The organism is Trinickia dinghuensis (genome assembly GCF_003367175.1).
Classification (GTDB): domain Bacteria; phylum Pseudomonadota; class Gammaproteobacteria; order Burkholderiales; family Burkholderiaceae; genus Trinickia; species Trinickia dinghuensis.
In genome coordinates this window covers 1-57,671 of sequence record NZ_QRGA01000001.1, presented here as the reverse complement: position 1 = coordinate 57,671, position 57,671 = coordinate 1, and the positions used below count along the sequence as shown (strand labels likewise).

Below are 57,671 nucleotides of genomic sequence, written 5' to 3'. Positions count from 1 at the left end.
GAAATCTCGCCGGCCCGGCTGGCGTGGGTTTCGTTGCCAACAAGGTGGGACTGCCGGGTGCGTTCTGGGTGTTGGCCGCGCTGCTCTTTCTCGTTCCGTGCTGCGCTCGGCTGGTTACTGCGAAGCGGCCCTAAGCACTGCGAAACACGCCTAGGCGAACCTTCATGATTCAATCGGTTCGATCGGATCGCAATTGGAAATGGCCGGTCTTTGCGCGAGGCATGGACCGGCCATTGAGCAGTAAGCTCCGAACGATTGCGCCCCCGGTTGTCATCCCGCGGGCGCATCGCCAAGCGTCGAACCGCGCGGCTTAAACTCCGTTCGCCTTCAGGCGTGCGTCATACCAGCGGGCGAACTGCTCGAGCGCGCCTTCGGTGTATTTCGAATACGGGCCGGGAACGTAGCCCGGATCCTGCGTCCCGTTGTGCGTGTTACCGACGAGATCCGCGTCCTGCGTCGTCGTGGCGACCCACACTTCGGTCAGCTTCGTCAGGTCGTAGTCAACCCCTTCCACCGCATCTTCATTCACGAGCCACACCGTACGCACGCGCGTCTTGTCCGGAGCAAGCGGGATCGCATAGGCGATCACGGCATGGTCGCTCATGACGTGCGTCCACGAGTGATGCCCCCACATATGCACGTCGCCGAGATCGCGGCGTTGCAAGTTGCCCAGCAGCTTCGTGCTCGCGACCTTGGTGTCCATCGTTTGCGATTCGCCGGCATTGGCAATCACGAGCCGCTGCGAACGGAAATTCGTTTCGACGCTTTCGTCGAGCGATTCGAACAATTCGCAAACATAGCCGTCCTTCTCCCATTCGTCCTTGCGAGCGGCGTTGTGCGCGAGATACTGCTCGTAGTCGGCCAGCGATTCTTCGCTTTGGCCATCGGGGCAGTAGCCGAAATCGTGCGCGAGAAACGACTGAGTCAGTTCCGGATGCGTACCGCCGCAGTGGTAGCACTCGCGGTTGTTCTCCATGACGAGCTTCCAGTTCCCGTTCTCGACGATGTCCATTTCGTACGCGATCTTCGTGTGCTGCATGTCGTACGGCGCGAAGCGCGGTGTCATGACCGTCTCGAGCTTCGCAATGTCTTCCGGCGCTTCATCGGCCAGGCAAACGAAGACGTGCGCGCCGACAACCTTGATATGCACCGGAATCAGGCTCTTGCAATCCTTGTCGAATTCCTTGCCCATGTGCGTCGCGTGACGCAGGCTGCCGTCGAGGTCGTACGTCCACTGGTGATACGGGCAAACGAGCATGCCGACGGTGACCTTCCCGGCGTTCTTGACGAGCCGCGAGCCGCGATGCCGGCAGATGTTCCGGAAGGCGCGGATGTTTTCGTCGTCGTCGCGCACGATCAGGACCGACGCCTTGCCGATATCGACTGCAAAGACGTCGCCCGGCTCGGGAACGTCGGCGGTCACGGCCACGAGAATCCACCGCTTCTGAAAGAAGACGTTCACGTCGGTTTCGAACACGTCCTGCCGTCCAAAAAGCTCGCCTGACATCCCGCATCCGGGCTCCCGGCTGTCGAGCAGTTCACGGTGGGTCTTGATGGGAATGACGGTCATGGGGGGCCTCCGATAGGTAGATTTTTTCCCAATGCATTGAATCGGGCTATGCGCGGAGTATTGGATCGGCGATGGATAGCGTCAACGCGCTTTATTTTTCCCATCGCATTACTTTATGTTATGCAGCGCCGGAGGGATTTTCGGTAGCCTTCGATGTGCCTCGCGGAAGAACGGCAGCCCCCTGGCGTTTGGGACGCGATGCTGCCGCGTCTTGACTGAAGCGCCTTTTGAACTGACGATTTGCGGCTCCGGAGCCATGAGACAAACAGCGGGTCGAAATGACAAAAGCAACTAAGGGATACCGGCGAATCGTGCCGTCCTTGACCGCACTGGTCGAGTTCGAGGCGGTGGCCCGCCTGGGCAGTTTTACCCGGGCAGCAACCGAATTGGGTGTGACTCAGGCCGCCGTCAGCCGGCAGGTGCGGTTTCTGGAGGAGGCACTGGGCGTGCGCCTGTTCCACCGTCTGCATCGTTCGATTGCGCTGACCAGCGAGGGCGAGGCGCTCTATGTGGTCGTGGCCGAATCGATGCAGAAGATCGCCGGTGTTTTCGATCGTCTGTCGATCGGTGCGGAGCAGCAAGAACTGGTGCTCGCATCCACGGCGCCGTTCGCGCAACTGCGATTGCTGCCGAGGCTGCCGAACCTCAAGCACCTCGACCCGCCCTTGCAGTTGCGCTTGACCACGCAGATGTTCACGGCGGACCTTCGGCATGTCGAGGTCGATGTTGCGGTGCGTTATGGCGACGGCAACTGGGGCGACGGTACGTCCACGCTGCTGTTCGATGAAGAGGTATTCCCGGTGTGCTCCCCGCGTTTTCTCGAAGAGAACGAAGCATCGGACTCGCTCGAGACGCTTGCTGCCTTGCCGCTCATCGAATCGGATTCGACCTACGAGGGATGGATGGGCTGGGAAGCGTGGTTTCGGTCAGCCGGCCACCGCCCGGGAAAATTGAACTACGTGCTTCGCAGCAGCTTGTATACGGATGCGGTCCAGGCAGCGAGGTACGGCCAAGGCGTTGCGCTCGGCTGGAGCCGCCTAGTACACGACCTGCTGGCGAAAGGCGAACTCGTGCGTCTGACGAGCGCATCGTGCAGGCCGCCCGAGGCCTATTACGTCATCGTCCCTCATGGCCGAACGATTAGCCCTGCAGTCACGCGATTGATCGAGTGGCTGCGCGAAGAATCCCCTATCAGTTAAAGCTAAGTTTCAAGGATAGTGATGCGACTCGAAACGCAAGAAGCTCTTTCAATCGCCCGGCAGGCGATACTCGCCACCGGCGCCAACGACGCCATCGCCAGTTCGCTGGCCACCGCTACCGTTTCCGCCGAATGGGCCGGTAGCCGGGCAGTCGGCTTTGCCCATCTTCCGGACTATTTGGATGGATTCGTCCAAGGCCGAATCTCGAAGTCGGCTGAACCGACCATCACCTCTCCGGCGCCGGCCTTGACGCAAGTCGACGCGCACGGCGGTGTCGCCCAGCTCGGCTTCGATCGTGCGTTCGATCAGATCGTCGAGCGCGCGAACGCCTTCGGCGTGACCGTCTTTGCACAGGTCAACAACTATACGGTCGGCGAACTCGGCTACTACCCGCGGCGTCTTGCCGAGAAGGGTCTGGTCGCCCTTGCCGTCACGAACGCGACGGCTCAGATGACGACGCTCGATAGCCGTAAGCCGCTGTACGGGACGAACCCGATGGCATTCGCGGCCCCGCGTGGCGGCAGCAAGCCGTTCGTGATCGATCAGGCGACCAGCGCGACCGCCTTCGTCAACGTTCGGAAGGCAGCCGAAAGCGGTGAAGCGATTCCTGAAGGCTGGGCGGTCGATGCGCACGGCGAGCCGACGACCGATTCGCGCAAAGCCGTCGAAGGGCTCTTGTTGGCGTTTGGCGGCGCGCGCGGCGCCAACCTCGCGCTCATGATCGAGATCATGGCGGCCGGCATGACGGGCGGGAATTGGTCGATGGATGCGCCGTCGTTCGCTTCCGGAAGCGAGTGTCCGGCGGTCGGCTTGTTCGTCGTTGCGATCAAGCCGGATTTGCTCGTGCCGAACTTCGTCGAAAGGCTGGCGGCGCAAATCGACCGGCTTGCGGGGCAGGGCGTAAGAATCCCCGGCAGCCATTTGAATATCACCGAGCTCGATATTCCCGACGAAGTGCTCGCTAGGGTCCGCGAATTCAAGCCGCTTGCGTGATGGACCGAGCGCCCGGCCTCTGGAACCAAGCCGGGCGCTCGGAGTTGCTTCGGATCCGCATCGGATTCAAAGCGGATCATGCCCACCCATTGCCGCATTGCCGACAGTGACGCTGATCTGGCCGGCCCGGCGTTCACTGCCGAGGCCGGCCAAACTGCGTTGCCGCTTAAGCGGCTGCTTTCAGGCTGCCGTGCGGGTCGATCACGAATTTCTTCGGCACGCCCGAATCGAATTCGGCATAGCCGCTCGGCGCATGGTCGAGTTCGATGACGGACACGTTCACGACCTCGGCAATATTCAGCCGATCGAACAGGATGGCCTGCATCAGATTCCGGTTGTACTTCATGACCGGCGTCTGGCCCGTGAAGAACGAGTGCGACTTGGCCCAGCCGAGGCCCAAGCGTACCGAAAGGCTGCCATGCTTCGCCGCGGAATCGACCGCGCCTGGATCGTCCGTCACATACAAGCCGGGGATGCCGATCTTGCCGGCGGCTCGCGTGACTTCCATCAGCGAATTGAGGACGGTGGCGGGCGCCTCGTGTTGCGAACCCGCGTGGCCATGGCCACGGGCTTCGAAGCCGACGCAGTCGACCGCGCAGTCCACTTCCGGTTCGCCGAGCAGCGCGGCGATCTGATCGGCGAGCGAGGCATCCTGAGAAAGGTCGACGGTTTCGAAGCCGACGCTGCGGGCGTGTTCGAGGCGCTTCGGATTGACGTCGCCGATGATCGTCACGGCGGCGCCGAGCAATCGAGCCGATGCGGCCGCTGCCAGGCCGACGGGGCCGGCGCCGGCGATATAGACCGTCGAGCCGGGGCCGACGCCCGCGGTCACCGCACCGTGATAGCCGGTGGGCAGAATGTCCGACAAGCACGTCAGGTCGCGAATTTTGGCCATGGCGCGGTCGCGGTCCGGGAACTTGAGCAGGTTGAAATCCGCGTACGGAATCATGACGTATTCGGCTTGGCCGCCGATCCAGCCGCCCATGTCGACATAGCCGTAGGCGCCGCCCGCCCGCGCGGGATTCACGGTGAGACAGACGCCCGTGTTTTGCCCCTTGCACATCGGGCAGCGGCCGCAAGCGACGTTGAACGGAACGGACACCAAGTCGCCTTTCTTCAGCGTGACGACATCCGAACCCACTTCGATGACTTCGCCGGTGATCTCATGACCGAGAACGAGGCCGGCCGGCGCCGTCGTACGACCGCGCACCATGTGTTGATCGGAGCCGCAAATGTTCGTGGCGACCACGCGGAGGATGACGCCGTGATTGGCCTTGCGGCCGGCAGGATCGACGAGTTCGGGGAAGGCGATGCTACGGACTTCGACTTTCCCGGGCCCAACGTACACGACTCCACGATTACCTGACATGAATGTCTCCCAGTGTTATGCAAGCGTTATGCAAGATTGAAAAGCGAGCCTTTGCGGCAACGCTCATAGCCAGTCGGTCTCGAAGCTGCAATCGGTAAGCGAGACGCAACCGTGCTCGGTGAGGACGACCTGCTGTTCGAGCTTGACGCCCTGCGTGCCGCCGTCCGCGCCGATATAGCTTTCGACGCACACCGTCATGCCGACTTCGAACCGGCCGTCGTAGCCCGCGCTTTCCCAATCGACTTGGTGTGCGATCGAGGGATACTCGTCGACCATCCCGATACCGTGTGCCAGGCAGCAGTACCGGTTTTTCACGTATTGATCGGGGATCTTCCAGGCCTTTTCCGAGAACTCGCGGAACGTCATGCCCGGTTGCAGCAGGTCCATGTTGCAATGGACCTGCGAGTAGGCGAGGTCGTACAGCTTGCGCTGTTCGTCCGACGGCTTCCCGTCGCCCACGAGCCAAGTGCGCGAAATATCCGAGCAGTAGCCGTTCGGCCCGACCATGTCCGTGTCGAAGGCCAGCAGGTCGCCCTTCTGCAGGACACGCGATGAGCACTCGTGCATCCACGGGTTGGTTCGATCGCCGGAAGCGAGCAGTCGCGTTTCGATCCACTCCCCGCCGTGCCGGATGTTTTCGTAATGGAGGTTCGCCCAGAGGTCGTTCTCGGTGATGCCGGGCCGCAGCTCGCGCCGCATGCGCTCGATGCCCTTCTCGGCGGTGCGCAACGATTCGCCCATCAAGACGAGTTCGCCGGCCGATTTGATCAGCCGCGCAGGCTCCATCAGCGCCTGGCCGTCGAGCAGGGTGATGCCGTGCTTCTCGAGGTAGGCCGTGCCAAGCGGATCGAGCCGGTCGACGGCCAGCAGGCGTTCGCCGGGTGCATGCTTGCGGAAGACGTCGACGATCTCGGCCCCCCAAGCTTCGGCGCGGCGCTCGACTTCCGGGCCGGCGTTGAAGAAGGTCCAGCTGATGGGATGGCGCAGTTCGACGTCGTGGCCCAGCCCATCCCAGACATGGTCGCTGCTGTGAAACTCCCAGGCGATGATGCGGCCGTTCGCGAACACCATGACGTATCGCGCGGGATTGCGTCCCGACCAGACCTGCATGTTGGACGAATCGGTTGCATATCGAATGTTCACCGGGTCGTACAAGAGGATGGCCGCGCACTGATGCTTGACCAGTTGCTCCTGCACGCGTGCGAGCCGATACGCCCGTACGTCGCGCAAGATCGCCTCTTTGTTGTCCGGTTCGACTGCGCTGCTGACATCGGAAAGATGATGGCCCGCCATGCTGCTCCTCCTGGAATAATTTTGTGGGTGTGTTTTTTGAGAACGAGCGAGTCCTACGGGTGCGTCAAAGCCCGCTGTCGAGAATCCGGTAATCGCTTAGCGCGTGTATTGCGTTATTGCGTCTTCGCCGACGGGCGATAGCGCCACTGTTACAGTTCGAGCACCAAGTCCGACGTCGGACGGCTGCAGCAGAGCAGCCGCATGCCCTTCTGAATCTCTCGCTCGCGAATCCCGCCGTTGTGTTTCATGTCGACCTCGCCCTCGAGCACCTTGGTCTTGCAGGTGCCGCAAATGCCTTGGCTGCAAGACGAGGGAATCGCGACGCCGGCCTTTTTGGCGGCGGCGAGCACCGTTTCCGTCGCGCTCATCGTGAACGTCTTCGACGAACGCGAGAGCTTTACGGTGAAGGTTTCTTGGGATTGGAACGCATCGCACTTCGGCGCGGCCGTTGCCGCGGGCGCGGCGTCGGCGGTGGCGTTCGCGGCGAAATTGAAGCTTTCCTGGTGATAGTGCGCCGGATCGTGACCGCCTTCGCGGAGCACCGTCTGCACCGCGTTCATGTAGCCGGCCGGGCCGCACGTGAATACTTCGCGCTCGGCATAATCCGGTACCCACTGGGAAAGAAGCTGCAAGGTTAGACGCCCCGTGGGGGCCGGCCAGTCGTTTTCATTGCCGATGCCTTCGCAGAGGAAGAACGTACGCAGGCGAGGCGAGAGCGCGACGAGCCTTTCGAGCTCCTTGCGGAAGACGATATCGGCCGGCGTCCGCGCGCTGTGAACGAACACGATGTCGCGGTCCAGTCCGAGGTCGAGGCTCGCGCGCGTCATCGACATCAGCGGCGTGACGCCGGAGCCCGCGGACAGATAGAGCGATTTCTGGGCGCTCGGCGCCGCTGTCGGCGTGAAACTGCCGGACGGGCCGAAGGCGCGCAGTTGGCTGCCCGGTTTCATGTTGTCGTGAAGCCAGTTCGACATCGTGCCGCCCGGCACGCGCTTCACGGTGATCGACAGCAGATAGGGGCGCGTCGGCGGCGATGAAATCGTGTAGCAGCGCTGAACCGTCTGGCCTTGTACGCTCGCCGATACCGTCATGAATTGGCCGGGTTCGAAGCGGACCGGCGTGCCGTCGCCTACGCGGAATTCAAAGCTTTTGACGTCGTGGGTCTCGTCGACCACGCGGGCGCAGGTCAGGATCTGCGCCTCGCTGCTCGCCCAAATCGTCGTGCCGGTTTCCCAGGTGCCGGCGTTCGAGAGCCGATCTTCCACTTGCTGCGCAGGAACGAACATTCTTTCTACCGAGTTCATAGCATCAACACTTTCTATCGGAACACCGTGCGCGCTCATTTCGCTGCCTACCAGCGCGTGAACTGCTCAGCGTGCGTTGTCGTGAATCGCGAAAGCGGGGCGCCGTTTTGGACGTGCTGCCGGGCTCTTCTTCTGGTATTGCTGTTCGAGGTTCAGAGTGCCTTCGCTGTGATCCGAGTATTGGTGGGCGGCGAGGGCAGCGTCAATGCGCTTTATTTTCCGGACGCTATTACATTAGGTTATGCGTCGCGCTCGAGGGCGTGCGTGCCATGCGAGGACGCTATGCCGGCCATGGAGCGGCTACCTAAACGTCGGATTTCTTAGGATTTTCCCGTATACGGCACATTGTCTTCTTGCTTAATACAATGTGTAGACACAAAATGATCGCAACAGGAGAGCGGTATGAAGCAGAACGTCGTCGAGATTGACCGTGAGGACGGGCAGGCATCGTCCTTGGACCGCAAGGGCGCACTGGGGCAGGCGTTGCGCCATCGCATCCTCAGCATGGAGCTTGCGCCCGGGGCAACGCTGGACGAGGTCGCGCTGAGCGAGGAGTTCGGGTTGTCACGCCCGCCGGTCCGTGAGCTCATGCGCCAGATGGCGGCCGAGGGCTATATCGAACTCGAAGCGAACCGCGCGCCGCGCGTGGCTTCGATGAACTACGACTCGCTGCGCAACTACTTTTTGGCGGCGCCTTTGATCTATGTGGCGACGACGAAACTGGCGGCGACGCATGCCACGCAGGCTGAAATCGACGACCTGAAGCGGATCCAGGAGCGGTTTCGAGCAGCGGTGGAAGGGACGGACGTAGACGATCGAGTTATGCAGAACGACGCGTTTCACCTGGCAATCGGCAAGATGGCTCACAACCCGTATCTATTGCCGAGCCTGTGCCGCCTGCTGATCGACCACGCAAGGCTGGGCAAGACGTTCTACCAGCCGCGCGACGACAGCATGAATGCCGAACTCGTCGAAGCCATCGAGCAGCACGAGGCCATCATCGATGCGATCCAGCGCGGCGATGCCGAGGCCGCCGGCGAAGTCGTGCGTGCCCACGTTTATCTGGCCCGGCGAAACATGGCGGCGTACGTCGCGCCCGAAGGCATCGACGTGCGGCTCGATTTCTAGCTTCACGAACCGAGCAGTTCGTTCGGTTCCTCACCGGAATCCCATCTTCGAGAGACTGACATGACCGATTTGCTGTCCAAGAGCGAGTACCAAAAGATTGCGCGCGAACTGAAGCTGCCGACCCAGGCCATCGTAGACGGCAAGGCCTGTGGTGCGGCGTCGGGCGAGACGTTCGCGACGACCAACCCCGCAACGGGTGAGCATCTGGCCGATCTGCCGGCCTGCTCGAAGGCCGATGTCGACGTGGCCGTCGCGAGTGCGCGCGCGGCATTCGAGGACGGGCGCTGGTCGAAGCTTCATCCGAACGAGCGCAAGCACGCGATTCTGCGATTGGCCGACCTCATGGAGCAGAACGCGCTCGAACTGTCCGTCATGGAAAGTCTCGATGCCGGCAAAACGATCTTCGATTGCCAGACGGTCGATATTCCCGAAACGATCCACGTCATGCGCTGGCATGCCGAGGCGATCGACAAGATCTACGATCAGGTTTCACCCGCATCGGACAACCACATCTCGATGATCGTGCGCGAGCCGGTTGGCGTGGTGGGCCTGGTATTGCCGTGGAATTTCCCGCTGCTGATGCTCGCATGGAAGATCGGCCCGTCGCTCGCGGCAGGCTGCTCGCTGGTCGTCAAGCCGGCCGCGGAGACGTCGCTGACGACGCTGCGCGTTGCGGAACTCGCACTCGAGGCGGGCATTCCCGCCGGCGTGTTCAATGTCGTGACCGGCAGCGGTCGTGCCGTCGGCGAACCCATCGGTCGTCATCCCGACATCGACATGGTGTCTTTCACGGGCTCTACGGTTACCGGCCGTCGTTTCCTGGGCTATTCGGCCGAGAGCAACCTGAAAGAGATCGTGCTCGAGATGGGCGGCAAGAACCCGTGCGTCGTGATGTCCGATGCAACGGACCTGGATTCGGTGGCTGCCCATATCGTCAACGGCGCGCTTTGGAACATGGGCGAGAACTGCTCGGCGATTTCGCGGCTCATCGTGCATCGCGACATCAAGGCGACGCTGCTCGACAAGATCAAGAAACTCGCCAACGATTGGAAGGTGGGCGATCCGCTCGACCCGGCAAACCGAGTCGGCCCGCTGGTCTCGCAGCAGCACTATACGAAGGTTGCATCGTACCTGACCGGTGACGTCAAGGTGCTCTATGGCGGTCAGACGAGCGAAGGCCGCTACGTTCACCCCACCATCGTCGAAGTCGAAAGCAACGACGCGAAGCACGCACGCGAAGAAATTTTCGGTCCGATCTTGACAGTCATTACCGTCGACAGCCTGAACGAAGCGATCGAGATCGCTAACGACACCGAATACGGCCTCTGTGCTTCCGTATTCATCGGCAACGGCAAGCGTGCGATGCGTGCGGCGCGCGCGATTCGCGCGGGCACGGTGACGGTGAACGCGTTCGGCGAAGGTGACATCACCACCCCGTTCGGCGGCTACAAGCAATCGGGCTTCGGTGGACGCGACAACTCGCTCCATGCGCACGACCAGTACACGCAACTGAAGACGCTCTGGCTCGACCTGAACGATAACGAAGAGAACGACGAGTAACGAAATGAAAGAATTTCAATTCACCGGTGTCAATCTGGCAATTAGTACTCCTAATGACTCGAACGGAAGGATCGATTACGATCGACTGGAGCAACTGATCGAGCGATACATCGCCGTCGGCATTCGCGGGTTCGTGCTCAGTTCGGGCACGGGCATGCACGTCTATCTTTCTCAGGAAGAGTCGAAGACGCTCATCGCTTTCGGGGCGAAGATCATCAAAGGACGAGCCAAGATCATTGCGCAGACGTCCGCGCTGCTCGTCGACGACGTCGTGGAGCGGACGCGTTATGCGGCCGACTGCGGGGCTGACGGCGTGATGGTGCTGCCGCCGTTCTTCGAAGGACCGACCGATGACGATGGCGTATTCGAGTTCTACTCGTCGGTTGCGCGCGGCGGCTTGCCGATCATCGGCTACAACGTGCCGCAGGCCGTGGGCGTCGAGATCACGCCGTCGCTCTTCCGGCGTCTCTACGAGATTCCCGAATTCGTCACCGTCAAGGACAGCAGCGGCGATTTGGCCAAGCAAGCCGCGCTCGCGCGCACCGGCCTGCCGATGATGAACGGTGCGGACCCGCTCGTCCCGTACGCGCTCTTTGCCGGTACGAAAGGCCTCATCTGGGGCGGCGCAAACTTCGCGCCGAAGACCTGCTTGGAGGTGGTTAAAGCCGCGCAAGAACACCGGTGGGACGACGCGCGGGAAATTTGGCGCTTGCTCGAACCGGCAATGTCGCTGATTTGGGAAGGCGACTACGTGCAGTCCGTCTATGCGGCTGCGGAGATGACCGGCTATGGCGCGGGCAATCCGCGCCGTCCGTTGTCGCGCCTCTCGGCTGCGAAGATCGATGCGCTGAGGACTGCCCTCGGCGATCTGGTCGAGCGAGAAAAGTCGGCGGTTTAACGTAACGGATCGGACGGAAATATGAAGTTCGTAGCGAGCAAACTGCCGCAGCATCTGGGCCAATCCGGCTGGGTCCAGATGCTGCCTCCGCGAACGCCGCGCGCGTCGCTGAACGGTACCGTCAATGTCGACGTCGTGGTCATCGGTGGGGGCTTCGCCGGCCTTTCGGCGGCGCGGCGTTTGTCGCAGCTCGATCCGAAGCTGAAGGTCGCCGTTTTGGAAGCCGGGGAAATCGCCGAGGGTGCGACCGGGCGCAATTCGGGCTTCATCATCGATTTGCCGCACGAAGTCTCGTCGGAGGACTACGGCGGCGGCGAGACCGACGAGCGTCGGCACGATATCAAGGTTCACCGGATGGCGATCGCCCTCGCTCGCGACCTGGCCGTCGAGAAGGGCTGGGGCAAGGATATTTTCGATCCGTGCGGGAAGTACAACGTTGCCCTGGGACCGCAGGGCGACAAGCACGTCGTGTCCTATGCGAAGGAGCTCGACAAGGTCAACGAAGCGTATCGCCTTTTCGATGCGAAGGAGATCGCGGCGGTGACGGGGACGACCTCGTTCACGTCGGCGATCTTCACGCCGGGTACCGTGATCATCCAACCCGCCGCCTATATCCGCGGATTGGCCGATTCGTTCAGCGGCCCGGTGCGGTTGTTCGAGAACACGCCGGCTCTGTCGTTCGAGCGCCAAGGTTCGTCCTGGTGCGTCAAGACACCGAACGGCGCCGTGAACGCCGGGAAGATGATCCTCGCGAACAACGGACAGGCTCAGAACTTCGGCATTTTCCGCGGCGTTCTTCTTCACGTCTATACGTACGCATCGATGACCGAAGCGTTCGATCCATCGTTGATGGGCGGGGAGCGATCCTGGGCGGCGACCCCGGCGTTCCCGATGGGCACGACGGTGCGCCGCGTAAAGGGAGAAGAAGGCGATCGGTTTTTGATTCGCTCTCGTTACACGTACAACCCGACGATGCGGGTTAGCGAGGGGGCGATCGAACGCGCGGGCCGCGTGCACGACCGCAAGTTCGAGGCACGCTTCCCGATGCTCAAGGGCGTGCGTATGCAGTACCGATGGGCCGGCGCCATGGCGCTGACGTGGAACGGCGTGCCGGCGTTCGGCGAGATCGAACCGGGCCTCTTTGCGGCGATCGCCTGCAACGGCGTGGGCGCGACGAAGGCCACGGCATCCGGGATCGCGGCGGCCGAGGCGGCGTTGGGTATCGATTCGTGGCTGGTGCAGGTCTTCAAAGGCTTTTCCGCACCGAAGCGGCTTCCGCCGCAACCGTTTTTGACGATCGGCGCCACGGCAAATCTAAGCATGAAAGAGTGGTCGGCAGGTCTGGAGTAATGAATCACGAATCGCAAATCATGAATTGCCGTTTCGCATCCGCGAAGCGGCACCGCTTCCGGCGTGTATCGGAAGGATGGAGGAGAAAATGGACTGGATAACAAAATTCCCGCACATGCAGGACGACACGCTTTTGCACATGAAGCGATCGATCGATGACGGGTTCCGCGCATTCACTGCCGCCTATGGCGATTCCGTCGATGCGGCGTTTCATCCGCTGCAGCAATTCCTGATCGCCGCGGAGCGTTTCATGACGCACACGCCCTGGCCGATCATCATGTTGCTGGTTCTCGCAGTCTCGTGGATTGCCAGCCGAAATTGGAAGATCGTCGCCGGGTGTCTCGTAACGCTTGCGTTGATTGGGTATCTGGACATGTGGGAGGACACGATGAAAACCGTGTCCATGATTTTCGTGTGCACCGTCTTGTCGATTGTTTTCGGTTTGCCGATCGGCATTCTGATGGCGAAGTCGGATCGTGTGAGGAAGATGATCGATCCGATACTCGACGTGATGCAAACGATGCCCAGCTTCGTTTATCTGATCCCGGTCGTGATGTTGCTCGGCATCGGCCGCGTGCCCGGACTCATTGCCGTCGTCATCTACGCGATTCCGCCGATGATCCGGCTGACCAATCTCGGCATTCGTCTCGTCGACCGAGACATTCTCGAAGCCGCCGATGCGTTCGGTTCGTCGGGCTGGCAGCGTCTCTTGAAAGTGCAGTTGCCGCTCGCGCTCCCGACCATCATGGCGGGCGTCAATCAGACCATCATGATGGCGTTGGCCATGGTTGTCGTCGCGGCGATGATCGGCGTCGAAGGCCTCGGTCAGCCGGTGCTGAAGGCGATTGCCAACCAGTACTTCACGCTCGGCATCTTCAACGGTCTTGCCATCGTGGGCATCGCGGTCATCTTCGACCGGGTCAGCCAAGCCTATGGCAAGCGTCTCCAAAAGCACCAGGAGGTGGTCCATGGCTGAGATCAAATCCGGTGGGATCAAGATCCAACATCTGTACAAGATCTTCGGACCGAAAGCCGCATCCTATGTCGAAGCCGTCAAAGGCGGATTGTCCAAGGCGGACTTGCTTCAGCAGTCGGGTCACGTGCTCGGTTTGCGCGATATCAATCTGGATATTCCCGCGGGCTCGATTCAAGTGATCATGGGCCTGTCGGGCTCGGGCAAATCGACGCTCATTCGGCACATCAATCGTTTGATCGATCCGACTGCCGGTGAAGTGCTGATCGACGGTGTCGACGTGTGCAAGATGAAGACGCTGAAGTTGCGCGAGTTTCGCCGCCGCCATACGGCGATGGTGTTTCAGAAGTTCGCGCTGCTTCCTCACCGCAACGTGCTCGACAACGTGATCTACGGTCTCGAGATCTGCGGCGTGTCGCGTAGCGAGTCGGTTCAGACGGCCATGCGCTGGATCGAACGTGTCGGCCTGAAGGGATTCGATCAGCGCTATCCGAATCAGTTGTCGGGCGGCATGCAGCAGCGCGTGGGCTTGGCGCGAGCGTTGGCCATGGACGCCCCGGTTTTGCTGATGGACGAAGCCTATTCCGCACTCGATCCGCTGATTCGGATGGATATGCAATCGGTGCTGCTCGATCTGCAAAAGGAAATCCGCAAGACGATCGTCTTCATTACGCACGACCTGGACGAAGCGCTGCGGCTGGGCGACCAAATCGCCATCCTGCGCGACGGCAACATCGTCCAGCAGGGCACGAAGCAAGACATCGTCCTGCGCCCGGCCGACGAATATGTGGCTAACTTCGTCAAGCAGGTGAACCGTGGACGCGTCGTGTCCGTCGAGGCAGTGATGAGCCCGTTGCACGCGGGAGTTGCAGTGGGCGGAGAGAGCGTTGCGGCCGGCACGACGGTCGAGGATGCGATTTCGATGCTCACTCGCCATGCCGGCGCCGACAGTTTGACCGTCGTTGGCGAAGGAAACCAGCCCCTCGGTACGGTGACCCTTCGGCAATTGGCCTGTGCATTGACGACGACATCGGAAGCAGGATGCTACGCGGCCGGCTCGCAGGCCGATCAGCGGGCCTTCGCGGATGCGTCCCTTGCCGTCTCTCGCGGGTAACCGTCACCCACACCTGGATACACCATGTTCAACCGAACCGAACACACTCTCGAAGCCGTCGATCCCGATTTGCTTCGGGCAATCCAACAGGAAAACCGTCGCCAGGAAGATCACATCGAACTGATCGCATCGGAGAACTACACGTCTCCCGCCGTGATGGCCGCGCAAGGTTCGCAACTGACGAACAAGTATGCCGAGGGCTATCCCGGCAAGCGCTATTACGGTGGCTGCGAGTACGTCGATATCGTCGAGCAGCTTGCGATCGACCGTGTGGAACAGATTTTCGGCGCCGAAGCCGCGAACGTGCAGCCGAACTCGGGCTCGCAGGCCAACCAGGGCGTGTTCTTCGCGATGCTCAAGCCCGGCGATACGATCATGGGCATGAGCCTCGCCGAAGGCGGCCATCTGACGCACGGTTCGCCCGTGAACATGTCGGGAAAATGGTTCAACGTCGTGAGCTACGGGCTTAATGCGGCCGAGGACATCGATTACGAGAAAACCGAAGCGCTGGCCAAGGAGCACAAGCCGAAGCTGATCGTCGCCGGCGCATCCGCGTTCGCGCTGCGCATCGACTTCGAGCGCTTGGCGAAAATCGCCAAATCGGTCGGCGCTTATTTGATGGTCGACATGGCGCACTATGCGGGGCTGATCGCTGCCGGCCTATACCCGAACCCCGTGCCGCATGCGGATTTCGTGACGACCACGACGCACAAGAGCCTGCGCGGCCCGCGCGGCGGCGTCATCCTGATGAAGGCCGAGTACGAGAAGCAAATCAATTCTGCGATTTTCCCGGGCATTCAGGGTGGCCCGCTGATGCACGTGATTGCGGCGAAGGCGGTGGCGTTCAAGGAAGCGCTCTCGCCCGAGTTCAAGGCATACCAGCAGCAAGTGATCGATAACGCGCGCGTGCTGGCCGAAACGCTGGTCAAGCGCGGCCTGCGCATCGTTTCGGGCCGTACCGAAAGCCACGTGATGCTCGTGGATCTGCGCGCCAAGAACATCACCGGCAAGGCCGCGGAAGCCGTGCTCGGCGCAGCTCATATCACCGTCAACAAGAACGCGATTCCGAACGATCCGGAAAAGCCGTTCGTGACGAGCGGTATCCGCCTAGGCTCGCCCGCGATGACGACGCGCGGCTTCGGCACGAAGGAAGCCGAGCAGGTGGGCAACCTGATCGCCGACGTGCTCGAGCACCCGGAAGATGCTGCGACGATCGAGCGCGTGCGTGGCCAGGCGGCCGAGCTGACGAAGCGTTTCCCGGTGTACCGCTGAACGCGTGCGATCCCGGGCGGCAGTCGTCCCGGTCGCGAGACGAACAGATTTTTCGAGTTTCAAGTTCGAATTGTGTAGCAGGTAGTTAAAAGAGCAGCACGCAATCGTCGAGAGACGTTAATTAGCACTCCGAAGCAAATAGAAAGCTGACGAGGTTTGGGACCAACGTATACCGGGGAAGCTCCGGCAACTTTTAGGGAACTGCAATGAAAGCGAAATATTTGGGCGCACTTGTCGCAGTTGGGATGATCTGCGGCAGCTCGCAGGCGAATGCCGCCGGTTGCGGGAGCATGACGATCGCCAGCATGAACTGGCAGAGCGCCGAGCTCGAATCGGCCGTCGACAAGATCATTCTCAGCGAGGGCTATGACTGTCAGGTGAACACCGTGGTGGGCGACACCGTTCCCACGATCACCTCGATGGTGAACAAGGGCAAGCCCGATGTCGTTTCGGAAGGGGCTATCGATCTGCTGCCGACGATCGTCAAGCAGGGGATCGACGACAAGAAGGTCGTCATGGGCGCGAAGACGATTCAGGAGGGCGCCGTCATGGGCTTCTTCATCCCCAAATACGTTGCGGATGCGCACCCCGAGATCAAGACGTTCCAAGATGCCTTGAAGCATCCAGAAATCTTCAAGGACCCGGAAGATCCGAGCAAGGGTGCGATCTACAACGGCCCGCAGGGTTGGGGCATGACGGTCAACGCCGCGCAACTCTATAAGGCGTACAACGCATCCCAAGCCGGGTTCAAGCTGATCGACACGGGTTCGGCCGCGGGTTTGGACGGTTCGATCGCCAAGGCGTACGAGCACAAGCAGCCGTGGCTCGGCATCTATTGGTCGCCCACGTCCTTGCTTGGCAAATACAAAATGGTGCGGCTGGACGTGAACACGCCGGTCAATCAGGCTGAATGGAAGCGGTGCACGACGGTGGCGAACTGCCCGGATCCGAAGCCGACGGGATGGCCCGTGGGTCGCTTGTACACGCTCATGTCCAAGTCGTTCGCGGCCAGCGCGAGCCCGGACGTCCTAAAGTACCTGGATACGCGGACGTTCACGACGGCAGAACTCGAAAAGGTCATGTTGTGGATGACCGATAACCAGGCTACCGGCGAAGACGGCGCGAAACGCTTCCTCAAGGAAGACGAAGCGGTTTGGACGAAGTGGGTGACGCCGGCCGCAGCCGCAAAGATCAAGGCGTCGCTGTAAGGCGCTGCGTTTCCTTTGCAACTTTTGCGATGAGGGCGGTCATGGACGGCGTGAAGGGCTATCGCAGACTCATACCCTCGCTGACCGCGCTCGTCGAATTCGAAGCGGTGGCCCGGCTCCGAAGTTTTACGAACGCGGCGCGAGAGCTGGGCGTGACGCAGGCGGCCGTCAGCCGCCAGATACGGCTGCTCGAAGACTTGCTCGGGGTGCGTCTGTTGGACCGCTTGCATCGCAAAACCACGCTGACGGCCGAGGGCGACGCGTTGTACGCGGTCGTTTCGCAAGCGCTCGGGAAAATCGCAGGTGTATTCGACCGGCTGTCGACTACCGGAATCGACGATGAGGAGGTCGTCCTCGCGGCCACCGCGGCGTTCTCGAATTTCCGGCTCATGCCGGGCCTCGCGCGGCTCAAGCGGGTTCTGCCGAATCTGCGCGTGCGACTGACTACGACGATGTTCACGGGAGACCTTCGCCACACCGAAGTCGACGTCGAGTTCCGCTATGGCAATGGGAAGTGGGCCGACGGAACGTCGCAGCGATTATTCGACGAACGGGTGTTTCCTGTCTGTTCTCCCGCGTGGAAAGACGAACACGGAGAGCCCGGGTCGCTGGCAGAGCTGGCGAACATGACGCTCATTGCGGATGACCCGACCTCGGAAGGCTGGCTGACGTGGGAGGAATGGTTTCGTGCCGTCGGTGCCCCACCGGTCAAACTTAAGTATGGCGTTCGCACCTCGCTCTACAGCGATGCGGTTCAAGCTGCGCGGCTGGGGCAGGGCGTGGTGCTCGGGTGGGGAAGATTGCTTCAGGAGCATCTCGCCTCCGGGGAACTCGTTCCGCTGACCAACGCGGTGCTGCCGTTGAGTGACGCCTATTACGTTGTCGTGCCGCACGGCAAGGCGATGTCGCCTACAGTGCAAACGCTGGTTGAGCTGCTGCGTAGCGCCGACGAGGCCGCTTGATCCGAAGCGCGGCGATTTGCAAATGCCACGGGCGAGCACCGATCGATCCTCGATTCGATGAAGTCGGAGGCTCGCTCTCAGGTGTTGGTTGCTGTTTGCAATAACAATTAGTAGTCCTAGGTAGATAATTTCGGAGATCCAACGATGAAGCGAATAATTACGGCTGCTGTTCTGGCCACGCTCGGCGCGTCCGCCTATGCTCAAAACTCCGTCACGCTTTATGGCGTGATCGACGAGGGTTTCAATTTCACCAACAACGTGGGCGGGAAAAAAGTCTACGAGATGGCTGACGGCTTCGTTCAGGGCAGCCGCTGGGGGCTGAAGGGTAGCGAGGATCTCGGCGGCGGGCTGAAGGCGGTCTTCCAGTTGGAAAACGGCTTCAACCTGAATAACGGTGCACTGCGTCAAGGCAGCCGCGAGTTTGGTCGCCAAGCCTACGTGGGCCTTGCCAGCGACAAGTTCGGCACGGTCACGCTGGGCCGCCAGTACGACAGCATGGTCGACTATGTCGCGCAGACGACGGCCAACGGCAACTGGGCCGGCTACCTGTTCTCGCATCCGTACGACAACGACAATACGGACAATTCGTTCCGGGTCGACAACACGGTGAAGTATGCGAGCCCGAGCTTCGCGGGCCTCCAATTCGGCGGCACGTATAGCTTCAGCAACGCGACGAACTTCGCAGCGAACCGCCAGTACAGCTTCGGTGGCCAATATGCGAACGGCGGACTGCTGGTGGCGGCAGCCTACTTGCAGGCGAACAACCCGGGCGCGGGGTCGGGCGGTGCGATCAGCAGCACGGGCGACTCGAATTTCCCGGCGGCACTGCTGCGCATCCTCGGTGCCGGTGTGAACTACACGTTCGGCCCGGCGACGGTGGGTTTTGCCTACACGAACAGCTACATGAAGCAGCCGACCGGCACGGAATACGTGAGCGGCTCGATCCTGCCGGCAGTGGGCACGCTGTCGAGCTTGCGTTTCCAAAACTTCGAGCTGAACGGCAAGTATCAGATTTCGCCAGCACTGTTCGTCGGGGCGATGTACACGTACACGCGCGCGAGCTTCAACGCGACGAGCGGCAGCGCGCATCCGAACTATCAGCAGGTCGGGTTGATGGCGGACTACAACTTGTCCAAGCGCACGGACGTTTATGTTCAAGGCGGGTATCAGCATGTCGGCGGCGGCAAGACGGGTACCGCGCTTGATCTGGCCTATGTTCCGGGTGCGGACGACGCGTCGTCGAACCGCAGCCAGCTCGTTACGCGTGTGGCCCTCCGTCACAAGTTCTAAGCATTGGCCGCCTGATCGACTCGGGGTTGCATAGGCACCCTCGCCGGTCGATTGTTCCCGCTTCCCTTATGCATGCGTGGTTGGGGAAGCGGGTTCGTCGCTGCAGGCAACCCATAAGCCAAAGTAATACTTTCTGGAAAATAAAGCGCATTGACGCCGCTTTGGGGTGATCGAATACTCACGATCACGCGGGAACCTTCGAATTCCCGACTCCCTATCAACGTTGGAGAAAGACGATGTCAGAAGTTCAGTTGAAGACCCTAGGTGAGCTTGTCGAGAGCCGGGAGCCGGGATGCGGTCTGCCCGGAGAAGTCTTCATCCGGCCGGACATCTTCGAGACCGACGTGGATATCTTTTTCTATAAGCACTGGATCATGGTCGGGGTGACGGCCGATGTTCCGGAGGCGGGCGATATCTCCGTGGTCGATGTCGGCCGCGCGTCGGTCATCATCGTGCGCGACGACGACGAGCGGATTCGCGCATACCGCAACGTGTGCCGCCACCGCGGCGCTCGCTTGAAGGAAGTGGGAAAATCGACGGTCGGCATGATCGTATGCCCGTATCACCAGTGGACGTACGACCTTGACGGCAGCTTGCATCACACCAAGCACATGGGCAAGGATTTCGATGCGACCTGCCGCAATTTGCGGCCGGTGCATCTGAAAGTGGTCGGGACGCACGTGTTCGTGTGCTTCGCCGACGAACCCCCTGCCGACATTGCGAAGCTCGAAGAAACCATGGCGCCGCGCTTCGCCCCGTACGATCTGCAGAACACGAAAATTGCGTTCGAATCCGAGATTGTCGAAAACGGCAATTGGAAGCTCGTGATGGAGAACAACCGCGAGTGCTACCACTGCGAAGCGGGACATCCGGAACTGACGCTGTCGTTCCTGCCGGAATCGACGGGTGCCAGCGCGGACGACATGGATGAGGCGGGACGGCAAGCACTCGACGCCTACAACAAGCTCAACGCCGACAGCCAGGAAAACTGGGAAAGGGAGGGCTACATCTGCTCGGCGGTCGAGGAGCTCAGCGGCGACGTCGCTACCCATTTCCGGACCCAGCGTCTTGTCATCGCGACTCACGGCGAGTCGCAAACGATGGATACCAAGGTCGCGTGCAAGAAATTGCTGGGCAACCTTACGCGCCGCGACCTGGGCGACACGCACATGTGGTCGCATAACTCGTGGTGTCACGTGATGAGCGACCACGCAATGATCACGTACATCGTGCCGCTCACGCCGGAGACGACACTCGTGCGCACGAAGTGGCTCGTGCATCCGGATGCGGTCGAGGGTGTCGATTACGACGTTCAAAAGCTGACCGAAGTCTGGGTCGCAACGAACGCTCAGGATGCGAGCCTTGTCGCCATCAATCATCGTGGCGCACAAGATCCAGGCTACATCCCGGGGCCGTATTCTCCGACCACCGAGACTTACGTCGTTCAGTGGGTCGACTGGTATGCCGGACGCTTGAAAGCACACGGTATCTAAGTCGATAGCCGCTTCGATAAGAACGCCGAAGCCGCCGTGATGCATGGGGATGCACGCGGCGGTTTTTTTTCATCCATTCAACCGCACGCTCGCGACCGAAGTATCGCCACTGCGAAGAGACCATGAACGCCATTAAGAACCTGCCTATTGCACGAAAGATAGCCGTCGCATTCGCAAGTGTGATCGTCGCCTTTGCGGTCAGCGCAGGCGTCTGCATTTCGAGCATGCGGACGATCGAGCAGAAGCAAAAAGGAATCGCGGCATCGGAAGAGGTGCAGCTGTTGCTGAAGGACGGGACTTCGGATTACCTCCACATTGTCTGGTCCGTGCTGGCCAACAATTTGGACGGCAAGGAAGTCCACACGGATTGGATTGCCAAGCACGGCGGCGACTTCCGGTCGCGATTGTCGACCTTGCAGTCGATCGACGGCACGGCCGACGGCGCGGCGCTGGCCGGCGACGCGAAGCAGCAATACGACGCGTGGTTTCGAACGGTGGTGGCGCAGCTCGTGGATACGCGAAAGAAAGTGGACGCGTTCTCGGTCAACATGAGCGATTTGTCCGCCATCACAGAACGAACCGGGCCGTACCTCGGAACGGAGAAGCTGACCGCGGCGATCGACAAGCTGGACACTTACGAACGAAGCAGACTCGTCGCTGCCCAGCAGGAAGTCGATTCGCTGCGCACGCGGATGTACGCGGCCATCGTGACGTCGTCCGTGCTCGCTGCGTTGGCTGCGATTCTCGCTGGAACCTGGCTCGCTCGCATCGTCTCGCGCCCGCTGAGGCAAGCCGTGACGCTCGCAACGCGCGTTTCCGAGGGCGATTTGACGACGCGCATCGAAGCATCGTCCGCCGACGAAACGGGGCAGTTGATGCAGAGCCTGAAGGCCATGAACGCAAGCCTGTCGAATCTCGTCGGGCAGGTGAGGGTGGGCACCGACAGCATCGCCACCGCATCGAGCGAGATCGCCGCCGGCAATTCCGATCTCTCGTCCCGCACGGAACAGCAGGCAAGCTCGCTCGAAGAAACCGCGGCCAGCATGACCGAGCTGACGGAGACCGTGAAACAGACGACCGACAACGCGCGGCACGCCAATACGCTCGCCACGCGTGCATCCGGTATGGCCGACGCCGGGAACGACGCGGTATCGGGCATGGTGCGGACCATCGGCGAGATCAGCGGCAGTTCGCACCAGATCTCCGAAATCACGGGCGTGATCGAAAGCATCGCGTTCCAAACCAATATCCTCGCGTTGAATGCTGCCGTCGAAGCCGCTCGCGCGGGGGAACAAGGGCGCGGATTCGCCGTGGTGGCAAGCGAGGTGCGCGCTCTCGCGCAGCGTTCGGCCACGGCCGCGAAGGAAATCAAGGAACTGATCGGCTCATCGGTTGCGATGATCCAGGGCGGCGCGAAGCAGGCGGCGGAGGTGGGCGAAACGATGGAGCAGGTGAAGCTCGCGATCAAGCAGGTGTCCGATCTTGTCGCGGAAATCGCAGCAGCATCCGAAGAACAGGGCCGAGGCATCGTGCAAGTCAATCTCGCCGTCAATCAGATGGATAAGGTCACGCAACAGAATGCGGCGCTCGTCGAGCAGGCCGCGGCGGCGGCGCAATCGCTCGAAGAGCAAGCCTCCAAGCTGAAAGGCGCGGTGGCGGTGTTCAAGCTCGCGGGTACGGCGATTGCCTCAATCTAGGTAAAAACGATCATAGTAATCGCATTGCGATTACTATGATTTGCATCCGATTTCTTTGCTCCTATGCTTGGTTCAACGGACGGGGCGGCCACTTTGACTAGGCCGTGAATCCCGCGCAACCAAGCGAGGAGCGGGAATGGATGATGGCGCGACATTGATCGGCCGCCTGCAAGCTGAACTCGGAGCGGATGCGGTCGTCACGCAAGCTTCGGAGATGACGGGCTTCGTCGAGGACTTTCGCGGCCGCTACAAGGCGGATGCCCTGTGCGTCGTTCAACCCGGTACGACGGAGCAGGTTTCCAAGGTGGTGCGTTTGTGCGCGGCGCACGGCGTCGCCATCGTCCCGCAGGGCGGCAATACTAGTCTCTGCGGAGGCGCCGTGCCAGCAGCCGAACGCCAAGCACCGGTGATCGTCAGCCTTTCACGCATGAAGGGCATCCGCCATCTCGACGCCGTCAACGGATCGATCGAAGTCGAAGCAGGCTGCGTGCTGCAAACGGTCCATGACGCCGCCGCCGCCGTGGGCCGTCTGTATCCCGTCAGTCTCGGCGCCGAAGGCTCCTGCCAAATCGGCGGCACGTTGTCGACCAATGCCGGCGGCACGAATGTGCTGCGCTACGGCAACACGCGCGACAACGTCCTAGGCTTGGAAGTGGTGCTGGCCGACGGCTCGATCTGGAATGGCCTGAAAGCCCTCCGCAAGAACAATACGGGTCTCGATCTCAAGCAGCTTTTCATCGGCGCGGAAGGCACGCTCGGCATCATCACGGCGGCCACGCTCAAGCTGCATCCGCTGCCGACGCATCATGCGCTCGCCTGGTTCGCACCGGCAAACCCTGAGGCGGCCTTGCACGTGCTGGGCATGTTCCAGGCCGCGTGCGGATCGACTCTGACCGCATACGAGGTGATGAATCGCCGTCAACTCGACCTCGTCATCGAACATGTGCCGGGCCACCGCGATCCACTCGAGGCGGAGCACGAGTGGCATGTGCTCGTCGAACTCTCCGATGCGCGCGATGCGGACACGATCGAAGCCGCGTTGGAGCAGACGCTTGCCGAAGCGGCCGACGAAGGCTTTCTCGTCGATGCCGTGCTGGCCAATAGCGAGGCGCAACGAGCCAGCCTTTGGGCGATCCGTCACAGCGTCACGGAAGCCAACAAGAAAACCGGCGTCGGCTTGACGACCGATTGCGCGGTGCCCGTTTCGTCGGTGCCGGCGTTCATCGAGCAAGCGACGCGCGCGGTGCACGACATCGTGCCGGGGCTCGACATCGTGATCGTCGGGCATATGGGCGACGGCAACGTGCACTTCATTCCGATGTTCTCGTTCGATGCATGGCGTGCGTTGCCGAATGCCGCCGGACTCTCGGCACGCGTCAAGCGCAGCGTCAACGACGTGGCCCATCGCCTGGGCGGCACGTTCAGCGCGGAGCATGGCGTCGGCCAAAGCGGCTTGCCCGAGATGGCGCATTACAAGTCCTTTGAGGAGTTGGCGATGATGCGCGCCATCAAGCTCGCGCTGGATCCTCACGATCTTTTCAATCCGGGGCGTCTTTTTCCTTGATCCTAGAAGTGGGAGACCGATGATGAAGCAGAAACAACCCGCAACTGACCTGATTCAGCAGCCAAGCCGCCGCACCGTCATCAAGACGGTCGCCGCGGGGGCGGTTGCCGTGGCTTTTCCGTTCGTCTGGACTCCATCGTGCGCCCAGAATAAGCGGATCGTCGTGCGCGACGACGGCGGCATCTATACCAAGGCCTATAACGCCGTCTACTACCAGCCCTTCACGAAGGCGACGGGCATCGAAGTCGTCGGCGTCCAGGCGAACGCCGAGCCGACCGCGCAGATCAAGAGCATGGTCGATGCCGGAACGTACACGTGGGACATGGCGAAGATCAGCCAGCCGGCGATCCTGCTGCTGACCACCGGGGGCAAGGAGTATCTGGAGCGGCACGGCCTCGAGTCGGATCCCACGATCGCGAAGATCCCGCCTCAATACATGTCGCCGTTCGGCGTCGGCACGAACGTCTACTCGACCGTGCTCGCCTACCGGACCGATGCGTTCAAGGGCCGCAAGGCGCCGGAATCGTGGGCCGATCTCTGGAACGTCAAAGATTTTCCGGGGCGGCGCTCGATGCGCAAGTATCCGTTCGACACGATCGAGGAATCGCTGATGGCGGACGGCGTGCCGACGGCCCAGGTCTATCCGTGCAATTTCGATCGCGCCTTCAAGAGCCTTGCGAAGATTTCGAAGCACGTCGACGTCTGGTGGACGACGGGCGCGCAAGTGGAGCAGATGCTCGGCTCCGGCGAAGTCGACATGGTCGCCACCTGGGTCTCGCGCGCGCAGTCGGCCATGGCCAATGGGGCGCCGGTGGCGATCTCGTGGCATCAGAACATCTACGGCGTCGACAACTGGTCGATTCTGAAAGGCACGCCCAACGCGAACGCCTGCCGCGAATTCATCAAGTTCGCGAGCGATCCGAAACGCCAGGCGCAACTCGTGGAATTCTTCCCGGCCGGCATGACGCAGCCCGAGGCATTCAACTTCGTCAAGCCCAACGTCGCGAAGAACTGCCCCACGTTCCCCGAGAACATCAAGACGGGGCTGCACATCGACGCGAAGTACTGGCAGCAGAACCAGAGCGTGGCGCTCGAGCGATTCAATCAGTGGATTCTGACCTGAGTCCTGTTCGTTGTTTTCCGCTCTCGATTAACGGATGTCGATTCCCATGCCTGCCTCGAATCTTCAGATATCCCGGCTCAGCAAGCGCTACGGCGATTTCGTCGCGCTGGCCCCGACCGATCTCGACGTCGCGCAAGGCGAGTTCCTCACGCTGCTCGGGCCGAGCGGCTCGGGCAAGACGACGCTGCTGAGCCTCATCGCGGGGCTTGCGCAGCCCGACGACGGCCACATTCGGATCAACGGCACCGATGTCACCTATGGCGCGCCCTACGAGCGCGACATTGGGATGGTGTTCCAGAACTATGCGTTGTTCCCGCATATGACGGTGGCCGAGAACATCGCGTTCCCGCTGCAGATGCGCAAGATCGATGGGAAGTCCGCGCGCGAGCGCGTCATGCAGGCCCTGGAGATGGTGCATTTGCCCCATGTCGCCGAACGCTATCCGCGTGAACTCTCGGGCGGTCAGCAGCAGCGGATTGCGCTGGCGCGCTGCATGGTCTATCGGCCCTCGATCATTTTGATGGACGAGCCGCTCGGGGCGCTCGACAAGAAGCTGCGCGATCACATGCAGCTCGAAATCAAGCGCATTCACCGCGAACTGGGCACGACGATCGTCTATGTGACGCACGATCAGGAAGAGGCGATGACGATGTCGGACCGCATCTGCCTCATGAATGCCGGCGCGATTGCGCAGCTGGGCACGCCCGCCGATCTTTATTTCCGGCCGAAGAGCGTGTTCGTAGCGGACTTCCTCGGCGAGTCGAATTTGCTCGACGCGACGGTTACCGGGCGAGAAGGCGATCAGGTGCGCGTGAGCGTTCGAGGTAGCGATGCCGGGCAAGCGATGGTGTACGACTCGGCCATCAAAGTGGGCACCGCGGTCAAGCTCATGTTGCGGCCGCAGAATCTCAGCGTTCTCGAGAACGACCGCGATGGAGTTGGCGCGAATGGGGCGAATGGCGCGGGACCGGCGCAATTGTCCGCGCAGTTGTCCGATATCGTGGTCACGGGCGGGATGACGAAGCTCTATCTGCAGCCGCTGATACCGGAAGGTTCTCCCCTCGTCGCCGCATTTCCGACGAACCGCTTCGGGGCCCAGTACGAAATCGGGCAACCGCTCGGCATTTCGTGGCAGCCGGCCGACGCGGTCGCCATCGCGGGGTAACGAACGATGAAGCTCACCGCCTTGACCGCGCATGCGGAGCCGGCCGCGCGCGAGCGATCGCGCCCCGCGCGTTGGCGCAAATGGGGTAAGCCGGTCGCGATGTCGGCGCCGCTCGTCACGCTGCTGCTCGTCATGCTCGTTTATCCCGTCGGCCAGCTCTTGCTGCTGAGCTTTCATGACCGGACCGGGCTGACGCTGAACGAATACCGGCGGCTCTTCGCGTCGCCGGTCTACGTCGACGTGCTGCTGATCACGCTGAAGATATCGCTGTTGACGACGCTCTTCTCGGTCCTGATCGGCTACCCGGTCGCTTATCTGATTTCGACGCTTGGCGGCGCGCGGAAGAACCGGCTGCTGTTCTGGGTACTGCTGTCGTTCTGGACCAGCTTTCTGGTGCGCACGTTCGCCTGGGTCGTGCTGCTCGGGCACAACGGCGTCATCAACTGGGCATTGATGAAGCTCGGGATCATTCATGAACCGCTAAATCTGCTCTATAGCCTAGGGGCCGTCATCGTCGGCATGGTCCACGCGCTGATGCCGCTCGCCATCCTGACTATGCTGTCGGTCATGGAGAACGTCGATCGCCGTCTGACGAGCGCCGCGGCCACATTGGGCGCGCGTCCCGGCACGGTTTTCTGGAAGGTGTATTTCCCGCTGTCGCTGCCCGGCGTGTCCGCCGGCGCGTTGATGGTATTCGTCACTGCGATCGGATTCTTCATCACACCGGCGCTGCTGGGCGGGCGCCACGAAACGATGATCACGCAGCTGATCATCGATCAGGTCATGCAGGCACTCAACTGGGGCTTCGCCGGTGCGATTTCCCTGTTGCTGCTCGTCGTCGTGCTGTGCGTCTTCCTGATCTACGACAGGATGGTGGGCTTATCGACCATGACAGGGAGTGGGGCTTCGCATGGGCCGCGGCAAGGACGAGGCGCGCTGCGCAAGGCCGGCGGCGCGGTGCTCGCCGGATTGGGTCACGCGACGGATTTCGTCCTTGCGTCTTTGCCGAAGCGTAGCAAGCGGACCGCATCCGGCGAGGCAAGTCTGTCGCTTCGGATCGTCGTCGCGATCGTACTGGTCTTCTTGAGCGCGCCGGCGTTCCTGATGATTCCGCTGTCGTTCGATTCAGCCTCCGGTCTCGCCTGGCCGCCGCACGGTGTGTCGCTGCAGTGGTATCACCAGGTCGTCCAATCGCCGCTGTGGATGGATGCGGTGACGCGCTCGATGCTCGTGGGTGTCGGCACCGCGACGCTATCGATGCTGATCGGCACGCCCGTGGCATTCCTGCTCGTGCGCGGCGGCTTGCGCGGCACCGGTTCGATGCTCGCGTTCGTGCTCGCGCCCATCGTCGTGCCTCGCATGATCCTGGCCGTAGGCGATTTCTACTTCTTCGCGAAAGTCGGCCTCGTCGGTTCGTCGGTCGGGCTTATGCTCGGGCATACGGTCGTCGCGGTGCCCTATGTCGTCATCACGATGATGGCCGTGCTGCGAAACTACGACACGCGTCTCGATCTTGCGGCCTACAGCTTGGGCGCCCGCCCGCTGGCGACGCTGCGCCGAGTCACGTTTCCGATCTTGAGCGCGGGCCTGCTGTCGTCGTTCTTGTTCGCCTTCGCCACGTCGTTCGACGAACTGACGATCGCGTTGTTCGCATCGGGCGGGTTGAGCACGACCTTGCCGAAGCAGTTCTGGGACGAGATCACGATGGAGATCTCGCCGGTCATCGCTGCGGTGTCGACCTGCATCTTCGTTTTCGTCGCCGTGCTCATCACCGTGGCCGACCGCCTGCGCCGCCGCAGCCTCGCTTCCTAAACTTTCAATCCTTTACTCGAGAGATCTTCGATGCTTTCAGCTCACCCACTTCGCGGCATCTTGCCGGCGATTCCGACACCGGTGAACAGCGATGACTCCATCAACGTCGAAGCGGCGCGGGCGTTGACGCGCTATGTGCTCGAACGCGGCGTCGACGGCATCGTGCCGCTCGGCGGGACGGGCGAATACGGCGCGCTGTCGCGCGCCGAACGCGTTCGCATGGCCGAGGCAACGGCGCGCGAGGCGCAAGGCCGGATTCCCGTCATCGCCGGGGTGCTCGATCCGGGCTATCACGATGCCATGCAGGCCGGCCGCGATTTCGCCGCCGCGGGCGTGGACGGCTTGCTTGTGCTGACGCCTTACTACACGAATCCGACGCAAGGCGGGATTCGCGATTACTACATGCGTTACGCGGACGAATCGCCGGTTCCGATCCTGATCTACGAAATTCCCTACCGCACGCGCATCGCGATTGCCCCCGAGGTGCTCCACGAGCTATCGCGGCACGAGCGCATCGTCGGCATGAAGGCGTGCAATACGGACATGTGGCACTTCCTGCGCACCGTCGCAGGCGTGGACGAGTCGTTCGCAGTCCTAAGCGGCGAAGACTCGCTGTTCCCGCTGCATGTGGCGGCGGGCGCGCGCGGCGGCATCGTCGTGACGGCGACGCTGCTGCCTACGGCTTGGAAGACGATCTACGAGCTCGCGGCGGCGGGGAAGACGCAGGAGGCGCTCGCCGTCCATCGAACGCTGATCCCGCTCATGAACTTGGCGTTCGCCGAGACGAATCCGGGGCCGATGAAGTCGGTGTTGGATTTGATCGGCGTGCATGCGCCGGCCATGCTGGCGCCGCTCGTGGAGGCCGCGCCTGAATTGGCGGCGGGCATGCGAGCGGAGCTCGAAAAGCAACTCGCGATATTTGAGCGGGCGCGTTGAGAGGGTTCGCCGAGGGCGGTTGCCGAATGCTCACCGCCGCGAGGTTGGCAAGCGTGCCTTGGAAATGGAAGTAGCGGCAACCTGAACGTGTTGCGCGAGTTCCGCTTCGACACGCTCGACCGACCAGCGTGAAGTGGGCACGGCGATATTGATTGCGGCGACGGGTGTGCCTTGATGATCGGTAATCGGCGCGGCGACCGAGATGTCGCCAAGCACCGTTTCGTTTTCGATGACGGCATAGCCGCGGCGCGCGACGAGGCGAATGCGCTCGAGCAGTTTGTCGGCGTGGATCTCGGTGAAGGGCGTCATCGGTTCGAGCCGCGTTTGAGACAGCACTTCCTTGATGCGCTGCTCGGGCATTCGGGAAAGGACCGCGATGCCCGCGGCCGTAAACATCGCAGGCAGGCGTGCACCGACGACGATGTCGATATTGACGAGATGCCGCCCCGGAAAACGCGCGACGAACACCATGTCGGTGCCGTCGAGTTCGAGCAGATTCGTTGTTTCGCCAAGATGGCGGCTGATCTCGAGCAGATACGGCGAGGCTTTATCGATGAGTTCGTTCGCGCGGATGTAGTTGTACGAGAACTGCAGCAGCCTCGTGGTCAGGCCGTAGTTGCGCGTATCGGCGATGCGCGCGAGATAGCCGAGTTCTTCCAGCGTATGAACGATGCGCTGGGTGGCGCTGCGGTCGAGCCCAGCCGCGCGCGCGATATCGCCAAGGGTCATGTGCCGGTTCGGCCCATCGAACGCATGCAACACGCGAAAGGTTTTTTCCGTCGAGCCGATGAAGAGCGACGAACGAGCCGGCGCCTGATCGCTCGGCGGCGTCTGGGGGGAACCTGCTGGAAGGTGGGGCATGGCGTTATGAATTATCGAAATGCGACTGCTTTAATTGTAGTGCAATTAAAAATGCTTTGGGTCGGGCGTGTCCGGATTCCAGCGCGCTAGAACTCGATTTGGAGAATGAGCCATGCTTTCCTGCGTCGGCGATTACCGGAAGGCGGCGCAAAGGCGCCTATCCCGCCTCGCGTTCGACTATCTCGAGGGCGGAGCGGAGGATGGCGACGCATTGCGGCGCAATCGCGACGCCTATGGCGAATGGCTTTTTCGTCCGCGCGTGCTGACCGACGTTTCGGCTTGCTCGACGGCGACGACGCTTTTCGGTCGTCATGCGGCCGCGCCGATGATCGTCGGGCCGACCGGGTTGAACGCGTTGTTTTGGCCGAAGGCCGACGTTGTGTTGGCACAGGCCGCCGCGAAAGCGGGATTGCCGTTCGTGCTCTCGACGGCGTCGAATGCGTTGCTCGAAGACGTTCGTGCAGCCGTGCCGGATGGGGATCTATGGCTGCAGCTGTATGTCCAGCAGGATCGCGGCATCGCCGAAGATCTGATGCGGCGCGCTCGCGATGCGGGTTATTCGACTTTGATGCTGACCGTCGATACGCCGGTGCACGGCAATCGCGATCATGACGTGCGCAACGGATTCAAGCTGCCGCTGCGCGTGTCGGGGCGGCTGATCGCCGACTGCGTGCGCCATCCCCGCTGGTCGTGGCAGATGCTTCGGCACGGCTCGCCGCAATTCGTCAACATTGCCAAGAGTGCCGGTCAGCGGCCCGATCTCGAGCGTCATGCGGCGATGCTGAGCCGCCAGATGGACTTGACGCTGGGTTGGGGCGATCTTGCGTGGCTGCGGCGGCATTGGTCCGGAAGGATCGTCGTCAAGGGCATCCAGACGATCGACGACGCGTTGATGGCGAGACACCAGGGCGTCGATGCCATCGTCTTGTCCAATCACGGTGGGCGGCAATTGGCGAGCACGTTTGCGCCGATCGAGATGCTGCCGTCCGTGGTGAAGGCCGTGGGCGATACGCCGACGATCTTCGTCGACGGCGGCGTGCGCCGCGGCTCGGATGTCGCGAAGGCGGTGGCGTTGGGCGCGAGCGGCGTGCTGCTCGGCCGGGCGCCGCTCTATGGCGTCGCTTCGCGAGGGCTGCCGGGTGCGGCGCATGTCTTGGCGATTTTGATCGCGGAGATGCGCACGACCATGCAGCTTCTGGGGTGTCCGCGTGTCGGGCGGCTTGGGCGTGGGTGCTTGGCGCATCGAACGGCCGGCATGCTCGCCGATGCGCCTCGCTCGGCGAGCAGCGCGCCTAGTGCGTCTAGTGCGCCTGGTGCGCCTGGTGCGCCGATCGCCTATATCACACGCTAGTGCGAATAACCGGCGGCCGTTTCGGTCAGGCTCTTGCCTTTGGTTTCGGGAGCAAGCCATTGCGATACCGCCGCGCCGAGCGCCGCGACGCCGGCGGCCACGAGCATCGACGTCGACGTGCCGAGATGGCTCATCGACCAGGGCAGCAGGAACGTGCCGAGGCCGGCTCCGACCCGGCTGACGGCGGCCGCGAATCCTGTCCCTACGCCCCGTACTTCGGTTGGGAAGACTTCGCCCGGATAGATGCCCGTCAGCGTGTTGTACCCGGCGTTGAAAAAGGAGAAGGCGAGGAACAGTGCCAGCACGATCATAGGCGGCGCACTGGGCCACAGACCGATCACGGCCAGGACCACCGTGCACAGCCACTGCGGCGGTACCGTCAGCGCACGGCGTCCGATCTTGTCGATCAGCAGGACCGTGAGGACTACGCCCGCCACGGCGACCGCGGATAGCCCGATACCGCCCGCGAGCCCACCCCCCAAGCCATATTTCTGCAGGACGCTGTCGGCGAACGTGGCGATCGCAAAGTAGGGCGTGACGGCGCAGAACCAGAACAACGACATGAACAGCGTGGCCCGCCAGTACCGGCGGCAGAAGAGGATTTTGATCCCCGCGCAGTCTTCGGTCGATTCGCACTCGACGTCGGCCATGTCCGCGGCGTGCTGCATATACCGTCGGGCGACGGCGCGAGCCTCGTCGGTGCGCTTCTGATTCCACAGCCAGCGAGGCGACTCGGGCAAACCGAGCCGCGCGAAGAACAAGACCACCGCGATGAGCGTGCTGGTCCCTAGGATGAAGCGCCAGCCGAGGTGCGTCGATTCGTTCAGCGCGAAGCCTACGGCAAACGCGATCATGAATCCCACGTACCAGGCCACCAGCGTGACGCCCATGAGCCGGCCGCGAAGCCTGGCCGGCGCGAACTCCGACATCAGCGGCCAGCCGACGGAATATTCCGCGCCGATCGCCACGCCCATCATCAGCCGCACGATGAATAGCTGCATCGGCGACGTGACGAAGAACTGCATGGCCGATGCAATCAAGAACAAACCCATGTCCAACATAAACAGCGGTTTGCGGCCGTATTTGTCGGCGGCCCAGCCTCCCAAAGGGGAGCCGAACAAGATGCCGAACAACGCCGCGGCGGCGATCGCCCCCTCCCAGAAGGTCGATACGCCGAGATCGGCGGTCAGCTTCGCGGAAACCGGGCCTACGATCCCGAGGATGTAGCCGTCGAGAAACATCCCGCCGGTCAAAACGAAGATCATCCTCCTCAGGAAGCGCCGTTTGAACGCGATCGACGTCGGTGCGTCGTCGCCGTTCGGCACGGAGCCTAGGGTCTCATGGTGCGATGGCATGGGTAGCTCCTCCGATGTGACAAGCCTTTCGCGCGCACCCCGACGCCGGAACCCCACGCACTCCGCGTTCGAGCCGAAACGTCGTTGTATTGGAAGAATCGCTGGGGACCAAAGTTTTCGAGTATTGGTGCGCGATGCGGCAGCGGCAATGCGCTTCATTTTCCGCGCGCCATTACATTAGGTTATGCATAAGGCTGAGAATGCCTATGAAAGCGCGCGGCATCTAGTCGAGAAAGTACTTAAGCGACGCTTATGGACAGGTTAAGCATCGCTTACGATCGGGGGGCGCCATACGCGTTCCACTACCTTGGGTCCATCCATGTTTGTTCAGACATCGGCCCGTTGCCTGCGTGGGTAACGGGGAATCGCGATGCGAACCTGAGGGCCCCATGATCCAGACCACGGCTTACGGACAGATATTCAGCGCCGACTCGCCGATCCTCGTCGTCACCCCGCATGCGGGCGCCGCCATCCCCGACGATCTGCTCCGGTTCGAGGCCTGGCGAGACGTCCAAGGACGCGTGGCCGACCCGGCAGGGCTCGCGCTGCAAACGGCCGCGCCGAACTGCGGTGTGTCCTGCGTGTCCGCGCACTTTCACCCTTGCACGATCGACTTCAACGTGCCGACGTCCGATCGGCCGTTGTCGCGCCGCTTGAATCGCAACGGTTTGTGCCGGACTCACACGGCTGCCGGCCATCCGCTGTACGACCCCGGTTGCGAACCCGACGATGCCGAGGTCGAAGCGCGCGTCCAAACGTACTGGCGCCCCTTTCACGAGGCGGTCTCGATGGAGCTTTCGCGCCTGCGAAAGCTTCACGACAATGTGCTGCTGCTCGTTTTCCATGCGAGTTTCTGGTTGTCTCCCTATCGCGATCGATTCGACGCGTCCGATTGCAACGTCGGTACCGCGCGCGGCAAATCCTGCGATCGGCGGCTCGTGTCATGTCTGACCGAGCAGTTCAAGGCCGAAGAGCGTTCGTGGGTCGTCAACGGCAGGATTGCCGATGTGTTTGCCGCCGAGCACTATGGCAGGCCCGAGCGGGGTATACATGCCATGGAGGTCGAAGTTGCCGGGCGCTGGCGGGCCGAACTCGAGCGGCGGCGGCTGCAGGGGGACGCGGGAATGGGACTCGATGCTTCGGCGGCGGCCTTGTTCGGCGCGCTCGAAGCGGCGCTGCGCGACCTGCCGCCCACGGCGGCAGACGCCGGCCTTGCGACAAGGGCCCATGGCAGTGCAGACTAGCGGAGCACGAGCCGGCCTCGTCGGCTCGCGACGACGTTCACGTCACCCTCCGATGGCACCGCGCCCCGAACCATGAAAGAGAGCGTTCCTGAGCAGTATCCCGACTGGAGCCTGTTGGCGAGCTGGGTGGCCGTCGTCGAGGCCGGCTCGATCTCCGACGCGGCCGATCGGCTTGCGATATCGCAGGCCGGAGTCTCTCAGCGCATCAAGGCGCTCGAGACGCTGCTGGATACGACCTTGCTCGATCGAACAACGCGCCCGGCTCGGCCCACGGCGGCGGGTCAACGTTTGTTCGAGCATGCAACGGTGCTGCTCACGGGCGCCGACGAAATGGTCGAGAGCGTGCGCAACGTCACGCGGGCGAAGCGCGTGGTAGTGCGGCTCGGATGCGTCGATTCGTTCGCGGCGACGATCGGCCCGATCATCATCAAGGCGCTGTCCGGCACGTCCCATCAGATTCGCTTGTGGTCGGGCATCACGCCTACGCTCGACGCCCAGCTCGAGGCACGCCAGCTCGATATGGCGGTGACGACCAACGGCTTTTCTCAAGTCCCCGGCATCCGCCGGCAGAAGCTGTTTTCTGAGCAGTACTTCGTCGTGCTGCCGGCGGGCTTCGAGGTGGACCGATTTTCGACGCTGGCCGATCTGAGCCGAAATTTGCAGTTCATCCGCTACAGTGCGCGGTCGGTGATCGGGCAGCACGTCGATGCCTATCTTGCCTCGAATTCGGAAAACATCGAGCGCACCTGCGAGTTCGATGCGACCGACCCGATGCTCAGCCTCGTTGCCGCGGGCCTCGGCTTCGCGGTGACGACGCCGCTATGCCTATGGCAATCGAGGCATTACGTGCCCGATGTTCGCGTCGTTCCGCTGTCGTCGTTTTCCCGGCACGGGCGCCCTTATCAACGGCTCAGCCGTTCGTTCTATTTGGCCTTCCGCGAAAACGAGTTGGGCCACCTGCCTGCCGATATGTACGAGATGCTGCGGCAGTCGTTCGAGCGCCAGGTCTCGCGCGATATCGCGAAGGCGCTTTCGTTGAAGCAGGAAGAGATCAGCCTGCCTGATGAAGAGTAGGCAGGCGTAGGGCTGGGCCGGCTTTCGGCCGCCGACTCGACACGACTCCACGAGCGTTTCGGCCGGTGGCCTTTCGCGGGCCGGCTCAAGGCGTCTAATGACGCGGCCGATTCACGTTCATGCGCCATACGCGTCCCGTCGCGTTATCGATGACGCCGTGAAAGACGCCGAGCACTTCGTCGATCGAAATCGTCGCGGCGACGCGATGCTCTATCCATAGACCATGAACCAGCGCCATCGCTTGAATGGCGTGGATGGTCGCCATCGTCCGGTCGCAGCCGGCTTGACGCAAGTCATAGATGAAGTTCGAGCGCAGGCGGCGGGAAAACGCCGCGCATAGGCGCTGCACTTCTTCGTCGTGGGCCGACGAACTCCACATGTGCGGCCAGACATTGGCCGCGCCCGGGCTCATGACTTCATCGCTGAAGCACATGTCCGCCGTGAACTTCATGCGCTCGACCGGATCGGCGATGCCGCGCCGGCCTGCCGTCAATTGATCGCGGACTCGCCGAATCAAATAGACGAACGTCTTGTAGACGAGGTTGCTCTTGTTCTCGAAGTGATGGTGAACGAGCCCGACCGATACGCCCGCATGCTCGCTGACCTTGCGGATCGTGAGGTTCTCGAGCCCGACCTGACCCACCACCGCGAGCGTCGAATCGATGAGCCGAAGGCGCATGCCTTCGTAGTGGCCCGTGTCGTCTTTTCTTGCGTCGGTCGCGGTTGGCGCCGCCGCGCTCGCTTGCTGCATGTGCGTTCCTTCGTCGTGTAGGCCGCGCCGGCGCGAACGCTGCTGGGCGCGCGGCACGAGGATGGCAAGCATGGTACATCGGAATGGAAGATGACTGATCGATTGTTCAGTGATCGATATCGCCTGGTGGCCGAGGATGATCGACCTCATATTGAACGGATGTTTAATTTCACCTGAGCGACGTTGATTGCGGGTTTACCCGCATTTTTTCTAAAAAATGCGTTGGATTCGGGAAAATACGGGGGATCTTTCCTGCTTCGCCCTGCCGAGTTTGGCGATATAGTTCGTCGGAGGCGCGATTGTGCTGAACGATTGTTCAGTTGATGCGTAAGAAATATAGCCAAAAAGTCTGAATGCGACGACGAACTTGGTACGGAGCGCCGGGTTTTAGGAGTTTTGACTGAACATCCGATCAGTTCATAACAGCAGCCGATCCTCAGCATAAGTCGGGTTTAAGCAAGCAGCCCTTCTTATTGCAGCCACTAACCTGCAAACGCAGCTTTTACATCGGGTCCATCGGGCGCGGAGCCTTATCTGATAAGGGAAAACCCGATCTCTGAGGCCCGGCCTGTTCGGGATGTCGTCCGAAAGTTCTTCCTAAAGGAGTTAGCGTGATGTCAGGTCCACAATTTCCGTTGCCGGCCAACGAGCCGGAAGTCCATTTCGGCAAGGGAACGGCAGCGGCGGCCGAGTTGAGCCAAGCGCTCGCGGCCCGCGAGGTGGTCGAGATTCCGACGGTCATTGGCGGGAAGCGATATTTTTCGAACGACGTGGTCGAGGTGCGCGCGCCGCACGACACGCAACGCCTGCTCGCTCGGATCCACCGTCCCACGCAAGCGCAAGTCGATGAAGCGATCGCGAGTTCCAAGGCCGTCGCACGCGATTGGGCCAGCCTGACGCACGCGAGCCGCGCGACGATTCTGCATCGCGCCGCCGATATCGTGGGCACGCGTTTGCGCATGAAGATCAACGCGGCCACGATGCTGGGCCAGAGCAAGACGATCGAGGAAGCCGAGCCCGACAGCGCCTGCGAACTGATGGACTTCCTGCGCTTCAACGCCTACAACGCGCAGCGTGTGTACGCCGAGCAGCCGATGTCCGTGCCGACGGCCGTCAACCGTGCCGATTGGCGTCCGCTCGAAGGCTTCGTCTATGCAGTGTCGCCATTCAATTTCACGGCGATCGGCACGAACTTGACGACGGCGCCCGCGATCATGGGCAACACGGTGCTTTGGAAGCCGTCGGAAAAATCGGCGCTCGCCAACTACATCTTCTTCGAAGCGCTTGAAGAGGCAGGCTTGCCGCCCGGCGTCATCAACTTCGTGCCCGGCGAGGCCGAGATGACGACGCGCGCGGTGATGTCGTCGCGCGACCTCGCGGGCATCCATTTCACGGGTTCGTCGGCCGTCTTCCAATCGCTTTGGAAAGAGGTGGCCTCCAAGGTCGAAAGCTTCCGGACGATTCCGCGCCTGGTCGGCGAGACGGGCGGCAAGGACTTCGTCCTCGCGCATCCGTCGGCCAACGCGTCGGAAGTGGCCATCGCGCTGATCCGCGGCGCGTTCGGCTACCAGGGGCAAAAGTGCAGCGCGGCATCGCGCGCTTACATTCCTAACAGCCTGTGGGGCGAGGTGAGCACGCAACTGCGCGATCGGCTGGCCGTGCTGAAGGTGGGCGACGTGGCCGATCCCGATACGTTCATGGGTGCGGTCATCTCGCAGGCTTCGCATCAGAAGCTGTCGCGCGCGATCGAGGCCGCGAAGGACGATGCGGGCGTCACGGTGATCTCGGGCGGCCGGACCTGGTCGGAGCCGGGCTGGTTCGTCGAGCCGACGGTCCTGCAAGTGAGCGATCCGAAACATGCGCTCATGACGGAAGAGCTGTTCGGCCCGGTTCTGTCGGTGTTCGTCTACGACGACAACGCCTGGGACGAGACGCTCACGCTGATCGATGCGACGAGCCCCTACGCGCTCACGGGCTCGATCTTCTGCACGGACCGCTTCGCGCTGCACCGAGCCGAAAGCGTGCTCATCAACGCGGCGGGCAACCTCTACCTGAACGACAAGCCGACGGGCGCGATGATCGGCCAGCAGCCGTTCGGCGGCGGCCGCGCGAGCGGCACCAACGACAAGGCCGGTTCGTACCTGAACCTGCTGCGCTGGGCTTCGCCGCGCGTGGTGAAGGAAACGTATCTGCCCACGCGCGAATGGCGCTTCGGCGCTTAAAGAGTGGAATCACGGGCCCGCTGCGCAGGTGCACGGGCCCTGCTGACGGAACTGCGGGATTGGCTTCTCCTGGGGAATTGCGATGTCGACCATTGTTTCTTTCAAAAACGTACAGAAAACCTACGACGGCGAAAACCTCGTGGTCAAGAACTTGAACCTCGAGATTCGCGAGGGAGAGTTTTTGACGATGCTCGGGCCGTCGGGGTCGGGCAAGACGACATGCCTGATGATGCTGGCGGGGTTCGAGACGGCCACGCACGGCGAAATCCTTCTGCAGAGCAAGCCGATCAATCGCATTCCGCCGGAGCGCCGCAACATCGGCATGGTGTTCCAGAACTACGCGTTGTTCCCGCATAAGTCGGTGGCCGAAAACCTGGCGTTTCCGCTGCGCGTGCGCAAGATGGCGAAGGACGAGATCGCTCGAAAGGTGAAGCGTGCGCTGAGCATGGTGAACATGGACAAGTTCGCCAATCGGATGCCGGGCCAGCTTTCCGGCGGCCAGCAGCAGCGCGTCGCGGTGGCGCGTGCACTCGTGTTCGAGCCGGCGCTGGTGCTGATGGACGAACCGCTCGGCGCGCTCGACAAACAACTGCGCGAGCAGATGCAGTACGAAATCAAGCAGATTCACGAACAGAGCGGGCTGACCGTCGTGTATGTCACGCACGATCAGAGCGAGGCGATGACGATGTCGGATCGGATCGCCGTGTTCAACAACGGCGTGATCCAGCAGCTCGCTTCTCCCTCCGAACTCTACGAGAAACCCGAGAACGCGTTCGTCGCGCGCTTCATCGGCGAGAGCAACGAATTGAAGGGCACGATTTCGTCTATCGATGGCGCTGCGCGCTGCAAGGTTAAGCTCGACGGCGGGCATGACATCAGCGCGAGCGCGGGCCCCTCGATTCGCGAGATGGGGCTTGCCAGCGTATCGCTGCGGCCCGAGCGCATCGTCGTGGGTGAGGCAGCGCGCGCATGCGACAACGTATTCAACGGCGGTGTGAAGGACCTGATCTATTACGGCGATCACCTGCGCGTCGTCATGCAGGTTTGCGGGCGTAACGATTTCATCGTGAAGCTGCCGAACGACGGCGCAGCGCGCCAATTGCGTATCGGCGATTCGGTGAACGTCGGCTGGATGGCCGATGCGTGCCGAGCCTTGCAATAGCCGCACACGAGGACGTCATGATGATTTTGCCAACCGATGTTGCGGTACCGCAGGGCGATGCCGACCAGGCTGCCGTGGTGGATTCGAAGAGTCTCAAGGCGAGACTGCGCGGCGCGGAGCGCGCCGAGCGCTTCAAGGCGATGCTGCTGGTGTTTCCGCTGTTCGCTTTCCTGCTCGTCGTTTTCTTGGTTCCGATCGGCAGCCTGCTGATGAAGAGCTTCCGCGATCCGACGCTGTCGGAGCGCGTGCCGCATGCGGCTGCACTGTTGCGCGAGTGGAACCCCGCGGCCGGCAAGGTGCCGGGCGATCAAGTCTACGAGGCGCTGGGCCGGGACCTGCTTGCGATCAAAGGGACCAACGGGATTAGCGAGGTGGCCTCGCGCTTGAACTACGACGACGTGGGCATGCGCAGCTTGCTGATGAAGACGGCGCGCCGGCTCGGAGAAGGCGGTGACGGAACGTGGCACCAGCGCTTCTCCGCAGTCGACCCGCGATGGGATGAACTCCAGCCGTGGTCGACGCTGAAGTACGCGTCTTCGCCCTGGACGCTCGGCTATTACCTCAAGGCGTTCGACTTCGCGCGCAACGATCATGGGCAGATCGTGAGGCAGCCGGAAGATCAGCGCCTTTATGTCGGCGTCTTCTTGCGGACCGCATGGGTCAGCATCGCGGTCAGCGCGTTGTGCCTGCTGTTCGGCTATCCCGTGGCGTACTTTCTCGCCAACATTCCGGCGCGCTACAGCAACCTGTTCATGATTCTCGTGCTGCTGCCGTTCTGGACTTCGATTCTCGTGCGCACGACGGCATGGGTGGTCGTGCTTCAAACCCATGGCGTCCTGAACGACATGCTGATCAGGCTCGGATTGACGAATCATGCTTTGTCGCTGATCTATAACCGGTTCGGCGTGCTCGTGGCGATGACGCACATTCTGCTGCCGTACGCGATCTTGTCGCTCTACAGCGTGATGAAGGGCGTGCCGAATCTGTACGTCAAAGCGGCGCGCTCGCTAGGGGCGGGACCTGTGCGCTCCTTCTTCGAAGCCTATTTCCCGCAGACGCTTCCCGGCGTCGGTGCCGCGGGCATGCTGACCTTCATTCTGGCGGTGGGGTACTACATCACGCCGGCCATCGTGGGCGGTCCGGATGATCAATTGGCGAGCTACTACATCGCCTACCACGTCAATACGACGCTCAATTGGGGCTTGGCCAGCGCGCTCGCCTCGATCCTTCTCGCCGGCGTGCTGATCGTCTATGGGCTGTTCGTGAAACTGACCGGTGGCGCCGGCGTGAAACTGGGGTAAGGCAATGTTCAACTTTCCGGCGTATGTGACGGTGTGGGGCCGTGTTGGCAGGCTCTCTCATTTGGCGATTTCGCTTCTGGTTCTGCTGTTTTTGGTGTCACCGGTCTTGGTGGTGATGCCGCTGTCGTTCAACTCGCAGCCCTATTTTACGTACCCGCTGGCGGGCTTCAGCCTGCGCTGGTACGAGCGGTTCCTGAACAGTCCGGAGTGGATGCTGGCGTTGAAGAACACGATGATTACCGGCGTGTCCGCAACCTTCATCGCGTCAGTGCTGGGCATCATGGCGTCGCTGGGCCTGACGAGCCCGCGCATGAAGGGCAAGGCGCTGATCACGGGGGTGCTCGTCTCGCCGATGATCGTGCCGGTCATCATCACCGCGGTGGGGGTGTATTTCGCGTTCAGCCCGCTGGGGCTCGTGAACAATTTGTTCGGCCTGATCCTCGCCCATGCGGCACTGGGCGTGCCGTTCGTCGTCGTCACGGTCACCGCCACGCTGGCCGGCTTCAACGAGAACCTTTCGCGCGCCGGCCGCAGCCTTGGCGCGTCGCCGTTGCGCGTGTTTCTGCAGGTCAAGCTGCCGATCATCGCGCCGGGCGTCATTTCGGGCGCGTTGTTCGCATTTGCCACGTCCTTCGACGAAATCGTCGTCGCGCTGTTCTTGACGGGACCCGATCAGATGACGATTCCGCGCCAGATGTGGGCCGGTATTCGCGAACAGCTGAGCCCGACGATTCTGGCCGTCGCCTCGTTGCTCGTCGTCATCTCGACGCTGCTGCTCGTCACGCTCGAACTTCTGCGCCGCCGAACCGAACGGCTGCGGGGCGCCGTCGAGGCGTTCTGAGCCTTCCGAGCTCATCGAACTCAATCGAATTTTTCTCCGTCTAGAGTCTTTAGGTCCTTACGTCCTTACACTGGGTCACCTCATCATGTTGTCGGAAATCCAAGCCACGCAGACCGCTTCGCCAGACCTTGCCGCATTGCGCCAACGCATCCACGATGCCACGGCCCGGCCCGAGCAGGAGGTCATCCTGGAGTTGATGGAACAAGCGCGGATGGATCCGCCGACGCTCGCGAAAGCCCAGGCGCTGGCCGCGCAGCTCGCGCAGGGCGTGCGCGACGCGCGCATCGATGCCGGCGGCGTCGATCTGCTCACGCAGGAGTTCTCGCTCGACAGCCGTGAAGGGATCGCCTTGATGTGCCTTGCTGAAGCGATGCTGCGCATCCCCGACACCGAAACGCGCAATCAGCTCATTCGCGACAAGATCGTCGACGCCGATTGGCGTGCCCACCTCGGCAAATCGCCTTCGTTGTTCGTCAACGCGACGGCTTGGGGGCTACTCGTCACCGGTAAGCTGCTCAAGCAGCCCGACGAGAACGCGCTGGCCGAGGCGCTCTCGCGTGTCGTCAGGAAAGGCGGGGAAGCCGTCGTGCGCGCCGGTGTCGCCTACGCGATGCGGATGCTCGGCAAGCAGTTCGTCACGGGGCAGACGATCGAGGAGGCGATCGGGGTTGCAAAGGGCCGCGAAGCGACGGGCTACCGCTACTCGTACGACATGCTCGGCGAAGCCGCGCTGACGGACGAGGACGCGCAAGCGTATTTCGAATCGTATCGGCACGCCATCGAGGCGATCGGCAAGGATGCCCAGGCGCGTGGCCCGATCGACGGCCCGGGCGTATCCGTCAAGATATCCGGCCTGCATCCGCGCTATGAACTGATGCAGCGCGACCGGGTGCTCGTCGAACTCTACCCGCGGCTGCTCGAGCTCGCGCGGTTGGCGAAGCACTATGGCATCGGGTTCCACCTCGATCAGGAAGAGTCGGCTCGGTTCGACCTCACGCTCGAAATGCTTGAACGGCTCAGCCGCGAGCCGAGCCTTGCGGGCTGGAATGGGATCGGCATTTCGCTGCAGTCGTATCAGAAGCGCGGCCGTGCGGTGGCCGACTGGATCATCGCGCTCGCTCGTGCGACAGGGCGGCGCTTCAATATCCGCCTCGTGAAGGGCGCGTACTGGGATACGGAAATCAAGCTGGCGCAGGATGCGGGTGCCGCCGGCTATCCGGTGTTCACGCGCAAGGTCCATTCGGACGTCAGCTATATCGCCTGTGCGAAGGTATTGCTCGCCGCGCCGGATGCGATCTTTCCGCAGTTTGCGACGCACAATGCTTTTTCGATTGCGGCGGTTCATACGTTGGCGGGCGGCCAGGAATACGAGTTTCAATGCCTGCATGGCATGGGGGAAACGGTTTACGACCAAGTCGTCGGACCGTCGAAGCTTAAACGCGCCTGCCGGATCTATGCGCCTGTCGGCCCGCACGCGACGCTGCTCGCCTACCTCGTGCGGCGTCTGCTCGAAAACGGCGCGAATTCCTCTTTCGTGAATCAAATCGTCGATCCGGCCGTCAGCATCGCCGACATTGTCGAAGATCCGGTGGCCCGGGCGGCTCGCACGGGCGGCAAGCCGCATGGCGGCATCGTTACACCGGGTGCGGTGCTTCCCGGGCGCGTCAATGCAAAGGCCCTCAGCTATGGCAACGCGCGCGAATTCCAGGACGCGGTTGCGAGCTTGCGCGCGACGCGGCCGGCCGCGCAATCGATCGTTGCGAGCGGAAACCCGCGCGCCGCGGATGCGACCCGGCTTGTGTACGGCGCGGGCGATACGACCGATGTCATCGGCAGCGTCTCGGATAGCGAGCCGAGTGCGGTGCCCGAGGTGCTGGCCGCGGCTTCGTTCGCTGCAAGCGCCTGGTCGCGCACGCCGGCTCTCGAGCGCGCAGCGACGCTCGAACGCGCAACCGATGCAATCCAGAGTGCAAGCGCGCGAATCGGGGCGCTGTTGGTGCTGGAAAACGGCATGACGCTTGCCGAAGCGGCCGAAGAGGTGCGTAGCGCGATCAACGTATGCCGGCTGTACGCTTATCAGATCAAGACCGACACCCGGCTCGACACGACGGAACCGCTCGGCGTGGTGGTGGGACTCTCGCCGGTGTCTTCGCCGATGTTCGCGCTCGTCGAACAGATTTCGTCTTCGCTCGCGGCAGGCAATGCGGTGATCGCGAAGCCGTCGACCGGCGCGTCGCTGGTGGCCGGCGAGGTCGTCGGCGCGTTCCATCGCAGCGGCGTACCGATTGGCGCGCTGCAACTCGTGCTCGGTGCCGGCGAGACCGTGGGGCGCACGCTCGTATCGGATGAGCGAGTCGCGGCGGTGCTGTTCGCCGGTTCGGTCGAAAGCGCGCAAGCCGTCTCGACGGAGCTTGCGGCGTTGGCACGGCCGCCGCGCTTGCTAGGTGCGGTGGGCGGCGTGAATGCCATGGTCGTCGATAGCTCCGCGTTGCCCGAGCAGGTCATTTCCGATGCGATCACCTCGGCTTTCAAGCGCGCGGGCCAAGGCGCAGCTTCGTTGCGCTTGCTATGCCTGCAGGATTCGACCGCCGACAAGGTACTTCGCATGCTCAAGGGCATGCTCAGCGAACGCGTGACGGGCAGCCCTTTGAGCGTCGCTTCGGACATCGGGCCGGTCGCGACGCGAAGTGTCCGCGATCGCGTCGAGGCGTATATCGGGCAACTGCAGCGCAAAGGGTTCGAGGTCACGCGCGGGACGTTGCCGGCGCACTGCGCGAAGGGCCATTTCGTGGCGCCAACGATCGTGGACCTTGGGGCTCTGGACTCGCTCGCGGCGTTCGACGGCACCGTCGTCGGGCCGGTGCTGCATGTCGTGCGGTTCAAGACGGGCGACATGGACTCGCTGCTGGCCCGCCTCAACGATCTCGGCTGCGCGGTCCTGGGGTTGCATACGCGCATCAACGAGGCGGCCGGCAAACTGCTGTCGCGCTCGACGGCGAACGCGGTGTGCGTCAACCGCGCGATGCACAGTCCTTTCCCTGGCATGCAGCCTTTCGGCGGCATCGGGCTTTGCGGTGCCGTGCCGATGTCGGGCGGTCCGCTCACGCTGTTCGCGCTGACGCGCACCATCGCGCCGTCGTTCAATGCGTCGAATGGTCCGTTTGCTTCGACTCCGGGTGTCGTGAGCGAGAAGTTCTACGAATTTCCCGTCGAATCGGCGGACGGTAAATCGTTCAGCCGCCGCGACGCCATGACTCGCGCGCGCGAGGCGGCGCGCCGCAACATCGATGCGCTGTACGACCTGGCGATGACTCTCCATGCCGACCATTCATTCAAGGTCGAAATCGCGAACCACCGGCAACGCCTAACGACGCTGATCGAGCGTCTCGATCCGATCAGCTTGCCCGCGCTGACGGGCGAGGAAAACACGGTGGAGCTGCTGCCGCGCGGGCGCGTGTTGTGCGCGGGAGAAAGCGCGGTCGATGTCGTTGTCCAAGCGATGGCTGCTTGCGCGTTCGGCAACGAGGTGATCTTGGTCGAGACGCAGTTCGCCAAGGACATTGCCGGCAAGCTTGGAAAGTCATGCCGCATCGCACGCTCTGCCGATGCGGCGGACATCATTCGCGGCGAGGATGTCCAAGCCCGTCCCGATGCGGTGATGGTCACGCGAAAGCAAAACGGCACGTCGAATCTGCGCGCGACCGCGATGCAGTCCAAGCTCTGCTGTATCGAGGAAACCGTGAACGGCGGCTATGACTGGCCGCAACTGGTGCGGGAGCGCATCACGACGGTGAACGCGAGCGCGGCGGGCGGCAACACGCAGTTGATGGTGCTGAGCGAGGACGCGCTCTAATTCACGCACAACATGGCGAGCGCCGGATAGAGCGCAGCGCCGCCGCCGTGCCGTGCGCGATGCAACGGGCGGCGGTCAAAAACAAGACGCAATGCGCGGGACGGGGACACAATGTTTCGAACCATCAAGATCAAGATCCTGGGGGTGACGGTAGGCGTCGTGCTCGCCTCGCTCGTTGCAACGACGTTGTTGTCCTATGTGCTGACCAAGGCATACAACGCTCGAGCGATGCAGCAGAACCTTGCCACGCTCGAAGCAGGGCACGTCGCCAGTATCGGCGAGTGGGTCGCGAGCCGCCAACGGATGATCGCCTCGCTCAAGACCGCGGCGCTCGAACCGTCGCCGCTCGCCGAGTTCCGGCAAATCGCCCGAGCCGGCGATTTCTCGAACGTGTATGCCGGCTACGCGGACAAGTCGATGCAGCAGTTGGACAGCACCGGCTTCCCGACCGGCTACGATCCGACGAATAGCCCTTGGTACAAGGCCGCCAAGGCGAAGGGCAAGCCGACCGTGACGGCGCCGTACTTGGATCCGCAGACGAAGCAGGTCGTCGTGTCGTTCCCGGTGCCGATCTCTCATTTCGGCGAATTGGCCGGCGTCGTCTCGGGCAACGTGCCGATGAAGGCGATCGTCGAAACGGTACGCACGATCAAACCGACGCCTTCGAGCTTCGCCTTTCTCGTCGACGGGAACGGCACGATCGTCGCGCATCCCGATGCCGCGTGGATGCTGAAGCCCGCGGCCCAGCTTTCGGAGCGGTTGACCGCCGACAATTTGCGGGCATTCGCGGCGACGGAAGAACTCAATGACGTCGATATCGGCGGCCGCCATTTCCTGCTGCGTGAAGCGAAAGTACCCGGCACAGACTGGGTGCTCGTCATTGCGCTCGACAAGGGCGAAGCCAATGCGGGACTCAAGGCGCTCGTGGTGTGGTCCCTCGGTACGGCGGCTGTCGTTGCCGTCCTCGCGCTCATTCTCGTCGGTGCCGTCGTCGGTCGTGCGCTGACCCGGCTATCGCGCGTGCAGCGTGCGATGCAGGCCATCGCCTCGGGCAGCGGCGACTTGACGCGCCGGCTCGACGAAGGCGGCGCGGACGAAGTGACGGCCATTTCCGCATCGTTCAACGTGTTCGTGAACAAGATCCACACCGTGCTGCTCAAGGTGCGCGACGTCAGCGACAAAGTCGATGCTGCCGCTGCCGAGATCGCGGCGGGCAACGCCGAACTGTCGGCACGCACCGAACAGACAGCCGCGAATCTTCAGCAGGCGGCCGCGGCGATGGAAGAGATCGACGTAACCGGGAAGAACGCGGCGGGGTCGGTCGGCAATGCCACTGCACAGGCCCGCGACGTAGCGCAAGCAGCGGCGCAGGGCCATGACAAGGCCAGCGCGGCCACGGAAACCATGGCGCGTGTGGAAGAGGCGTCGACCCAGGTCGGCAGCATTACGTCGATGATCGAAGGCATCGCCTTTCAAACCAACATCCTTGCCTTGAACGCGGCCGTCGAAGCAGCACGGGCCGGCGAGCAGGGCCGAGGTTTCGCGGTTGTGGCGGCGGAGGTGAGAACGCTCGCCCAGCGCAGCGCGAACGCCGCGAAGGAGATCAAGACGCTCGTCGAATCCACCGTGGGCCGAGTGCAGCAGGGCAGCCAGCTCGTCAGAGAATCCGGGGAGTCGATGCATACGACGGTTCAAGCCATCGGCGGCGTGGCGACACTCATGGAAGACGTCGCCCGCGCGACGACCGAGCAATCCCGCGGTATCGACGAAGTCTCCCGCTCGGTAGGGCAACTCGATGAAATGACGCAGCGAAACGCTTCACTCGTGGAGGAGGCCGCCGCCGCTTCGATGGCGCTGCGGGAGCAGGCGGCGACGCTGTCGAGGGAGCTGTCCGCATTCATCCTCTGAAGTCGATGGCGCTTTAACAAGCCTTGCGGGTCGAACGTTAGAGCGCTTCTTTTCCCCGCTTCATTCCCCCTTGCGGGAGCTTAACCGCTTCGGCAAGGGTTTTTTTATGGGCGTCCCTTAGCTTTAACCAGCATGCCCAGCTTCGCAACGTCATGAAAAAGCCGGGTAGTCTTGCGACTCCCGGCTTCGATCCGTCCTTCAGGCTGCTAGTCGGTACGGTTGCTTACTTCTGTCCGAGCCAAACCGCGAACTTCTGATTCAGATCGTCGGAATGGTCGGCCCAGAAGGCGACGTTGACGTCGACGGCGTCCTTCTGATTTTGCGGTGCGGTCGGAAGGTAAGGACCGACCTTCGGATCGACTTCCGGAATCGACGACTGGCGCATCGGGCCCAGTGCCGTGGCGGACGAGAGCTTCGCGAGCGCATCGGTCGAAGTCGCGAAGTTGACGAAATCCTGCGCGGCCTTCAGGTTCTTCGTGCCCTTGACGATGGCATAACCTTCGATGTTCTTCACTTCGCCATCCCACAGGAAGCCGAACGGCTTCTTATCCTGCATCACCGCGGTATAAATGCGGTTGGGATAGGCGCTCGTCATCGTCACTTCGCCGTCGGCGAGCAGTTGTGGCGGCTGGGCGCCGGCCTCCCACCAGACGATCGACGACTTGATCGTGTCGAGCTTCTTGAACGCACGATCTACGCCGGCCGGCGTGGAGAGCACCTTGTAGACATCGCCAGCCGGGACGCCGTCGGCAAGCAGCGCCCACTCGAGCGCGCCCTCGGGCGACTTGCGAAGGCCACGTTTCCCAGGGAATTTTTTGAGGTCGAAGAAATCGCCGATCTTGGTCGGCTCTTTGCCTTTGAACGCGCTCTTGTTGTAGGTGATCATCGTCGACCAGGAGACGTTGCCGACCATGCAATCGGAGAGCCCGCCCGGCAAGAAGTCGGACTTGGCTGCCGCGCCCTTCGAGGATGCGGGCAGGGAGGCGGCGTTGATCGGCTCGAGCAGCCCCTCGTCGCATGCGCGCGTCGCATCGGCGAGCTGCATGTCGACCACGTCCCATGTGACGTTGTGCGTCTCGACCTGGCTGCGAATCTGAGCAATGCCGCCGTTGTACGTGTCGATCTTGATCTGATCGCCGGACTTCGCGCTGAACGGACGCACGGCCGTCGTGTCCTGGGCGTCTTGGTACGAGCCGCCCCAAGATGCAAAAACCAGATCGGTTGCCATGGCGGGGACGGCTACCATCCCCATGGCGACCAGCGCTATCGCCTTCAAAGAGCTACTCATTTAAACCTCACCAAGAAATGCGTAAATGTCTCCACGCTTATGACGAGCGGTAAAGCGCTTTCGAGCGAGACCCGGGGACGGCGATCGAGATCGATTGCGTCCGATCATTCCGTGTCCAACTCATCGAAAAGCGATTTCCGCGCTTCGCCGTGCCCCACCTGAATTGCCACACGGCTAATGTAAGTGTCGGCACGCCAATTTCATTGGGTGGATATATTGCGATTGGTGATGCAATGCATTAGCGATGTGGCCTGCCTTCGAACGAGGCTCGGACCGCGCCGGATCGAAGCGATGCCATAGGCGTCTCAGCCTCTTCCGATCACATGCCGAACCTGGGGCCTTCGCCCGGCGCTCATCGCTTCCCGCGCAGCGCCCGATTGGCGCTCAAAGCCATCAACAAGGCCGAGCCAGCGTTGAACACGAACAATCCGCTCGGCCCGATGACGGTCATCAGCAGCGATGCGATGGCGGGGCCGGTGAGGCCGCCGATCGAGAACAGCAGAAGCAGGGTGGCGGAAACGGCCACGCGCAGATGCGGTTCGGTGCGGTCGTTGACGTGCGAGACGATCAGGCTGTATTGCGTGAAAGTGACTGCCACATACGCGAGCATACCGACCCAGACGATGGCCGACACATGAAACACAGCCAACGTGAGGCTGATGCTCATGGAGATAGACGCGGTCGCACGAACGAGCTTGCGCCGATCGATGCGGTCGGACAGCCGGCCCATCGGCCACTGCGGGATGAGGGCACCGATCAGCGCCACACCCATGAACGTCGAAAGATCAGACGTCGAGAACCCCGTGCGCGAGAGGAACACCGGTGTCATCGAGTAGAACGTGCTGTAGAGAAACCCGGCCAGGATGCAGCCGGGGATCGCGAGCGGCGACGCGTGCGCCATCGAACGCAGGGAGTCTCGCCAGCTATGGGCGGGCAGGCGGTCGAGGCTCTCGTCCTTCACCCGCACCGGCCATCCTTCGAAGAGCGACACCGGCATGACGGCGGCGGCGAATAGCGCGGCGACGAGCGAGAACAAGCGGCCATCCGCGGTATCGCCGAGCCGAAGCAAAAATTGTCCGGAGCCGACCGCGAGATAGTTGATCGCGGCGTACAGCCCGAACACCTGGCCGCGGTTTTCATTGCGCGAGGTACCGTTGAGCCAGCTTTCGATCGACGTGTACAAGCCGACGAAGGCGAAGCCCGTCAAGAACCGGATCGCGGCCCACGCAGGAGGCGATGCGAAGACGTTGAAGGCAGAGGCCAGAATCGCGGCGGCGGCGGCGAAGGCGACGAAGGTCCGGTGCTGGCCGATTCGGTCGATGAGGCGGCGGTTGAATACGGCACCGGCCAGGTAGCCGCCGTAATAGCAGGACTGCACGAGCCCCACGACGACGGTCGGCGCGCCGGTGTGCAGCATCCTCAAGGGGATCAACGTTTGGAACAACCCGTTGCCCGCGATGAGCAGCGCATAGCTGAACAGCAGGCCGGCGAGGGATTGATAGCCGCCGAACGGTTGAGCCGCGGGTGCGGGCGCTGGAACTGCGGCGACAGGGGGCGTTCGCCGGCCGAGGAGCTTCGCTTCGGACAGCGGACCGGTGCGCACCGGGTCGGCACGTGCCGTTTTATGTTCGCCTACATCGGGCGACGAAACGGTTTTCTCTCGAAACTCTGACATGCCGCTTTATTGAGCACACGCATCGCTGCGATGCGGTTCGTTTCTCGGAATGTTCGATCGTCAGCAGATTCCTCCCGGAAACGCGCGGGCAGGTGTTGGATAACGTTTGCTTATAAAGATCGTAAGCGGCCGTGATGGTGTGGTTGGTTCTCGTGGGCGGTCGATATGGTTGTCGCCGGCGTGAGATTCGCTGTCGGGCGCTCGCGCATTGGATGTAATGGATGTTCAAGAACCCAAGCAGCCGAATTCACCCTATGAAGCCTGTGGCGCGGCAGTCGCTAGGACGAGTACTGAGGAACGCATCTTGAGCGATACCGGTTTTCATTTTCAGCGGGGCAACATCCCGCTTCTCATCTCGATTCCTCACCTCGGTACGGAAATTCCTTCGGACGTTCGCACGCAGCTGACCGATATCGCCGGTGTGGTTGCCGACACCGATTGGCATCTCGATCGCCTGTACGGGTTTGCCGCTGCGATGGGCGCATCCGTGCTGGGGGCGCGCTTCTCGCGCTACGTGATCGATCTCAATCGCCCGTCGAGCGGCGAGAGCCTCTATCCGGGCCAGACGACGACGGGGTTGTGTCCCACGGAGACGTTCCGCGGCGAGCCGCTGTATCCGGACGGCGGCGCGCCCGATTCGAGCGAAGTGGAACGTCGCTTGAACGCGTATTGGCATCCGTACCACGCGAAGCTTCGGCAGGAGTTGGATCGCTTGAAAGCGGAGTTCGGCAACGTGCTGCTCTGGGAAGCACATTCGATCGCCAGTGTTTTGCCTCGGCTGTTCGAAGGCAAGTTGCCCGATCTGAACATAGGCACGAACTCGGGTTCAAGCTGCGATCCACGTGTGCTCGACGCGATCACTGCGTCGTTGAGCGATCAGCCGTTCACTTGGGTGGCGAACGGACGATTCAAGGGCGGCCACATTACACGAGCCTATGGTCAGCCTGAGCAAGGCGTGCATGCGGTTCAACTCGAGATGTGCCAGTCGACCTACATGAACGAGACGGCACCGTTCGAGTACCGGCCGGATCTTGCGGAGAAAGTCGAACCGGTGGTCGAGGGCATGGTGTCGGCGGCGCTGCGGACGCTACGATTCGCTTCATAGCGGTTGCGGTGGCTTCTTCAAGCCGGCCTTCTTCGGTGAGGAAGTTGTCGAAGCGGACCTCCGATGTGCTTGTTTTCCATGTTGTGACTTCTTCGATTGCTTTTCTTCAGCAAGCTGCATTCAACACGGCCGGTTGGCGTCAATCCAGGCTTGCGTGGCGTTCATCGTCAACCGGTACCGTGCGCAGTTGAATACCTCTAGCTTCTTCAACTCGTCGAGCAGTATCGCTTCGAAGCCCGGGGCGCGGCCCTCGGACAGCCCCAATTCCGCCACAGCGGCCTGCGCGGATTTTCCGTCACGAACAACCAGGCCAATGGCCTCGGTCAAATGCTCCCGGTATCTCAGTCTCAGCGGATTCGGGGCACCCATCGATTCCATCACGACGACGTACTTCTTGATCGAGCGCCGATAGGTCCATGCGAACAGGTCCACCGCGCGCGATACGTCCAGGAATTCGCGCCGGTAGGTCACCGGATCGCGCGCAGCCAGGGGCATGTCGAGTTTGCGGCCGAGTTCCATGGCGGCGGATGACCACGCTGGAGACAGGCCGGCGGAAGGCTCGGTGGATCCAATGGAGGTAGTCTTTGCAACCAGCCGATAGCGGGTTGCTCGCGCTTGACCGCTACGCGCGAGTTGGCCGCTGGCGCACAGCAACTCCAGATAGCGCCGGACAGTGGCTGGGCTGCTTTGAGTCGCGTGGACGATGTCGGTGGAAGTCACCTCGAACTGTCCGGCTTGGGCTAAGTGCCGGACAACGGTGATAGCCAGAGCAGCGCTCGATACCGCACTGATCTTGAATGCGATCGAAGAAGGAAGCTTCATTTGCTTGAGATTCGCGTTGCAGAAAAATCGCAAGCTGATGAGCAGGGGCACGCCAGACTGCAGGAGAAGGTACTACATCGGTTGTCGGCAAGTCGTGGCGGGAATTGAGATCCAGCGAATCTAATCAAAAAAAAGCGGGCGTTGCGCCCGCGTACGAATCAAACCGATTCAAAACGACATCACGACGACTTCAAATCGATTTCGCGAATTCCGGTACGGCTTCGAACAAATCCGCGACGAGTCCGTAATCGGCGACGCCGAAGATCGGCGCTTCCGCATCCTTGTTGATCGCGACGATGATTTTCGAATCCTTCATGCCGGCCAGATGCTGAATGGCCCCCGAGATACCCACTGCGACATAGAGTTCGGGTGCGACGATCTTCCCGGTTTGGCCGACCTGCAAATCGTTGGGCGCATAGCCCGAATCCACTGCCGCGCGCGATGCGCCGATGGCCGCGCCGAGCTTTTCGGCGAGCGGATCGAGCAGCGCGAAGTTTTCGGCGCTGCCGAGGCCGCGGCCGCCCGAAACGACGACGCGTGCACCCGTCAGATCGGGGCGATCGTTCGCAGCGATTTCGCGGCGCACGAAGGTCGAGAGACCCGTGTCCGCGACGGCCGGCACGTCGACGATTTCGGCATTGCCGCCTTCGGCACGCGCGGCTTCGAACGCGGTAGTCCGGATCGTAGCGACCTTCACGGGATCGGGCGATTGCACGGTGGCGATGGCGTTGCCCGCGTAGATCGGACGCTGGAATGTATCGGCCGAATCGATCGCAATGACGTCGGAGATCTGCGACGCATCGAGCTTGGCCGCAACACGCGGCGCCGTGTTTTTGCCCGCAGCCGTCGCGGGGAAGAAGATATGCGAGTAGTCCTTGGCAAGGGCGAGCACCTGCGCGGCGAGATTCTCGGCGAGCCCATGCGCAAGGTGCGGCGCGTCGACGAGAATCACTTTGTCCACGCCTTCAATGGTTTTCGCCGCATCGGCGATGGCTCGGGCCCCGCTGCCGGCGACGAGCACGTGCACGCCGTTACCCACCTTTCGTGCGGCAGAAACGGTATTGAGCGTCGAGCTCTTCAGTTGAGCATCGTATTCCGCGATTACGAGGGTAGGCATTCAGATCACCTTGGCTTCAGTTTTCAGTTTCTCGACGAGCGCGGCGACATCCGGAACCATGACGCCCGCTTTGCGAGCCGGCGGTTCGGCGACCTTGAGCGTCTTCAGGCGCGGAGTGGGATCGACACCGAGGTCCGCGGGTTTGACGATGTCGATCGGCTTCTTCTTCGCTTTCATGATGTTCGGCAGCGTGACGTAGCGCGGCTCGTTCAAGCGAAGATCGGTCGTGACGATCGCGGGCAAGCGTAGGGAAACGACTTCCATGCCGCCGTCCACTTCGCGCGTGATCGTTGCGCGGCCGTCGGCGATGTCGATGTGGCTGGCGAACGTGGCTTGCGGCCAGTCGAGCAGGGCAGCCAGAAGTTGACCGGTTTGCCCCGCGTCGTCGTCGATCGCCTGCTTGCCGAGGATGACGAGCTGCGGCTGCTCGCGCTCGACGACCGCCTTGAGCAGTTTCGCCACGGCAAGCGATTGCAATTCGACGTCGGTTTCGACAAGCACGCCGCGATCGGCGCCGATCGCAAGCGCCGTGCGCAGCGTTTCCTGGCTTTGCGCTACGCCGCAGGAGACGGCCACGACTTCCGTGGCCACGCCGGCTTCCTTCAGACGCGTGGCCGCTTCCGTCGCGATTTCGTCGAACGGGTTCATCGACATCTTGACGTTGCCGATGTCGACGCCGCTGTGATCGGATTTGACGCGGACTTTCACGTTGTAATCGACAACGCGCTTGACTGCCGTAAGCACCTTCATTGCTTGCTCCTCAGTGTTTCAATCGGTTGTGCCGGCCGCGGCGGACTGGATGGTGACGATGATCGGAGGCTTGGCTCCGCGGCTGTTCGGCTCCAGGCGAAGCGGCCGGTCGACGCTGTGCACGACCATGAACTGTCCCGCCTCGACGGTGCCTGCACCGGCACCGGATGCGCCCGGTTCGCCGTAGCTGTAGCGGAGCTCGCTATCGAGGGCGACTACGATGGCCGCGCATCCCGGCGGGACGATCGTCGCGACGACGATCGCATCCACTGTCACCCGATAACGGCCCGCCGCGCTCATGACGTTCAGCGCGGTCACGGGGCCATCGACGAGGCTCGCGTCCCATTCGATGCCGCCGTCATATTCGACGGCTTCGAAGGGTTCGAGCGCGACGACGGCGCTGGACCTCGGCTCCGCGGCGCGCAGCGTCACGCCACGGCCGCGCAGAACGAAAGAAACGCGCGTGATGCCTTCGAAGCGGGAGTAGGGGCCATCACGCTCTACCTGAGCAACGCTGACTCGCCACGCCTTTCCGTTCGTCGCCAAGGTTCTCGTGATGCCGCCGCCGTTTCGCCACGGCTCGGCGGGCACCGACGAGAGGGGGCGGATATCGATGGCGGACATCGTCGGCTCCTCAGGACACCGCGCCCAGGCCGTATTTGCCCGTCAACAATTCGCCCGTCGAGAAGCGTTCGATCGAGTACGGCTTGAGCGACACGTCGGTCGGCAAACCGAGTGCTTCTTGAGCGAGCACGCGGCCGACCGTCGGCGAGAGCTTGAAGCCGTGGCCGGAGAAGCCGTAGCCCACAACCAGGCCTTCGATGCCGGGCAGCTTGCCCAGTACCGGGTTCCAGTCGGGCGTCACGTCGTAGACGCCGGTCCACGACGATGCGATCCCAGCCGTTTCATAGGCCGTGAAGCGTTCGGCCACCTGAGCGCCGACTTCGACCACGTAATCCATCGGAATGTCGCCTTGCTCGGTGTCGGCCGCGTTGAGCTTTTCGCCGACCACGCCTTCGCTGACGAGCATCTGATTGCCGCCGTAGCTGCGGTAATAGAGCATGCCGGGCGAAGCCAGATCCTTGAAGACAGGCATCGAGTACGTGTACTTCGCCGCTTCGCATTCGAGCGCGAGGACCGCGTGGCGCTCGGGCATGATCGGCAGAGTGTGGCCGGTCCAGCCTGCCAGCTCAGGCGTCCAGATGTTCTGCGTGCTGATGACCATCGACGTGGCGAAATCGCCGATGCTCGTCGATACGCCCACGACCTTGTTGTTCTCGAACAGAATCTTGTTGACGGTGGCGTTTTCGCGAATCGTCACGCCGCCGCGGCGAGCGGCTCGCGCGAAGCTCGTCGCCACCAAGTAAGCATCGGCGAAGCCGGCTTCGGGCTCGTAGCCGATGAGGGCCGCGTCGTCGAATTGCGCGATCGGCAGCAATTCCTTGGCTTGCTTCCGGTCGAGCAGTTCGAGGGGAATGCCTTGCTCTTTCTGTTGCGCGAGCGCCGATCGCAACGGCTCGAGCTTGTCGCCCTCGCCAGAGACGATCATATAGCCGCATTTCACGAGGCCGCAGGAGGCTTCTTCGTCGCCGAGATAGGCTGCGAAGTCGTTGAACACCTCCCACGATTTGCGGGCGAGCTCGACGTTCTCCTTGACGGAGTAATGCGTCCGCAAGATGCCCGACGACTGCGAGGTCGTTCCGGCCCCGATCGTTCCGCGGTCGAGGACGAGCACGTTCTTCGCGCCCAGTTTGGACAGCTGGAAAGCCACCGAGCTGCCGATGACACCCGCGCCGATCACTACAACGTCATAAGTATTCACAGTTCCATTCCCTTTTCTCAGCAAGGTATGGGCGCAGTGTGGGGCGGGAAAATCCGGGACGCGAAAATATAAGAGGAGACGATTATTAGCAAAAGCGCGATCGACGTACCCGTCTCCGATTCCCGTCCGGCGGGAGCCGGAAGCGGGCCGGCGATGCGCTCGGCGGCCTTATTTGTGTTCCGCCCGCTGCGGTTCGTCGTGGCCGAGCCGGCGGATTCGCCCGGTGAACAGCACGACGGCGGCGACCACCGGGATGATCAGGAAGCCTTCGAAAATGTCCGGATCCAGCGATAGATGGGCGGCGTGGAGCGCGCGCAGCGCCGCGCCGGACAGGTTCAGGACGTAGTAGGAGATGGCGGCTACCGAAAGGCCTTCAACCGCATGCTGCATTCGAAGCTGCGTCCGCGCGGTGCGGTTCATGCCTTCAAGCAGGGCGGTCGTATGTTCTTCCTGTGCCAGGTTGACCCGAGTCCGCAATAGATCGACCGCCCGTGCAACGCGCGTCGCCGATTGTTGATGGCGAGTCCAGACCGAGCCGCAAGTTTGCATGGCGGGCAAAAGCCGGCGCTGCATGAATTCCGCGATCGTGGGAAAGCCCTCGATGCGCTCCTCCCGCAGCTCGGCAATGCGGGCGAGGACGAGCTTCTCGTACGCGGCGGATGCGCTGAAGCGTGTTTCCAGCCCGGCGCTCGCTTCGATTTGTCCGGCGAGCCGCGTGAGTTCGCGCAGCAGATAGGCGTCGTCGTGATCTTCTCCCGGCTGCTCCATGCGCCGCATGAACACGGAGAGCGACGCATCGAGCTTGCCGAGAAACCCGCTATGACGGCGTGCATCGGGCAGGGCGAGCAGGGCCATCATGCGGTAGGTCTCGATCTCGAACAGGCGCTGGATGAGACGGCCCGCCTGTGCTTCCCGGAATCCCAGATCGAGCACGAGGAAGCGCGAGAAGTGGTCTTCGTGCACGAGCCAGTCACAGTAGACTTCCCCGCCCGCGAGCACCTTGGTGCCAACCAGCACCGGCCCGGGCAATAGCGCTTGAACCTGCTTGCGGGTTTGCTCGGCGTCCCCGCCGCAGCGCAGTTCGGCGTGAACGGCGACGAGAACGCTTTCCTTGAGTTGCGCGAGCCAGGAATCGGGCAGATCCCTCATGGCCGCACCGCGGAACAGCTCCTCCTGAGGGCCCGCAGCGCCGGTATCGACGAACGTGAACGTCGAGAATTCCGTGTGCTTTTCCCACTTGATTTGCCAGTCGCCCTTCTGCGCCGTGTAGTGATTGTGCTGCGGCGCCGGCGCCGGCAGCCCCATGGCCGCGGTCAATGTCGCCAGCAGGCGGGCGTGAATCTCTTCGTCGCGCTCGGAGTAGATGGCGAGATGGCTCAGGGTCGCGGGGCCGTCGATCCGAAGAAAGGGGCGAGCGTGCAGTTCTTTCGAGAGCGGTTCTCTGAGCGGATGATTCAGCGACGAAAACATGGAGAAGATATTGGAAGCAGGGCGCGCCAGTGTAGCGCGGCAATATGGCAATTGGGGCTGCGAGTCGGGCGCCGGCTTTCGACGCTCGCTTTTGAATCCCGGGAAATTGAATCCGGGATTCAAGGTTGTGCCGAAAAAAGCCAACTCGTCGTTGTGTGCAGCATAAGGCCCGTTTATGTCGGACGGTATCATGGTGCCGCTGCCCTACGATGGCGGTACCGGTAGCGTACTGTGTCGCACCGCCGGATCATTCGAACGACGAGCCGACGAAATCGGCTTACCCAGCCAGGACGCCTTACCGCCATGAACATGCAGAGCCTCATCGAGCAATACGGTCCTCGAGAATCGATGGAATACGACGTCGTGATCGTCGGCGGCGGTCCCGCCGGTTTGTCCGCGGCCATTAGGCTCAAGCAGCTCGCGCAG

Annotated in this window: 46 protein-coding genes (1 of these 46 running past the window's edge); 31 read left to right on the top strand and 15 right to left on the bottom strand. The window is 62.2% G+C overall.

The genetic code is table 11. The features are described 5' to 3' along the window. Positions 1-134, top strand: partial view of an MFS transporter gene (locus tag DWV00_RS00235; protein WP_115532178.1) — the 3' end only. 1,003 nt of this gene lie to the left of the window's left edge; the window shows 134 of its 1,137 coding nt (coding positions 1,004-1,137); its start codon lies beyond the left edge, outside the window; its stop codon occupies positions 132-134. A gap of 176 nt (positions 135-310) precedes the next feature. Here DWV00_RS00235 and DWV00_RS00230 read toward each other — a convergent pair whose 3' ends face one another. Beyond that, positions 311-1,570 carry an aromatic ring-hydroxylating oxygenase subunit alpha gene (locus tag DWV00_RS00230; protein ID WP_115531544.1) on the bottom strand — a complete coding sequence of 420 codons (1,260 nt, stop codon included), beginning with the start codon at positions 1,568-1,570 and terminating at the stop codon, positions 311-313. A 278-nt stretch (positions 1,571-1,848) separates the two neighbouring features. Between DWV00_RS00230 and DWV00_RS00225 the strand changes: the two genes are divergently transcribed. Continuing rightward, positions 1,849-2,769, top strand: coding sequence for a LysR substrate-binding domain-containing protein (locus DWV00_RS00225; protein ID WP_115531543.1), 921 nt, complete (start codon positions 1,849-1,851; stop codon positions 2,767-2,769). Between the two features lie 21 nt (positions 2,770-2,790). Further along, a complete protein-coding gene (locus tag DWV00_RS00220) occupies positions 2,791-3,762 on the top strand; it encodes an Ldh family oxidoreductase (RefSeq protein ID WP_115531542.1) in 972 nt (323 codons plus the stop codon). A 166-nt stretch (positions 3,763-3,928) separates the two neighbouring features. On the opposite strand, the gene fdhA is transcribed toward DWV00_RS00220, so the two are convergent. The 3 genes from fdhA to DWV00_RS00205 all read right to left on the bottom strand — a co-directional run bounded on the left by fdhA (position 3,929) and on the right by DWV00_RS00205 (position 7,728). Then, positions 3,929-5,131, bottom strand: a complete 1,203-nt coding sequence (gene fdhA / locus DWV00_RS00215) for a formaldehyde dehydrogenase, glutathione-independent (protein WP_115531541.1) — start codon at positions 5,129-5,131, stop codon at positions 3,929-3,931. Between the two features lie 63 nt (positions 5,132-5,194). Then, positions 5,195-6,424 (bottom strand): M24 family metallopeptidase, encoded by a 1,230-nt coding sequence (locus DWV00_RS00210; protein ID WP_115531540.1) that lies wholly within the window; start codon positions 6,422-6,424, stop codon positions 5,195-5,197. Between the two features lie 149 nt (positions 6,425-6,573). Beyond that, a complete protein-coding gene (locus DWV00_RS00205) occupies positions 6,574-7,728 on the bottom strand; it encodes an FAD-binding oxidoreductase (protein WP_115531539.1) in 1,155 nt (384 codons plus the stop codon). Between the two features lie 402 nt (positions 7,729-8,130). Between DWV00_RS00205 and DWV00_RS00200 the strand changes: the two genes are divergently transcribed. The 17 genes from DWV00_RS00200 to dapA all read left to right on the top strand — a co-directional run bounded on the left by DWV00_RS00200 (position 8,131) and on the right by dapA (position 29,273). Then, positions 8,131-8,856, top strand: a complete 726-nt coding sequence (locus DWV00_RS00200) for a GntR family transcriptional regulator (protein ID WP_115531538.1) — start codon at positions 8,131-8,133, stop codon at positions 8,854-8,856. A gap of 60 nt (positions 8,857-8,916) precedes the next feature. Beyond that, a complete protein-coding gene (locus DWV00_RS00195; protein ID WP_115531537.1) occupies positions 8,917-10,416 on the top strand; it encodes an aldehyde dehydrogenase in 1,500 nt (499 codons plus the stop codon). Positions 10,417-10,420: 4 nt separating this feature from the next. Next, complete coding sequence (locus DWV00_RS00190; protein ID WP_115531536.1) at positions 10,421-11,314, top strand: dihydrodipicolinate synthase family protein; 894 nt, start codon at positions 10,421-10,423, stop codon at positions 11,312-11,314. A 21-nt stretch (positions 11,315-11,335) separates the two neighbouring features. Beyond that, positions 11,336-12,664 (top strand): NAD(P)/FAD-dependent oxidoreductase, encoded by a 1,329-nt coding sequence (locus DWV00_RS00185; RefSeq protein ID WP_115531535.1) that lies wholly within the window; start codon positions 11,336-11,338, stop codon positions 12,662-12,664. A gap of 88 nt (positions 12,665-12,752) precedes the next feature. Beyond that, entirely contained in the window at positions 12,753-13,640 is an 888-nt protein-coding gene (locus DWV00_RS00180; protein WP_115531534.1) for an ABC transporter permease, read from the top strand. Beyond that, positions 13,633-14,751: a quaternary amine ABC transporter ATP-binding protein gene (locus tag DWV00_RS00175; protein WP_115531533.1), complete on the top strand. Its 1,119-nt coding sequence runs from the start codon at positions 13,633-13,635 to the stop codon at positions 14,749-14,751. The genes DWV00_RS00180 and DWV00_RS00175 overlap by 8 nt, the downstream gene beginning before the upstream one ends. A 24-nt stretch (positions 14,752-14,775) precedes the next feature. Further along, on the top strand, positions 14,776-16,023 hold the full coding sequence (gene glyA / locus DWV00_RS00170) for a serine hydroxymethyltransferase (protein ID WP_115531532.1): 1,248 nt from the start codon (positions 14,776-14,778) through the stop codon (positions 16,021-16,023). 206 nt (positions 16,024-16,229) lie between these two features. After that, on the top strand, positions 16,230-17,231 hold the full coding sequence (locus DWV00_RS00165; RefSeq protein WP_115531531.1) for a glycine betaine ABC transporter substrate-binding protein: 1,002 nt from the start codon (positions 16,230-16,232) through the stop codon (positions 17,229-17,231). Positions 17,232-17,272: 41 nt separating this feature from the next. Next, positions 17,273-18,193 (top strand): LysR substrate-binding domain-containing protein, encoded by a 921-nt coding sequence (locus tag DWV00_RS00160; protein ID WP_115531530.1) that lies wholly within the window; start codon positions 17,273-17,275, stop codon positions 18,191-18,193. Between the two features lie 144 nt (positions 18,194-18,337). Next, on the top strand, positions 18,338-19,483 hold the full coding sequence (locus DWV00_RS00155) for a porin (RefSeq protein WP_115531529.1): 1,146 nt from the start codon (positions 18,338-18,340) through the stop codon (positions 19,481-19,483). A gap of 236 nt (positions 19,484-19,719) precedes the next feature. Further along, entirely contained in the window at positions 19,720-20,976 is a 1,257-nt protein-coding gene (locus DWV00_RS00150) for an aromatic ring-hydroxylating oxygenase subunit alpha (RefSeq protein ID WP_115531528.1), read from the top strand. A gap of 122 nt (positions 20,977-21,098) precedes the next feature. Continuing rightward, positions 21,099-22,673, top strand: a complete 1,575-nt coding sequence (locus DWV00_RS34845) for a methyl-accepting chemotaxis protein (RefSeq protein WP_115531527.1) — start codon at positions 21,099-21,101, stop codon at positions 22,671-22,673. Between the two features lie 136 nt (positions 22,674-22,809). Next, entirely contained in the window at positions 22,810-24,237 is a 1,428-nt protein-coding gene (locus tag DWV00_RS00140; protein ID WP_115531526.1) for an FAD-binding oxidoreductase, read from the top strand. Between the two features lie 22 nt (positions 24,238-24,259). Continuing rightward, a complete protein-coding gene (locus DWV00_RS00135; RefSeq protein ID WP_115532177.1) occupies positions 24,260-25,360 on the top strand; it encodes an ABC transporter substrate-binding protein in 1,101 nt (366 codons plus the stop codon). Between the two features lie 46 nt (positions 25,361-25,406). Then, positions 25,407-26,525, top strand: a complete 1,119-nt coding sequence (locus DWV00_RS00130) for an ABC transporter ATP-binding protein (RefSeq protein ID WP_115532176.1) — start codon at positions 25,407-25,409, stop codon at positions 26,523-26,525. A 6-nt stretch (positions 26,526-26,531) separates the two neighbouring features. Next, positions 26,532-28,337 carry an ABC transporter permease subunit gene (locus tag DWV00_RS00125; RefSeq protein ID WP_115531525.1) on the top strand — a complete coding sequence of 602 codons (1,806 nt, stop codon included), beginning with the start codon at positions 26,532-26,534 and terminating at the stop codon, positions 28,335-28,337. 30 nt (positions 28,338-28,367) lie between these two features. Further along, complete coding sequence (dapA, locus tag DWV00_RS00120; protein ID WP_115531524.1) at positions 28,368-29,273, top strand: 4-hydroxy-tetrahydrodipicolinate synthase; 906 nt, start codon at positions 28,368-28,370, stop codon at positions 29,271-29,273. Between the two features lie 30 nt (positions 29,274-29,303). Here the strand turns inward: dapA and DWV00_RS00115 are convergent, their stop codons facing one another. Then, entirely contained in the window at positions 29,304-30,134 is an 831-nt protein-coding gene (locus DWV00_RS00115; protein WP_115531523.1) for an IclR family transcriptional regulator, read from the bottom strand. Between the two features lie 112 nt (positions 30,135-30,246). Between DWV00_RS00115 and DWV00_RS00110 the strand changes: the two genes are divergently transcribed. After that, positions 30,247-31,485 carry an alpha-hydroxy acid oxidase gene (locus DWV00_RS00110; protein ID WP_115531522.1) on the top strand — a complete coding sequence of 413 codons (1,239 nt, stop codon included), beginning with the start codon at positions 30,247-30,249 and terminating at the stop codon, positions 31,483-31,485. On the opposite strand, the gene DWV00_RS00105 is transcribed toward DWV00_RS00110, so the two are convergent. Continuing rightward, positions 31,482-32,840 (bottom strand): MFS transporter, encoded by a 1,359-nt coding sequence (locus tag DWV00_RS00105; protein WP_115531521.1) that lies wholly within the window; start codon positions 32,838-32,840, stop codon positions 31,482-31,484. The two genes, DWV00_RS00110 and DWV00_RS00105, sit on opposite strands and share 4 nt — an antisense overlap. A gap of 389 nt (positions 32,841-33,229) precedes the next feature. Between DWV00_RS00105 and DWV00_RS00100 the strand changes: the two genes are divergently transcribed. Both DWV00_RS00100 and DWV00_RS00095 read left to right on the top strand, forming a co-directional pair. After that, positions 33,230-34,084 carry an N-formylglutamate amidohydrolase gene (locus tag DWV00_RS00100; RefSeq protein WP_115531520.1) on the top strand — a complete coding sequence of 285 codons (855 nt, stop codon included), beginning with the start codon at positions 33,230-33,232 and terminating at the stop codon, positions 34,082-34,084. Positions 34,085-34,156: 72 nt separating this feature from the next. Beyond that, positions 34,157-35,158 carry a LysR family transcriptional regulator gene (locus DWV00_RS00095; protein WP_115531519.1) on the top strand — a complete coding sequence of 334 codons (1,002 nt, stop codon included), beginning with the start codon at positions 34,157-34,159 and terminating at the stop codon, positions 35,156-35,158. Positions 35,159-35,252: 94 nt separating this feature from the next. Here DWV00_RS00095 and betI read toward each other — a convergent pair whose 3' ends face one another. Next, positions 35,253-35,981, bottom strand: coding sequence for a transcriptional regulator BetI (gene betI / locus DWV00_RS00090; protein ID WP_245964656.1), 729 nt, complete (start codon positions 35,979-35,981; stop codon positions 35,253-35,255). Positions 35,982-36,523: 542 nt separating this feature from the next. Between betI and pruA the strand changes: the two genes are divergently transcribed. The 6 genes from pruA (at position 36,524) to DWV00_RS00060 (ending at position 47,196) form a co-directional block, all read left to right on the top strand. Beyond that, positions 36,524-38,131, top strand: coding sequence for an L-glutamate gamma-semialdehyde dehydrogenase (gene pruA / locus DWV00_RS00085; protein ID WP_425452688.1), 1,608 nt, complete (start codon positions 36,524-36,526; stop codon positions 38,129-38,131). Between the two features lie 82 nt (positions 38,132-38,213). After that, positions 38,214-39,293, top strand: a complete 1,080-nt coding sequence (locus tag DWV00_RS00080; RefSeq protein ID WP_115531517.1) for an ABC transporter ATP-binding protein — start codon at positions 38,214-38,216, stop codon at positions 39,291-39,293. Positions 39,294-39,310: 17 nt separating this feature from the next. Then, on the top strand, positions 39,311-40,594 hold the full coding sequence (locus DWV00_RS00075; protein ID WP_245964655.1) for an ABC transporter permease: 1,284 nt from the start codon (positions 39,311-39,313) through the stop codon (positions 40,592-40,594). Positions 40,595-40,598: 4 nt separating this feature from the next. Then, on the top strand, positions 40,599-41,435 hold the full coding sequence (locus DWV00_RS00070) for an ABC transporter permease (protein ID WP_115531516.1): 837 nt from the start codon (positions 40,599-40,601) through the stop codon (positions 41,433-41,435). Between the two features lie 85 nt (positions 41,436-41,520). Then, positions 41,521-45,288, top strand: coding sequence for a bifunctional proline dehydrogenase/L-glutamate gamma-semialdehyde dehydrogenase PutA (putA, locus tag DWV00_RS00065; RefSeq protein ID WP_115531515.1), 3,768 nt, complete (start codon positions 41,521-41,523; stop codon positions 45,286-45,288). 111 nt (positions 45,289-45,399) lie between these two features. Next, on the top strand, positions 45,400-47,196 hold the full coding sequence (locus DWV00_RS00060; protein ID WP_115531514.1) for a methyl-accepting chemotaxis protein: 1,797 nt from the start codon (positions 45,400-45,402) through the stop codon (positions 47,194-47,196). A gap of 223 nt (positions 47,197-47,419) precedes the next feature. Here DWV00_RS00060 and DWV00_RS00055 read toward each other — a convergent pair whose 3' ends face one another. Beyond that, complete coding sequence (locus DWV00_RS00055) at positions 47,420-48,484, bottom strand: ABC transporter substrate-binding protein (RefSeq protein WP_115531513.1); 1,065 nt, start codon at positions 48,482-48,484, stop codon at positions 47,420-47,422. A gap of 352 nt (positions 48,485-48,836) precedes the next feature. Next, positions 48,837-50,159, bottom strand: a complete 1,323-nt coding sequence (locus tag DWV00_RS00050) for an MFS transporter (protein ID WP_115531512.1) — start codon at positions 50,157-50,159, stop codon at positions 48,837-48,839. A 304-nt stretch (positions 50,160-50,463) separates the two neighbouring features. Here DWV00_RS00050 and hutG point away from each other — a divergent pair, with 304 nt between their 5' ends. After that, a complete protein-coding gene (hutG, locus tag DWV00_RS00045) occupies positions 50,464-51,264 on the top strand; it encodes an N-formylglutamate deformylase (protein ID WP_115531511.1) in 801 nt (266 codons plus the stop codon). 120 nt (positions 51,265-51,384) lie between these two features. Here hutG and DWV00_RS33850 read toward each other — a convergent pair whose 3' ends face one another. The 6 genes from DWV00_RS33850 to DWV00_RS00010 all read right to left on the bottom strand — a co-directional run bounded on the left by DWV00_RS33850 (position 51,385) and on the right by DWV00_RS00010 (position 57,245). Further along, complete coding sequence (locus DWV00_RS33850) at positions 51,385-52,137, bottom strand: Fic family protein (protein WP_181885295.1); 753 nt, start codon at positions 52,135-52,137, stop codon at positions 51,385-51,387. Positions 52,138-52,276: 139 nt separating this feature from the next. Continuing rightward, complete coding sequence (locus DWV00_RS00030) at positions 52,277-53,203, bottom strand: electron transfer flavoprotein subunit alpha/FixB family protein (RefSeq protein WP_115531510.1); 927 nt, start codon at positions 53,201-53,203, stop codon at positions 52,277-52,279. Further along, complete coding sequence (locus DWV00_RS00025; RefSeq protein WP_115531509.1) at positions 53,204-53,953, bottom strand: electron transfer flavoprotein subunit beta/FixA family protein; 750 nt, start codon at positions 53,951-53,953, stop codon at positions 53,204-53,206. It abuts the gene before it with no gap. Between the two features lie 18 nt (positions 53,954-53,971). Then, entirely contained in the window at positions 53,972-54,577 is a 606-nt protein-coding gene (locus tag DWV00_RS00020) for a HutD/Ves family protein (RefSeq protein WP_115531508.1), read from the bottom strand. Positions 54,578-54,587: 10 nt separating this feature from the next. Then, positions 54,588-55,775 carry an NAD(P)/FAD-dependent oxidoreductase gene (locus tag DWV00_RS00015; protein WP_115531507.1) on the bottom strand — a complete coding sequence of 396 codons (1,188 nt, stop codon included), beginning with the start codon at positions 55,773-55,775 and terminating at the stop codon, positions 54,588-54,590. Between the two features lie 168 nt (positions 55,776-55,943). Further along, positions 55,944-57,245 (bottom strand): DUF3422 family protein, encoded by a 1,302-nt coding sequence (locus DWV00_RS00010; RefSeq protein ID WP_115531506.1) that lies wholly within the window; start codon positions 57,243-57,245, stop codon positions 55,944-55,946. A gap of 303 nt (positions 57,246-57,548) precedes the next feature. Here DWV00_RS00010 and DWV00_RS00005 point away from each other — a divergent pair. Then, on the top strand, positions 57,549-57,671 hold a 123-nt coding region (locus tag DWV00_RS00005), incomplete at its 3' end, for an FAD-binding protein (RefSeq protein ID WP_115532173.1).

Excerpts from the sequence above, each read along its gene's own strand:
- DWV00_RS00230 (WP_115531544.1), bottom strand. The coding sequence starts at position 1,570 with ATGACCGTCATTCCCATCAAGACCCACCGTGAACTGCTCGACAGCCGG.
- DWV00_RS00225 (WP_115531543.1), top strand. The coding sequence starts at position 1,849 with ATGACAAAAGCAACTAAGGGATACCGGCGAATCGTGCCGTCCTTGACC.
- DWV00_RS00220 (WP_115531542.1), top strand. The coding sequence starts at position 2,791 with ATGCGACTCGAAACGCAAGAAGCTCTTTCAATCGCCCGGCAGGCGATA.
- fdhA (WP_115531541.1), bottom strand. The coding sequence starts at position 5,131 with ATGTCAGGTAATCGTGGAGTCGTGTACGTTGGGCCCGGGAAAGTCGAA.
- DWV00_RS00210 (WP_115531540.1), bottom strand. The coding sequence starts at position 6,424 with ATGGCGGGCCATCATCTTTCCGATGTCAGCAGCGCAGTCGAACCGGAC.
- DWV00_RS00205 (WP_115531539.1), bottom strand. The coding sequence starts at position 7,728 with ATGAACTCGGTAGAAAGAATGTTCGTTCCTGCGCAGCAAGTGGAAGAT.
- DWV00_RS00200 (WP_115531538.1), top strand. The coding sequence starts at position 8,131 with ATGAAGCAGAACGTCGTCGAGATTGACCGTGAGGACGGGCAGGCATCG.
- DWV00_RS00195 (WP_115531537.1), top strand. The coding sequence starts at position 8,917 with ATGACCGATTTGCTGTCCAAGAGCGAGTACCAAAAGATTGCGCGCGAA.
- DWV00_RS00190 (WP_115531536.1), top strand. The coding sequence starts at position 10,421 with ATGAAAGAATTTCAATTCACCGGTGTCAATCTGGCAATTAGTACTCCT.
- DWV00_RS00185 (WP_115531535.1), top strand. The coding sequence starts at position 11,336 with ATGAAGTTCGTAGCGAGCAAACTGCCGCAGCATCTGGGCCAATCCGGC.
- DWV00_RS00180 (WP_115531534.1), top strand. The coding sequence starts at position 12,753 with ATGGACTGGATAACAAAATTCCCGCACATGCAGGACGACACGCTTTTG.
- DWV00_RS00175 (WP_115531533.1), top strand. The coding sequence starts at position 13,633 with ATGGCTGAGATCAAATCCGGTGGGATCAAGATCCAACATCTGTACAAG.
- glyA (WP_115531532.1), top strand. The coding sequence starts at position 14,776 with ATGTTCAACCGAACCGAACACACTCTCGAAGCCGTCGATCCCGATTTG.
- DWV00_RS00165 (WP_115531531.1), top strand. The coding sequence starts at position 16,230 with ATGAAAGCGAAATATTTGGGCGCACTTGTCGCAGTTGGGATGATCTGC.
- DWV00_RS00160 (WP_115531530.1), top strand. The coding sequence starts at position 17,273 with ATGGACGGCGTGAAGGGCTATCGCAGACTCATACCCTCGCTGACCGCG.
- DWV00_RS00155 (WP_115531529.1), top strand. The coding sequence starts at position 18,338 with ATGAAGCGAATAATTACGGCTGCTGTTCTGGCCACGCTCGGCGCGTCC.
- DWV00_RS00150 (WP_115531528.1), top strand. The coding sequence starts at position 19,720 with ATGTCAGAAGTTCAGTTGAAGACCCTAGGTGAGCTTGTCGAGAGCCGG.
- DWV00_RS34845 (WP_115531527.1), top strand. The coding sequence starts at position 21,099 with ATGAACGCCATTAAGAACCTGCCTATTGCACGAAAGATAGCCGTCGCA.
- DWV00_RS00140 (WP_115531526.1), top strand. The coding sequence starts at position 22,810 with ATGGATGATGGCGCGACATTGATCGGCCGCCTGCAAGCTGAACTCGGA.
- DWV00_RS00135 (WP_115532177.1), top strand. The coding sequence starts at position 24,260 with ATGAAGCAGAAACAACCCGCAACTGACCTGATTCAGCAGCCAAGCCGC.
- DWV00_RS00130 (WP_115532176.1), top strand. The coding sequence starts at position 25,407 with ATGCCTGCCTCGAATCTTCAGATATCCCGGCTCAGCAAGCGCTACGGC.
- DWV00_RS00125 (WP_115531525.1), top strand. The coding sequence starts at position 26,532 with ATGAAGCTCACCGCCTTGACCGCGCATGCGGAGCCGGCCGCGCGCGAG.
- dapA (WP_115531524.1), top strand. The coding sequence starts at position 28,368 with ATGCTTTCAGCTCACCCACTTCGCGGCATCTTGCCGGCGATTCCGACA.
- DWV00_RS00115 (WP_115531523.1), bottom strand. The coding sequence starts at position 30,134 with ATGCCCCACCTTCCAGCAGGTTCCCCCCAGACGCCGCCGAGCGATCAG.
- DWV00_RS00110 (WP_115531522.1), top strand. The coding sequence starts at position 30,247 with ATGCTTTCCTGCGTCGGCGATTACCGGAAGGCGGCGCAAAGGCGCCTA.
- DWV00_RS00105 (WP_115531521.1), bottom strand. The coding sequence starts at position 32,840 with ATGCCATCGCACCATGAGACCCTAGGCTCCGTGCCGAACGGCGACGAC.
- DWV00_RS00100 (WP_115531520.1), top strand. The coding sequence starts at position 33,230 with ATGATCCAGACCACGGCTTACGGACAGATATTCAGCGCCGACTCGCCG.
- DWV00_RS00095 (WP_115531519.1), top strand. The coding sequence starts at position 34,157 with ATGAAAGAGAGCGTTCCTGAGCAGTATCCCGACTGGAGCCTGTTGGCG.
- betI (WP_245964656.1), bottom strand. The coding sequence starts at position 35,981 with ATGCTTGCCATCCTCGTGCCGCGCGCCCAGCAGCGTTCGCGCCGGCGC.
- pruA (WP_425452688.1), top strand. The coding sequence starts at position 36,524 with ATGTCAGGTCCACAATTTCCGTTGCCGGCCAACGAGCCGGAAGTCCAT.
- DWV00_RS00080 (WP_115531517.1), top strand. The coding sequence starts at position 38,214 with ATGTCGACCATTGTTTCTTTCAAAAACGTACAGAAAACCTACGACGGC.
- DWV00_RS00075 (WP_245964655.1), top strand. The coding sequence starts at position 39,311 with ATGATGATTTTGCCAACCGATGTTGCGGTACCGCAGGGCGATGCCGAC.
- DWV00_RS00070 (WP_115531516.1), top strand. The coding sequence starts at position 40,599 with ATGTTCAACTTTCCGGCGTATGTGACGGTGTGGGGCCGTGTTGGCAGG.
- putA (WP_115531515.1), top strand. The coding sequence starts at position 41,521 with ATGTTGTCGGAAATCCAAGCCACGCAGACCGCTTCGCCAGACCTTGCC.
- DWV00_RS00060 (WP_115531514.1), top strand. The coding sequence starts at position 45,400 with ATGTTTCGAACCATCAAGATCAAGATCCTGGGGGTGACGGTAGGCGTC.
- DWV00_RS00055 (WP_115531513.1), bottom strand. The coding sequence starts at position 48,484 with ATGAGTAGCTCTTTGAAGGCGATAGCGCTGGTCGCCATGGGGATGGTA.
- DWV00_RS00050 (WP_115531512.1), bottom strand. The coding sequence starts at position 50,159 with ATGTCAGAGTTTCGAGAGAAAACCGTTTCGTCGCCCGATGTAGGCGAA.
- DWV00_RS00030 (WP_115531510.1), bottom strand. The coding sequence starts at position 53,203 with ATGCCTACCCTCGTAATCGCGGAATACGATGCTCAACTGAAGAGCTCG.
- DWV00_RS00025 (WP_115531509.1), bottom strand. The coding sequence starts at position 53,953 with ATGAAGGTGCTTACGGCAGTCAAGCGCGTTGTCGATTACAACGTGAAA.
- DWV00_RS00020 (WP_115531508.1), bottom strand. The coding sequence starts at position 54,577 with ATGTCCGCCATCGATATCCGCCCCCTCTCGTCGGTGCCCGCCGAGCCG.
- DWV00_RS00010 (WP_115531506.1), bottom strand. The coding sequence starts at position 57,245 with ATGTTTTCGTCGCTGAATCATCCGCTCAGAGAACCGCTCTCGAAAGAA.